Source organism: Bacillus sp. SRB_331 (assembly GCF_003264175.1).
GTDB lineage: Bacteria > Bacillota > Bacilli > Bacillales > Bacillaceae_G > Bacillus_A > Bacillus_A mycoides.
Genome location: NZ_NADV01000029.1, coordinates 113,148 through 170,818 on the forward strand (window position 1 = coordinate 113,148; position 57,671 = coordinate 170,818).

General features: G+C 32.0%; 51 protein-coding genes, 2 pseudogenes, 2 riboswitches and 1 other annotated feature (1 of these 56 only partly in view). Of the genes and pseudogenes, 44 read left to right on the top strand and 9 right to left on the bottom strand.

Annotated elements, in window-relative coordinates; all coding sequences use genetic code 11:
- The first annotated feature begins 134 nt into the window (after nt 1-134).
- Nucleotides 135-391: a binding site (T-box leader), on the top strand.
- Between the two features lie 83 nt (nt 392-474).
- A complete protein-coding gene (gene lysS, locus B5P42_RS18985) occupies nt 475-2,028 on the top strand; it encodes a lysine--tRNA ligase (RefSeq protein WP_113734930.1) in 1,554 nt (517 codons plus the stop codon).
- Between the two features lie 61 nt (nt 2,029-2,089).
- On the opposite strand, the gene B5P42_RS18990 is transcribed toward lysS, so the two are convergent.
- Nucleotides 2,090-2,518, bottom strand: coding sequence for a cell wall hydrolase (locus B5P42_RS18990; RefSeq protein ID WP_002013108.1), 429 nt, complete (start codon nt 2,516-2,518; stop codon nt 2,090-2,092).
- A gap of 160 nt (nt 2,519-2,678) precedes the next feature.
- Here B5P42_RS18990 and B5P42_RS18995 point away from each other — a divergent pair, with 160 nt between their 5' ends.
- From B5P42_RS18995 to B5P42_RS19010, 4 genes are all read left to right on the top strand, one after another.
- The gene (locus B5P42_RS18995; protein WP_113734931.1) at nt 2,679-3,593 is read left to right on the top strand and encodes an acetamidase/formamidase family protein; all 915 of its coding nucleotides are present in this window, start codon (nt 2,679-2,681) and stop codon (nt 3,591-3,593) included.
- A 119-nt stretch (nt 3,594-3,712) separates the two neighbouring features.
- Entirely contained in the window at nt 3,713-4,420 is a 708-nt protein-coding gene (locus B5P42_RS19000; protein ID WP_113734932.1) for a response regulator transcription factor, read from the top strand.
- Nucleotides 4,417-5,400, top strand: coding sequence for a sensor histidine kinase (locus tag B5P42_RS19005; protein WP_002142017.1), 984 nt, complete (start codon nt 4,417-4,419; stop codon nt 5,398-5,400). The genes B5P42_RS19000 and B5P42_RS19005 overlap by 4 nt, the downstream gene beginning before the upstream one ends.
- Before the next feature lie 198 nt (nt 5,401-5,598).
- On the top strand, nt 5,599-6,498 hold the full coding sequence (locus tag B5P42_RS19010; protein ID WP_113734933.1) for a LysR substrate-binding domain-containing protein: 900 nt from the start codon (nt 5,599-5,601) through the stop codon (nt 6,496-6,498).
- 77 nt (nt 6,499-6,575) lie between these two features.
- On the opposite strand, the gene B5P42_RS19015 is transcribed toward B5P42_RS19010, so the two are convergent.
- The gene (locus tag B5P42_RS19015) at nt 6,576-7,565 is read right to left on the bottom strand and encodes an aldo/keto reductase family protein (RefSeq protein ID WP_113734934.1); all 990 of its coding nucleotides are present in this window, start codon (nt 7,563-7,565) and stop codon (nt 6,576-6,578) included.
- Between the two features lie 510 nt (nt 7,566-8,075).
- Between B5P42_RS19015 and abc-f the strand changes: the two genes are divergently transcribed.
- From abc-f to B5P42_RS19045, 6 genes are all read left to right on the top strand, one after another.
- Complete coding sequence (abc-f, locus tag B5P42_RS19020; RefSeq protein ID WP_113735053.1) at nt 8,076-9,704, top strand: ribosomal protection-like ABC-F family protein; 1,629 nt, start codon at nt 8,076-8,078, stop codon at nt 9,702-9,704.
- A 20-nt stretch (nt 9,705-9,724) separates the two neighbouring features.
- Nucleotides 9,725-10,318, top strand: a complete 594-nt coding sequence (locus tag B5P42_RS19025; protein ID WP_113734935.1) for a GNAT family N-acetyltransferase — start codon at nt 9,725-9,727, stop codon at nt 10,316-10,318.
- Between the two features lie 414 nt (nt 10,319-10,732).
- Nucleotides 10,733-11,227: a DUF3267 domain-containing protein gene (locus B5P42_RS19030; protein WP_002032490.1), complete on the top strand. Its 495-nt coding sequence runs from the start codon at nt 10,733-10,735 to the stop codon at nt 11,225-11,227.
- A gap of 320 nt (nt 11,228-11,547) precedes the next feature.
- On the top strand, nt 11,548-12,318 hold the full coding sequence (locus tag B5P42_RS19035; protein ID WP_002136646.1) for an ABC transporter ATP-binding protein: 771 nt from the start codon (nt 11,548-11,550) through the stop codon (nt 12,316-12,318).
- Nucleotides 12,293-14,224, top strand: coding sequence for an ABC transporter permease (locus tag B5P42_RS19040; RefSeq protein WP_113734936.1), 1,932 nt, complete (start codon nt 12,293-12,295; stop codon nt 14,222-14,224). The genes B5P42_RS19035 and B5P42_RS19040 overlap by 26 nt, the downstream gene beginning before the upstream one ends.
- A gap of 69 nt (nt 14,225-14,293) precedes the next feature.
- The gene (locus B5P42_RS19045) at nt 14,294-14,965 is read left to right on the top strand and encodes a lipoprotein BA_5634 family protein (protein WP_088033834.1); all 672 of its coding nucleotides are present in this window, start codon (nt 14,294-14,296) and stop codon (nt 14,963-14,965) included.
- 75 nt (nt 14,966-15,040) lie between these two features.
- Here the strand turns inward: B5P42_RS19045 and B5P42_RS19050 are convergent, their stop codons facing one another.
- Nucleotides 15,041-15,382, bottom strand: a complete 342-nt coding sequence (locus tag B5P42_RS19050; protein WP_002127670.1) for a DUF3914 domain-containing protein — start codon at nt 15,380-15,382, stop codon at nt 15,041-15,043.
- A 279-nt stretch (nt 15,383-15,661) separates the two neighbouring features.
- Here B5P42_RS19050 and B5P42_RS19055 point away from each other — a divergent pair, with 279 nt between their 5' ends.
- The 10 genes and pseudogenes from B5P42_RS19055 (at nt 15,662) to B5P42_RS19100 (ending at nt 27,786) form a co-directional block, all read left to right on the top strand.
- On the top strand, nt 15,662-16,903 hold the full coding sequence (locus tag B5P42_RS19055; RefSeq protein WP_113734937.1) for an esterase/lipase family protein: 1,242 nt from the start codon (nt 15,662-15,664) through the stop codon (nt 16,901-16,903).
- An 88-nt stretch (nt 16,904-16,991) separates the two neighbouring features.
- Nucleotides 16,992-18,017 carry a homoserine dehydrogenase gene (locus B5P42_RS19060; protein WP_113735054.1) on the top strand — a complete coding sequence of 342 codons (1,026 nt, stop codon included), beginning with the start codon at nt 16,992-16,994 and terminating at the stop codon, nt 18,015-18,017.
- A 96-nt stretch (nt 18,018-18,113) separates the two neighbouring features.
- Nucleotides 18,114-19,562, top strand: coding sequence for a MocR-like pyridoxine biosynthesis transcription factor PdxR (pdxR, locus tag B5P42_RS19065; RefSeq protein ID WP_002185703.1), 1,449 nt, complete (start codon nt 18,114-18,116; stop codon nt 19,560-19,562).
- A gap of 4 nt (nt 19,563-19,566) precedes the next feature.
- Nucleotides 19,567-20,481, top strand: a complete 915-nt coding sequence (gene ddlB / locus B5P42_RS19070) for a D-alanine--D-alanine ligase (protein ID WP_002013134.1) — start codon at nt 19,567-19,569, stop codon at nt 20,479-20,481.
- Nucleotides 20,482-20,554: 73 nt separating this feature from the next.
- Nucleotides 20,555-20,660: riboswitch (TPP riboswitch) on the top strand.
- A gap of 124 nt (nt 20,661-20,784) precedes the next feature.
- On the top strand, nt 20,785-21,471 hold the full coding sequence (tenA, locus tag B5P42_RS19075) for a thiaminase II (protein ID WP_002032475.1): 687 nt from the start codon (nt 20,785-20,787) through the stop codon (nt 21,469-21,471).
- 331 nt (nt 21,472-21,802) lie between these two features.
- Nucleotides 21,803-24,184 carry a pPIWI_RE module domain-containing protein gene (locus tag B5P42_RS19080; RefSeq protein ID WP_113734938.1) on the top strand — a complete coding sequence of 794 codons (2,382 nt, stop codon included), beginning with the start codon at nt 21,803-21,805 and terminating at the stop codon, nt 24,182-24,184.
- 210 nt (nt 24,185-24,394) lie between these two features.
- Nucleotides 24,395-25,162, top strand: coding sequence for a DUF3959 family protein (locus tag B5P42_RS19085; protein WP_113734939.1), 768 nt, complete (start codon nt 24,395-24,397; stop codon nt 25,160-25,162).
- A gap of 143 nt (nt 25,163-25,305) precedes the next feature.
- Nucleotides 25,306-25,640, top strand: a pseudogene (locus tag B5P42_RS19090) (DUF3995 domain-containing protein); the annotation flags it as partial.
- A 337-nt stretch (nt 25,641-25,977) separates the two neighbouring features.
- Nucleotides 25,978-27,063, top strand: a complete 1,086-nt coding sequence (locus B5P42_RS19095; RefSeq protein ID WP_370445719.1) for a glycosyltransferase — start codon at nt 25,978-25,980, stop codon at nt 27,061-27,063.
- Between the two features lie 244 nt (nt 27,064-27,307).
- Nucleotides 27,308-27,786 (top strand): annotated as a pseudogene (locus B5P42_RS19100) (homoserine dehydrogenase).
- A gap of 601 nt (nt 27,787-28,387) precedes the next feature.
- Here the strand turns inward: B5P42_RS19100 and B5P42_RS32795 are convergent.
- Nucleotides 28,388-28,579: a hypothetical protein gene (locus B5P42_RS32795; protein ID WP_113734941.1), complete on the bottom strand. Its 192-nt coding sequence runs from the start codon at nt 28,577-28,579 to the stop codon at nt 28,388-28,390.
- A gap of 624 nt (nt 28,580-29,203) precedes the next feature.
- Between B5P42_RS32795 and B5P42_RS19110 the strand changes: the two genes are divergently transcribed.
- The gene (locus B5P42_RS19110) at nt 29,204-29,407 is read left to right on the top strand and encodes a hypothetical protein (protein WP_113734942.1); all 204 of its coding nucleotides are present in this window, start codon (nt 29,204-29,206) and stop codon (nt 29,405-29,407) included.
- A gap of 365 nt (nt 29,408-29,772) precedes the next feature.
- Here the strand turns inward: B5P42_RS19110 and B5P42_RS19115 are convergent, their stop codons facing one another.
- The gene (locus B5P42_RS19115) at nt 29,773-29,985 is read right to left on the bottom strand and encodes a hypothetical protein (RefSeq protein WP_113734943.1); all 213 of its coding nucleotides are present in this window, start codon (nt 29,983-29,985) and stop codon (nt 29,773-29,775) included.
- A gap of 297 nt (nt 29,986-30,282) precedes the next feature.
- On the opposite strand from B5P42_RS19115, the gene B5P42_RS19120 reads away from it, so the two are divergent.
- The 6 genes from B5P42_RS19120 to B5P42_RS19150 all read left to right on the top strand — a co-directional run bounded on the left by B5P42_RS19120 (nt 30,283) and on the right by B5P42_RS19150 (nt 35,633).
- Nucleotides 30,283-31,287, top strand: a complete 1,005-nt coding sequence (locus B5P42_RS19120; protein ID WP_113734944.1) for a DUF1835 domain-containing protein — start codon at nt 30,283-30,285, stop codon at nt 31,285-31,287.
- Nucleotides 31,288-31,433: 146 nt separating this feature from the next.
- Nucleotides 31,434-31,838: a hypothetical protein gene (locus B5P42_RS19125; protein ID WP_044443784.1), complete on the top strand. Its 405-nt coding sequence runs from the start codon at nt 31,434-31,436 to the stop codon at nt 31,836-31,838.
- A gap of 160 nt (nt 31,839-31,998) precedes the next feature.
- On the top strand, nt 31,999-33,234 hold the full coding sequence (locus B5P42_RS19130; RefSeq protein ID WP_113734945.1) for a cytochrome P450 family protein: 1,236 nt from the start codon (nt 31,999-32,001) through the stop codon (nt 33,232-33,234).
- Nucleotides 33,235-33,501: 267 nt separating this feature from the next.
- Nucleotides 33,502-34,785 (top strand): MFS transporter, encoded by a 1,284-nt coding sequence (locus B5P42_RS19140; RefSeq protein ID WP_088033677.1) that lies wholly within the window; start codon nt 33,502-33,504, stop codon nt 34,783-34,785.
- Nucleotides 34,775-35,407, top strand: a complete 633-nt coding sequence (locus B5P42_RS19145; RefSeq protein WP_088033679.1) for a Vat family streptogramin A O-acetyltransferase — start codon at nt 34,775-34,777, stop codon at nt 35,405-35,407. Before B5P42_RS19140 ends, B5P42_RS19145 begins: the two co-directional genes overlap by 11 nt.
- 70 nt (nt 35,408-35,477) lie before the next feature.
- On the top strand, nt 35,478-35,633 hold the full coding sequence (locus B5P42_RS19150) for a DUF1540 domain-containing protein (RefSeq protein WP_000046089.1): 156 nt from the start codon (nt 35,478-35,480) through the stop codon (nt 35,631-35,633).
- 102 nt (nt 35,634-35,735) lie between these two features.
- Here B5P42_RS19150 and B5P42_RS19155 read toward each other — a convergent pair whose 3' ends face one another.
- Nucleotides 35,736-36,233 carry a PadR family transcriptional regulator gene (locus tag B5P42_RS19155; protein WP_088033681.1) on the bottom strand — a complete coding sequence of 166 codons (498 nt, stop codon included), beginning with the start codon at nt 36,231-36,233 and terminating at the stop codon, nt 35,736-35,738.
- 140 nt (nt 36,234-36,373) lie between these two features.
- Between B5P42_RS19155 and B5P42_RS19160 the strand changes: the two genes are divergently transcribed.
- From B5P42_RS19160 to B5P42_RS19190, 7 genes are all read left to right on the top strand, one after another.
- The gene (locus B5P42_RS19160; RefSeq protein ID WP_113734946.1) at nt 36,374-37,588 is read left to right on the top strand and encodes a cytochrome P450; all 1,215 of its coding nucleotides are present in this window, start codon (nt 36,374-36,376) and stop codon (nt 37,586-37,588) included.
- 114 nt (nt 37,589-37,702) lie between these two features.
- Complete coding sequence (locus B5P42_RS19165) at nt 37,703-38,281, top strand: cysteine dioxygenase family protein (RefSeq protein ID WP_113734947.1); 579 nt, start codon at nt 37,703-37,705, stop codon at nt 38,279-38,281.
- Nucleotides 38,282-38,458: 177 nt separating this feature from the next.
- Nucleotides 38,459-39,310 carry a Cof-type HAD-IIB family hydrolase gene (locus B5P42_RS19170; protein ID WP_113734948.1) on the top strand — a complete coding sequence of 284 codons (852 nt, stop codon included), beginning with the start codon at nt 38,459-38,461 and terminating at the stop codon, nt 39,308-39,310.
- A 351-nt stretch (nt 39,311-39,661) separates the two neighbouring features.
- Nucleotides 39,662-41,449: an ATP-binding protein gene (locus B5P42_RS19175; RefSeq protein ID WP_044439574.1), complete on the top strand. Its 1,788-nt coding sequence runs from the start codon at nt 39,662-39,664 to the stop codon at nt 41,447-41,449.
- Between the two features lie 219 nt (nt 41,450-41,668).
- Nucleotides 41,669-43,795 (top strand): peptidoglycan D,D-transpeptidase FtsI family protein, encoded by a 2,127-nt coding sequence (locus B5P42_RS19180; protein ID WP_113734949.1) that lies wholly within the window; start codon nt 41,669-41,671, stop codon nt 43,793-43,795.
- 77 nt (nt 43,796-43,872) lie between these two features.
- Nucleotides 43,873-44,403 carry a signal peptidase I gene (lepB, locus tag B5P42_RS19185; protein WP_107886837.1) on the top strand — a complete coding sequence of 177 codons (531 nt, stop codon included), beginning with the start codon at nt 43,873-43,875 and terminating at the stop codon, nt 44,401-44,403.
- Nucleotides 44,404-44,659: 256 nt separating this feature from the next.
- Complete coding sequence (locus B5P42_RS19190) at nt 44,660-45,838, top strand: macrolide family glycosyltransferase (RefSeq protein WP_044439567.1); 1,179 nt, start codon at nt 44,660-44,662, stop codon at nt 45,836-45,838.
- A 49-nt stretch (nt 45,839-45,887) separates the two neighbouring features.
- On the opposite strand, the gene B5P42_RS19195 is transcribed toward B5P42_RS19190, so the two are convergent.
- Entirely contained in the window at nt 45,888-46,571 is a 684-nt protein-coding gene (locus B5P42_RS19195) for an aspartate/glutamate racemase family protein (RefSeq protein ID WP_002085241.1), read from the bottom strand.
- 150 nt (nt 46,572-46,721) lie between these two features.
- Nucleotides 46,722-46,837, top strand: a riboswitch (SAM riboswitch).
- 139 nt (nt 46,838-46,976) lie between these two features.
- On the opposite strand from B5P42_RS19195, the gene B5P42_RS19200 reads away from it, so the two are divergent.
- From B5P42_RS19200 to B5P42_RS19210, 3 genes are all read left to right on the top strand, one after another.
- Nucleotides 46,977-47,525, top strand: coding sequence for an ECF-type riboflavin transporter substrate-binding protein (locus B5P42_RS19200; RefSeq protein ID WP_002168272.1), 549 nt, complete (start codon nt 46,977-46,979; stop codon nt 47,523-47,525).
- Nucleotides 47,526-47,535: 10 nt separating this feature from the next.
- Nucleotides 47,536-49,941 (top strand): energy-coupling factor transporter ATPase, encoded by a 2,406-nt coding sequence (locus B5P42_RS19205; protein ID WP_113734950.1) that lies wholly within the window; start codon nt 47,536-47,538, stop codon nt 49,939-49,941.
- A gap of 135 nt (nt 49,942-50,076) precedes the next feature.
- Nucleotides 50,077-50,175 (top strand): YjcZ family sporulation protein, encoded by a 99-nt coding sequence (locus B5P42_RS19210; protein ID WP_000007808.1) that lies wholly within the window; start codon nt 50,077-50,079, stop codon nt 50,173-50,175.
- A 99-nt stretch (nt 50,176-50,274) separates the two neighbouring features.
- Here the strand turns inward: B5P42_RS19210 and B5P42_RS19215 are convergent, their stop codons facing one another.
- Entirely contained in the window at nt 50,275-51,594 is a 1,320-nt protein-coding gene (locus B5P42_RS19215) for a sensor histidine kinase (protein WP_113734951.1), read from the bottom strand.
- Nucleotides 51,595-51,640: 46 nt separating this feature from the next.
- The gene (locus tag B5P42_RS19220) at nt 51,641-52,522 is read right to left on the bottom strand and encodes a protein kinase family protein (RefSeq protein ID WP_113734952.1); all 882 of its coding nucleotides are present in this window, start codon (nt 52,520-52,522) and stop codon (nt 51,641-51,643) included.
- Nucleotides 52,523-52,648: 126 nt separating this feature from the next.
- Here B5P42_RS19220 and B5P42_RS19225 point away from each other — a divergent pair, with 126 nt between their 5' ends.
- From B5P42_RS19225 to B5P42_RS19250, 6 genes are all read left to right on the top strand, one after another.
- Nucleotides 52,649-53,167, top strand: coding sequence for a GrpB family protein (locus tag B5P42_RS19225; protein WP_012261022.1), 519 nt, complete (start codon nt 52,649-52,651; stop codon nt 53,165-53,167).
- A 109-nt stretch (nt 53,168-53,276) separates the two neighbouring features.
- On the top strand, nt 53,277-53,807 hold the full coding sequence (locus B5P42_RS19230) for a hypothetical protein (RefSeq protein ID WP_061690135.1): 531 nt from the start codon (nt 53,277-53,279) through the stop codon (nt 53,805-53,807).
- Nucleotides 53,808-53,819: 12 nt separating this feature from the next.
- Complete coding sequence (locus B5P42_RS19235; protein WP_002032425.1) at nt 53,820-54,494, top strand: response regulator transcription factor; 675 nt, start codon at nt 53,820-53,822, stop codon at nt 54,492-54,494.
- On the top strand, nt 54,491-55,906 hold the full coding sequence (locus B5P42_RS19240; RefSeq protein WP_113734953.1) for a HAMP domain-containing histidine kinase: 1,416 nt from the start codon (nt 54,491-54,493) through the stop codon (nt 55,904-55,906). Before B5P42_RS19235 ends, B5P42_RS19240 begins: the two co-directional genes overlap by 4 nt.
- A 147-nt stretch (nt 55,907-56,053) precedes the next feature.
- Nucleotides 56,054-57,043 carry a zinc-binding dehydrogenase gene (locus B5P42_RS19245; RefSeq protein ID WP_113734954.1) on the top strand — a complete coding sequence of 330 codons (990 nt, stop codon included), beginning with the start codon at nt 56,054-56,056 and terminating at the stop codon, nt 57,041-57,043.
- 273 nt (nt 57,044-57,316) lie between these two features.
- Nucleotides 57,317-57,671, top strand: the 5' portion of a protein-coding gene (locus B5P42_RS19250) for an undecaprenyl-diphosphatase (RefSeq protein WP_113734955.1). 245 nt of this gene lie beyond the right edge of the window; only the first 355 of its 600 coding nucleotides appear in the window; it begins with the start codon at nt 57,317-57,319; the stop codon falls past the right edge of the window.

Here is a 57,671-nt window from a genome sequence, read left to right on the forward strand (position 1 = left end):
ATGATGTAGTCACAACATTCAACTTGAAGGAATAATGCATTTTTTAGATAGAGAAAATATGTGTTATTAATTTTCATTCAGAAAAATTTGACAATATATACGTTATAAATTATCATATGTAAAAACTAATATTCAAAATGGCATTGAAGAGAAGAGTAGTTAAGAATGAATACGTACAGAGAGCTCCGGTAGCTGAGAAGGAGAGGTGAAAATCTTAATGAAAAAAGACTTGGAGCTGCGCAAGGAACTAATTCATTTAGGGATGGTGCGACGGGTTCTCCCGTTATAGAGATAGGGTATAAGCATATTTTGCCGTACCTGAAGAGGTTAATATGGTGACGTATTAACAAACTGAGGTGGTACCGCGAAGCTAATAACTCTCGTCCTCAAGATGAATAATCTTGGGGGTGGGAGTTTTTTTGTTGTATAAAACTGAAAATGTGAAAATAAAAATACAATTGAGGTGAGTGGCATATGCATTGGGCGTATGAAGTAGCACATGAATTAATTAGAAAACATCCAAACAAAGAAACTTTTGTTTGTGCAGCTGGAATTAGTCCATCTGGTTCTGTTCATATTGGGAACTTCCGTGAAATAGTAACGACTTATTTCGTTGTAAGGGCTCTGCAAGATTTAGGGAAAAAGACTCGTTTTATCTTTTCATGGGATGATTATGACAGGTTTAGAAAAGTTCCTAAAAATATTGATCCATCTTTTGCAAAATATATTGGTATGCCATACTGTGATATTCCTGATCCGTATGGGTGTCATAACTCGTACGCAGAGCATTTTGAAAAAGAGTTTGAGAAATCGCTCCAAGCATTTGGGATTGAAGTGGAATTCATATATCAACATACTGAATATAGAAGCGGAAGGTATAACGAAAACATATTAGAGTCTTTGTATAAAAGAAAAGAAATATATGATATTTTAATGGATTTTAAAACAGGAATACACCGAGAAGAAGATAAAGAAAACTTTTATCCCGTTACGTTATATTGTGAGAGGTGCGGGAAAGATGCAACAACTATTACACATTTTGATGAAGTATTAAAAACAGTTCGGTATGACTGTGAATGTGGAAATCAAAATAAATTATCCGTATTAAATACAAATCAAATGAAACTGAATTGGAAAATCGATTGGCCGATGAGATGGATAATAGAGGATGTTATTTTCGAACCGGGCGGAAGAGATCAATCGTCGGAAACAGGTAGTTATAATGTATCAAAAGAAATTGCAAGGAAAATATTCAATTGTGAAGCCCCTCAATACGTTGCTTATGATTTCATTGGAATTAAAGGGCATCATGAAAAAATGTCCAGTTCTTCAGGGAATAGTATTACACCTAGCGACTTATTAAAAGTGTATGTACCAGAAGTGATTCTTTTTATGTTTGCAAAATATAGGCCCGGCGCAGCTTTTCATATTGGACTTGATGAAGATGTGATTCGCAATTATACAGAGTATGAGAGATTGAAGGACAGTTATGAAAATAAAACACTCAAAAATGAGGATTTATTTGATGCAATTAAACTTTCTAGACTTGATAGCCGATTTAAAGAGTATCCAAAGTTTAATCAAGTAGCAGGAACTTTACCGTTATTAAATTTTGATTCATCTATTTTACAAGATATATTAGAGAAAATAGATAGGAGCTATACATTACCTGAAATGATAGCGATAAGTAATCGTGCTGAGTATTGGATAAGAAACTTTCAATCTAAAAAATTAATTGCGGTAAATAAAGAGAAAAATACGGAGTTTTATAACACATTAGATGAACGGCAGAAAAAATGGCTAGTAGAAGTTTGTAAAATAATTCGTTCTAATAACGATCATTCTAAACTAATGGAGCAATTGTATACGATTTGTCATCATGAAAATAAAAAAATAATGAAAGAAAATCAAAAACAATTATTTACCATTTTATATAGGCTCATTATGAATCAATCAAGTGGTCCACGTATACCGTTATTAATACATGTGGTAGGCGCCAGAAAATTCGTCACATTATTAGATTTCTAAAATATAGTTAAAAGCAACGGAAGTACTCAATAGAATAAGTACTTCCGTTGTTTAATTTTTACTATCTTGAATACATTTTTGGACATTCATCGCCACTTGGTTCGTAAAAGCAATGGCTTTTAAATTGCCCTGCAAACGGCTGATTATACCATTCGGGTGGACAAGCTCCAACTGGACGGAAATACCAAAGAGCCCATCGTGCTGGCCAGCGCCATTCACCTTGTAAAACTTTTCTTGCGATTTCTTTTTCTGATTCACGGGCACGTTGATAAAAGTAACCGTATTGAACTGCTTCGAATCCGCCAGGGCTTTGATATACTGCATCACGTACAGATCGAAGTTGTTTGAAATCTAAGCAATCACAAAATACACGGTTTACGACAACACATCCAACAAGTTGTTCACCTTGTCGTCCTTCACCTTCAGCTTCAGCTCGAATTAAACGAGCTAGTAAATCAACGTCACTTTCGTTGTATGGAATAAGGGGCATTGTAATACCACCTTTCTTTACCTGTTATAGTAAAGAGTGTATGTTTCAAAATGAGCTAAGTGCATTTTTCTTGAAAATAACTACTAATTTTAAAAAGGGGCTTATACGGAAAAAAGCTAATTATTATATGGAAGATAAAAAACGAAAAAGGAGAGGTACTATGCATCGTATACATAAAGAACATATCATTTACGCAATGTCACCAGAAAATAATCCATGTATTGAAGTAGAAATTGGGAGCCGTCTTGTATTTGAAACATATGATTGCTTTGAAAATCAAATTGATTCTGAAGATGTTGTGTTTCAAGAATTAGATTGGAATCGAATAAATCCAGCGACCGGACCTGTACATATTAAAGGTGCAGAACCTGGTGATATATTAGTCGTAACGATTGAAAAGATTAAAATTGCAGAGCTGGGTGTTTTAACTACAGGTGCGAACCTAGGTGTAATGGGTGATGAGCTAAATGAAAATACAGTAAAAATTGTCCCAATACATAATGGACATGTTTCATTTTCAAATGAACTGCAAATTCTAATTAATCCAATGATTGGTGTGATTGGTACTGCACCGAAAGAAGAGAGTATTTCATGTGGTACACCGCATGATCACGGCGGGAATATGGATTGTAAAGAAATCAAAGAAGGTACAACGTTATTATTACCTGTAAATGTTCCTGGTGCTCTTTTAGCATTAGGCGATTTACATGCTGCGATGGGTGATGGTGAAATTGGTGTTAGTGGAGTAGAGGTTGCTGGTGAAGTAACTGTAACTGTTCAAATTATAAAAGAAAAGACATTGCCAATACCAATGGCTATCCAAAAAGAAAAAATAATGACAATCGCTTCTGAGAAATTGTTAGATGATGCAGCTAGTCGTGCTGTACGTAATATGGTGACATTTTTACATGAAGAATTAGAAATGTCTAAAGCTGATGCAACTCTTTTATTATCAGCAGCAGGTAATTTGAAAATTTGCCAAGTTGTGGATCCACTAAAAACGGCGCGGATGGAACTAGGAAGGGAATATGTGGAGAAGTTAGGATTTTCTCTAAATGAATTTCATATTAAATAAGAAAAATAGAAAAGGATACTTTTGTATAAAAGTATCCTTTTCTATTTTACGGATTTTGTGAAAAGAGGTAGTATTTATATAAGTATATTTGAGATTGTGGATCAAAAAGGAGTTCAGAGATGGTTAAAATTATGATTGTTGAAGATGATATGAAAATTGCGGAGCTATTATCAACATATGTTGCGAAATACGGTTACCAAGGAATTATTGTAACGGATTTTCAAAATGTGTTAGACATATTTTTAGAAGAACAACCGGAGTTAGTGTTATTAGATATTAATTTACCAAGTTTTGATGGTTACTATTGGTGTCGTCAAATTCGCGGGGTTTCTACATGTCCAATTTTATTTATTTCGGCTCGTGAAGGTACGATGGATCAAGTTATGGCGTTAGAAAATGGTGGCGATGATTTTATTCCGAAGCCGTTTCATTATGAAGTTGTAATGGCAAAAATTCGTAGTCATTTAAGACGTGCTTATGGAGACTATGCACCGAAACTAGAAGAACGAATGGTTGAGCAACAAGGTCTTAGTTTATATCCCGAAAGACTTGTATTAAAACTTAGGAACCAAGAGATTGATATAACGAGAAACGAAGCCATTTTATTAGAGATGTTAATGAAAAACTATCCGCGTGTTGTGAGTAGGGAAGTATTATTAAATAAATTATGGGATAGTGAATCCTATGTTGATGATAATACATTAAGTGTAAATACAACACGTGTGCGTAAAAAGTTAAAAACGTTACATATTGAAGGAGCAATTGAAACAATTCGTAGTGTTGGATATAGATTACATATTACTTGGGATAATGGTATGGAAAAATGATAAGGTTATTTATACGTGATCATATACCACTTATTTGTTTTACTGCGATCCAACTACTAGCCATATTCTTAGTTTATTGGTTTGATGGGCATAATCATATTTCAACGGCATTATATGCAATGTTTTTAGGTGCTTTTTTTATGGTAAGTTATTTAGTATTTCGTTATTTTACACATCGTTCTTTTTATGAACGTTTAGCAAATCCGTTGCAATCTTTGGATGAATCTGTTCAAAAATCTGATTTTGCAGTTTTATCTACTGCTCTCCAAGATTTGCTCGAAGTACAATATCGACATTATCAAAATCAGCTCCAGTTACAAGAGAGGAAAAATAATGATCATTTAACCTTTATGAATCAGTGGATTCATCAAATGAAAACACCTTTATCTGTAATAGAATTAATTACACAAGATGAAGTGGATTCACGTTTTGAAAGTATTAATGAGGAAACAGATAGGTTGAAAAAGGGGTTAGAGATGGCACTGTATGTCGCACGTTTAGAAGCATTTACACAAGATTTTTATGTAGAAAGAGTACAACTACATAAAATAGTGAATGATTCCGTGCATGAACATAAACGCTTTTTTATTCGGAATTTTGTATATCCAGAGCTTGAAATTGATAAGAGTATTACTGTAGAAAGTGATGCGAAGTGGTTACAGTTTTTAATTGGACAAATAATATCGAATGCGATTAAATATTCATCAGGTAGTAGAGAAAAGATTAAAGTGAAAGCACGTAAGGAAGGTAATACAGTTGTACTTGAAATTACCGATAGTGGCGTAGGGATACCGAAGCAAGATTTACCAAGAGTATTCAAACCTTTCTTTACAGGAGAAAACGGTAGAGATTTTAAAGAATCAACTGGAATGGGGCTCTATCTTGTATATGAAATTACGAAACAATTAGGACATAGTGTAGGAATCCATTCAGAGGTTGGTAAAGGTACCGTTGTACGAATAATATTTTTTAATGTGTAAAAAGTGATTCAGGCTAAAGAACTTTTAAGATAAGTTTTTTAGCCTTGTTTTGTAATACTGATACAATTTGAGAATGTAAAATTATTTACATAAGAGAAGATAAACTCAACTGAAAAGGAAAAAGAACAACTAGTCATACACATGCTTTTTAGTAATAAAAGTGCTTTTTGGGTAATTGATAATGACTGGGGGATTGAAATGGATATTCGTAAAATGAGATATTTCATAACAGTGGCAGAAGAATTAAACTTTAGTCGTGCAGCAGAACGGCTTAGGATGGCACAACCTCCTTTAAGTCAAGAAATTCGTAAATTAGAAGAAGAATTAGGAGTTCAACTTTTTCATCGAACAAAAAGAATGGTTGAACTAACCAGTGCAGGGAAAATATTTTTAGAAGGTGCGCGACAAACGTTGCTTCAAGTAGATAGAACTATTAAAGAAACACAGCTTGCGGATGAAGGGAAGATAGGACATTTAATAATCGGTTTTGTCGATTCTACAGAAACCGTAATAGACATATTAAAAAAATTTCGAGAACGTTTTCCTAGAATACAGCTTATATTACGCGAGATGACAACAGACCAGCAAATAAAAGCGCTATATGAAAAACAAATTCATATTGGATTTATTCGTTCCAAGCAGAATAATGAAATATTAGTTTCCGAAGTTTGTTCTGAAGAATGTTTAAAATTAGTTTTGCATGAAGAGCATCCTTTAGTTTCGTTACGTAACATTTCAATCAAATCATTAGTTGATGAACCATTTATTTTATTTCCTCGTCATTTCGGTACTAACTTTTATGATTTAATTATTAGTTACTTTTGGGAACATGGAGTAAGTTTAAATATTGTTCAAGAGGCGATCCAAATGCAAACGATTGTGAATTTAGTTGCAGCAGGAATGGGGATTTCTGTCGTTCCATCATCGGTGGAAAGCTATAAAAAATCGGGTGTCATGTATAAAGACATTCAAGAAAATACACCGAAAATAAATTTATATGTTGGATGGAGACAAGATGAAAAGTCTGTCGTATTAGAGAACTTCTTAACAGTTGTTAGAGTGGTTTATACGACTTCACAATTTGAATTTGAAAAGTAAAGGCCCATCTTGATGGGATGGGCAGTGGGAAAGTTGGATAGGAAAACTTCCATTTTTATTTTAAAGTCACTGAAGATTCAACCTGTTTTACTCGGATCGTACTCAGCGAAACCTTTTAGTATATTATCAATCTGATCCATAATTTCAGGTTGCAATTTAACACTAGAAGCAATTACGTTTTCTCTTATTTGCTCCGGATTTGAAGTGCCAATAATTGCAGAGGAAACAGCTGGATTTTGTAGTACCCAAGCAACTGCGAGTTGAGATAGGGTAAGATTAGTTTCTTGTGCGATGGGATTGAGTTTCTGAATTGCAGTGAGTACATCATCACTCATCCAACGTTGCACGAGTTTGTGGAAAAATGGTTTGCCAGCATCTGAATTAGCACGTGATTGAGTCGGTATTGGTTTACCTGGTTGATATTTTCCAGTGAGAATGCCTTGTGCGAGGGGAGACCATACAACTTGACCAAGTCCCTCACGTTGACATGTTGGTATTACATCAGTTTCAATAACTCGCCACAACATCGAATATTGAGGTTGGCTAGCGATAAGTGGAATGTTCAATTCTCGTGCAAGTGCTGCACCGCGGGTAATTTGTTCTGATGTCCATTCACTTACGCCTAAGTAAAGGACTTTACCTTGTCTTACAAGATCAGCAAAAGCTAACATCGTTTCCTCAAGGGGAGTTGTTTTATCAAATCTATGTGCATAATAGACATCAATGTAGTCTGTCTGCAACCGCTGTAACGATGCATTACAATTTTCTATAATATGTTTTCTCGATAATCCACGATCATTTTTTCCAGGTCCGGTCGGATGGCATACTTTTGTACATAGTTCTATGCTTTCTCGGCGTATACCTTTCAAAGACCGGCCAAGTACTTTTTCGGCTATAGTGTCCGAATAAACATCAGCAGTATCGAACGTAGTAATTCCGACATCTAGTGCGGCTTTCACACAATCATTTGCAATATCTTCATTTACTTTCCCGCCATGGTTTATCCAGTTCCCGTATGCAATCTTACTTACTGTTAATCCACTGTTTCCTAGTTTGCTAAATTCCATTGTAGTATCCTCCTTTTAAAATGATATCTTTATTATAAGAACTGAAATGTAGTATGTATAATATATAATTACTCTTAAATTTATATAAAAATTATATAAGAGGGAGTGCTTAGAAGGTTATTATTAGGGAAATCTAAAGGAAGTAGTACAACTAAAGTATGCTTGTTCAATTTGAAGTTAAGAAATGATAAATAGACCTAGAAGAAAGCAATCTTTATAACAGCACGTATAATTGCATTTACACATACTGTATTATCATGGTACAATATGGTTATTAACGACGGAAAGGAATGATGGGTGGACGATGATTAACTAATCTTATTTTTAAATGTTGAAATTAAATAAATTTCAATTTGTAAAAAATAGGATTAGTCTACCCAATTCCATTCAACGGTATTGCTATTTATTATGCGTAATAGCTTATTTGGGTATAAATATGTTAACGACTAATCCTGCCAAAATAATTTGGGAGGATTTTTTTGTTCTCCCTTAATGAAAGGGATCGGTAATATGAAAGAAATTTTAAAATTAAATGATGTTTATGTTGAAATAAAGGAAAATACTTTATTAGAGAAAATGAATGTTACAGTAAAACAAGGGGATGTTATCGGATTAATTGGTAAAAACGGTGCCGGTAAATCAACGTTACTTCAATTAATAAATGGGAAGATTGAGCCATCAAAAGGGATTGTTGAATGGCAGCAAATGAATATGACAACGGCATATGTTGAACAAGAAATAGAATCTTTTATTAGTAATGATATGATTGCAAAAGAAGCAGAACTTCTTGCGAAATGGGGCGTGCCAACGAACGATTTTCTTACTTTAAGTGGTGGTGAAAAGCTGAAAGTTCGACTAGCAAAAGGATTTGCCGAAAATCCTAATTTATTAATATTAGACGAACCGACAAATCATTTAGATGAGATGAGTACGGAATTTCTCATTAAGCAAATAAAAAATATGAAGGGTACAGTTATCGTTGTATCGCATGATCGATACTTTTTAGATGTTGTCGCAACGAAAATATGGTCAATTGAGGAAAAGAAACTAATTGAGCATAGCGGTAATTATACGAGTTATATGAAAGCACGTGAGCATACAAGAATGACGCAGCAACGTGAATATGAAAAACAACAAAAAAAGATAGAACAAGTAGAAACACATATAAAAGAATTAAGTTCATGGTCACAAAAGGCACACGCACAGTCTACAAAACAAGAAGGAGTTAAAGAGTTTTATCGTGTAAAAGCGAAGCGAATGGATGCGCAAGTGAAGTCAAAACGAAAACGTCTCGAAAAAGAGCTGGAGAAAACGAAAGTAGAACGTGTGAAAGAAGAGTATTCAGTGGAGTTCTCTATTCAAGCGAATAAAAAAGTAGGAAAACGCTTTTTAGAAGTAAAGAAATTAAAAAAAGACTTTCATGGAAAGACATTATTTGAAAACGTTAATTTTACAATCCAGCACGGTGAGAAGATTGCGATTGTTGGACCAAACGGTAGCGGGAAAACAACATTACTGAAGATGATTATGGGAACGGAAACTGTACAAGGAGAAGTATGGATTTCACCATCTGCAAACATCGGTTATTTAACACAAGAAGTATTTGATTTACCACTGGATAAAACACCAGAAGATTTATTTTTTAAAGAGACATTTGAAGAAAGAGGAAAAGTCCAAAATTTAATGAAACATTTAGGATTCCAAGCTTCTCAATGGAAAGAGCCGATTGAGCATATGAGTATGGGGGAACGAGTAAAATGCAAGTTAATGGCTTATATTTTAGATGAAAAAGATGTACTTATTTTAGATGAACCGACGAATCACCTTGACCTTCCTTCACGTGAACAGCTTGAAAATACATTAGCTGAGTATAATGGAACACTCGTTATAGTTTCTCACGATCGATATTTTCTGGAGAAAACAACTAACACGAAACTCGTGTTTTTAAATAATACGATACAAAAGCAGCTAGAGGAACTTATTAAAACAAGAGATGATATTGAAGAGCTACGTTTAACATTAGAAACAGAGAGACAAGAAGTATTAGGTAAATTAAGCTTTTTAACTTCTAACGATAAAGAATATAAAGAACTTGATGAACGATTTATAGAACTTACGAAGCAGATTAAGGCGCTTTAATGTAATTAAGGGGGATTAACATGGGAGAAGAGAGTTCGACTAATTTATTTAGAATAGACTGTGGAGATATATACTTGCAAGAATTTACTATCAAAGATGCGGAGAGTATTTATAAAATATCGAATCAACCGGAAATAGAACAGTTTTTACCAGACTGGAAATCAACGAAAGAACAAAGGGTTGACTGGGTTATTAATGATGAAATACCAGCAAATAAAGAATTTCTTAATGCAGTGAAAAATACATGTAACATAGATGATCATATATTAAAGCTAGGAATATTTAATAAAGATACAAATGAATTTATTGGATGGTGCTGCACAAGTATTAAAGAAGAACTCCCTTCACCAAATAGAGAAATAATGTATGCTATTTCAAGCGAGTATCAAAGCAATGGTTACGCTACGAAAGCGACTAAAGGGTTAATTGATTATATGTTTAAAAATACAAATGTAGATGTCCTCAACGCAATTGCTTTAATTAACAACGTACCATCAAATAAAGTTATTGAAAAATGTGGATTTACTTATTTGAGCCAACAGACGATAGAAAACCAACTATATAATCATTATTTATTAAGCAAATCAGAGTGGATAAAAAATATTGCTCTTTAAAAGAATCTATAATGGAATGTAAAAAAGCTTTTTTACATTCCATTCTACCTGTTACCATATCAAAGAGACAATTTGGATGGCTTCTTGCCGGATTTTCTCATCAAAAAAACAAGGGGATTAAGCTGTACATGCGATAATCATTTTATAAAAAATCATATATGAAAAGGGGTTTGGATAATTTTGTCGAATGCATTTATCTATGAAAACACCACTTTCTTACTCAAATTATCCTAAAAATGAATCATTTTGAGCTCAAATAGAAGAACGCACGGCAAAAGTGAAGGTGAGCGAAGTTTTGCATATAAAACTTACGGTTGAGTGTTAGTGGATTAAAAGTTTTAAGTTATGAAATAGATTAAATGAGGGAGGGGAACGCATATCATAATTTGGTTTCGTCAATTGCCACAGATAAGTATGGATTTTTCAGAATGGACTCCTTTTATTAAGAATAATTGGTATCAAAAGCATTATATGAAGTTTGTATATCTACTTCAAATAATCATTTTTCTGATACCAAATTACTTTGGAGTAGGTTTCACTCATATTAATATATTGTATCTAATCATAATAGGTATCTTTGTCTTCATCATTCACGAATGTCTACACATTTTGGTCATAAGTAACAAAGGTGATATTAGCTTAACATGTAGTGGAATATTTTTTTGGCTAAATACAAATGCAACCCTATCCAAAGCGAGATTTTGGGTCTTTATGAGCTTACCCATAATTGTATTATCGGTAGCCCCTGCATTTATGTCGTTCTATGTATCAGGAAATATTAAATCAATCATATTATTTGTATGTTGGATAAACGCAATAATTTCCGCCTCAGATATTTACAATTCATTTTTAATTGCAATGAAACCGAAGAACTCAGTATTTTGCAGAGGATATTATCAAGTGAAATAGTATTAAAAGTATTATTTAATTATATTTCAATTTAAGAAATTAGTTAAAAATATAATATTTGAAAGTAAAAAGACCGATAATACAATCGGTCTTTTTTCATTAATATAATAAAGATTAGAAATAAATAGCATTGTATTTCATACTACCCTGCGAATATTATAAGATAGATATAAATTGATTATAGTTTGAAAGTAGATTTGTTATCAGTTTTTTTAGAAATCTTACAAGCGTGTAAGATAAATGAAAGATGAATCAATATGTGCTATAAGACAATTCATTTACACTATATTGTGAGAAGTGCAAATGAAGGGAGAATATAAATGGAAATTCTACATGCAAAAAGTATTAGTAAAGTATATAAAGGGAAAGTACCTTTTAAAGCATTGGTAGATATTGATTTATCAATTCAAGAAGGTGAATTTATAGGGATTATGGGGCCATCAGGGAGCGGGAAAACAACGTTATTAAATATGGTATCTACTATCGACTCTCCAACATCGGGAGAAATATTAATAAATGGTACAAATCCTTTCCAGTTGACATCAGATAATTTGGCTTTATTCCGTAGGAAACAATTAGGATTTGTTTTTCAATCATTTAATTTACTTAGCACACTTACAGTAAAGGAAAATATCGTATTGCCGATGACATTAGATGGTGTTTCTGTACAAGAAATGAACAAACGAGTTGAAGAAATTGCAGAGAAATTAAATATTACAGATATATTGAGTAAAAGAACTTTTGAAATTTCAGGGGGGCAAGCTCAAAGAACAGCAATTGCTCGTGCAATTGTTCATAAGCCGCAATTATTACTTGCAGATGAACCAACAGGGAATTTAGACTCTAAATCTTCAAATGATGTAATGGAGATGCTAGATACTTTAAATAAAGAAGAAAAAGCTACGATGATGTTAGTTACACATGATCCGTATGCAGCGAGTTTTTGCAGCAGAGTCATATTTATTAAAGATGGTCAACTATATAACGAAATTTATTGTGGTGAAAGTAGGCAAGCATTTTATCAAAAGATTATGGATGTCCTTTCTTTGTTAGGAGGGAAAAGGCATGACTTTTCGTCAGTTCGCATTTAATAATATTTTTCGCAATAAGCGTACATATGCAGCTCATTTTTTAAGTAGTGCATTTTCTATTATGATTTTCTTTACGTATGCTCTTTTATTATTTCATCCTGATTTACAAGGTGAGTTGAAATCGACAAGTGCAACAATAAGTGCATTTGGTACATTGGGATTTTCAGTTTCGCAAGGCTTGATTTTTGTATTTTCATTTTTCTTCATTCTATATTCAGTTAGTTCATTTTTAAAAACGCGTAAGAAAGAATTTGGGATATTAATGATGCAAGGTATGTCAATGAGACAGCTTAAGAAATTATTATTAATTGAAAATATGTTGATTGGACTTGGCTCAATTTGTATAGGAATTCTTATTGGACTCGTATTTTCTAAACTAGTTTTATTGATAAGCGCAAGTGTATTAATGATTAGTAATGGTTTGCCTTTTTATATACCAGTGCAGGCTGTATTATTAACAGTCATCACATTTCTTTTATTATTTTTAATTGTTTCGCTCGTTACATTTAAAATGATAAAAGTAACAGAACTTGTGGAACTTATACAAGCAGAGGAAAAGCCAAAGCCAGAACCGAAAGCATCAATTTTATTATCGCTACTTTCTTTAATTAGTATAGGGTATGGATATTTTTCAGTATTTCGTTTTATCCCAAGTACTAATTTTATTACGCTTGGAATAGGGGTGCTCCTAGTAATTATAGGAACGTACTTTTTATATACACAGTGTAGCGTTTATATATTGCACCTTGCGAAAAGGAGAGAATCTTTCTTTTTAAAGAGAACAAATATATTAACATTTGCTGAATTAATTTACCGTATGAAAGATAATGCAACGATGTTTTTTATAGTATCTATTGTTTCAGCAGTTGCATTTACAGCGATTGGTACAACAGCTGCAATTGGAAATAGGGATTTGGTAAGGATGACAAATCCGTATACATTTTTGTATGGAAGTTTTGAAAACGACAAAGTATTAAATAAAAATCTTTCTATTATAAAAAAACACCTTTCTGATGCTAATATTCCGTATCGAATGGCTTCATCTTCATATATATACACGGAAAATGGTGTAGATGTAATGAAGTTAAGTGAATATAACGATCTTGCTAAAGCACTAGGCTATCAACAAGAAACAATCGAAAAAGAAGATGAAATTTTATTAATTCCTGGAGTCGTATCACAAAAACAAGAATTTAAAAATGGCGAGTATAAAAAGAATATAGAAGTCATTCAAGGAGATTGGACAAAGACATTTCATGTAAAAAAAGCCGTAGAAAATTTAGTTTTACCACATGATTCTAGAACTATTTATATCGCTGTTAAAGATCAGGTATATGATGGAATACCTCTTACTAGTGACCCAGTTAATAAAGACATTCAATATCGTACTTACGGATTTGTTGTAGACGATTGGATGAAAACGAAGGGAATTTCAAACGAATTAATTAGTAGATTTGAGAAAGATACTAGAGTAGGTAATTTTCAATTTCGGGCTTTAACTATAGATTTGTTAAGTGCAAAGCAAACGAATGGATTATTACTTATGGCAAGTGTTTTAGTCGGAATCGTCTTCTTCACATTCGCTGCTAGTTTTATTTATTTTCGATTATATACTGATTTGGATCGCGATCAACAGCAATATAAAATGATTTCGAAAATGGGATTAAGTAAACGAGAATTAAAAAAAATTGTAACGAGACAGTTATTATTAATGTTCTTCTTACCGATTGTTGTTGCAGTGATTCATACTGTAGTCGCTTATACGGCATTACAGCAATTAGTCGATTTTTCTATAATTAATAGCTCTATCGTTATTTTAATTTCATTTATATGTATACAAGTATTATATTTCTTTATAACCCGTTGGCGTTACCTGCAAAAGCTTTATAAGGTTATGGAGCAATAGAGTATATTAGCTTGTAAGACTACATTAAAGTATGTGGAAAAAATGAACTGTATGATGAAAGGAAACGCGATGAAAAGAACTTTAACTATTTTTATGTTAACGATACTATTATTAATAAGTTTTAGTGCATGTTCTAAAAAGGAGAATCCATTTCCTGCAAACGGTTTATTAATCATTGGAAATGAAAATAAAATTTCACCAATTATTAATCGTTATCAAGAAATTACGAAAGAAAATGAAGTGTTTTCTGTGAAAACAGGTACTTATGGAAACGGACAGGTATTAATTTTAAATGAGTCTACAGCACAAGCATTGATTAAAGCTAAAGTTTTCCGTAAACGAGATAATGGCTCCAATTTTATACCTGTAAATACGTTACCGAAATTCCCAAAAGAGGGTTCTCTACTGTTTGCACAAGAAGACGAAAAGACTTTGAAAAGTATTAAATTAGAAGGAAACGAGGTTCCTGTCATATACAATAGTGACGCTTGGATAGGTAACAAGCGTAATTATCCAACGCAATGGTATGTGATTGTATCCAAAAATAATATATATAAGGAAATAAAAGCAAATGAAACAAAAATGCATCTTCTTCAATTAAAAAAATCTTTAGGTGACGAAAAACCTAAAATGTCGACAGATAATACATTGGTTAATGAAAATGTAAAAGTAAGAAAGCTAATTAAAGATTTTGAGGGAGAAGTATCAGTTCAGTTTTTAACGATTGAAGAAAAATCTTAAAAAAGAGTTCAAGGTTGATAAAGTTTCTATCAACCTTGAACTCTTTTTAGTTATAGACCATTCAGATAACATAGTTTACATGACTTCATTTAATCGAGTCTCGCTCGTTTCTTCAATCGCATTTGAATGTTGAACCGAACCATTTTGAGATTCCTTTTCTTTACGAAATTTCTGTAACATTTCTAAAATCATCCATAAAGGTACACCTTTGTCTTTTAGCATTTTCCATAAGTCTAATTCGCTAAATTTATGATCCGCTTGTTTCATTTCTTGTTCAGATGTACGAATATCAAATTTGATTAGATCATTAGATTTCTTATCTTCATGCTTAGTAGAAGAGATAGTATTATGCTCAAGATTAGATGGGGTTATTTTAGAAGGTTGAGCTAATGTATGAATGTTTAATCCGACTTGCATGCTTTTTTCCTCCTTTTCAAGCAATGAAATTAGTTTTCTTATGATTTTTAAATCCATTTAACATGAGGAAACTATATTTAATTATAAATTCAAATATTCAGATTTACAAGTTGTGTTATGAAAAGTAAATGCTTACTAGAATTAATATTTATCAACATTTGTAAATGTTTTCTATATATACAACGTATATAAAATACTTTACATTATGTTTAAGTTGCAAACTAATTTTGTGTTTTTTTTCAAAGATAAATGTAAACGTTTTATTGAGGGGGAGAAAGTATGGGGAAATTATTTTTAAAAGTATGTTTTTTCGCATTAGTGACTGTTTGTTCATTCGCAGCGAAAACAACTTACGCTGAAGAGAGACAACAAAATAATTATCCTATCATTTTAGTGAATGGATTTGCTGGATGGGGTAGGGAAGAAATGTTAGGGGTAAAATATTGGGGTGGTGTTCATGATATACAGGAAGATTTAAAAAGAAATGGTTATACAGTACATACTGCTGCTGTTGGCCCTGTTTCTAGTAATTGGGACCGTGCATGTGAATTATACGCGCAAATTAACGGTGGAACAGTAGATTATGGCGCGGCACATGCTGAGAAACATGGACATAATCGTTTTGGTAGAACATATAGTGGTTTTGCACCGAATTGGAGTGAAACAAATAAAGTTCATTTAGTTGGGCATAGTATGGGAGGACAAACGACGAGAACATTAGTACAGCTATTAAAAGAAGGAAGTTATGAAGAAAAAAATCATGTGAAAAATCATCCGAACACAAAGATATCACCACTATTTGAAGGTGGTAAATCGTATGTTCATAGTGTTACAACATTAGCAACTCCTCACAATGGTACAACACTTGCGGACGGAAGTCTTCTGTTGCCGTTTGTTAAAGATTTACTCATTACAGCTGCAAGTTTAGGAGGAAACAATAATTTATCATTATATGATTTTAAATTGGAACAATGGGGTATAAAAAAGAATGCCGGAGAGTCCTTTTTCCAATATAGTGATCGTATTCTAAATAGTTCAATTTGGAAAAATACAAAAGATATAAGTCAATGGGATTTAAGTACTGATGGTGCAAAAGAGTTAAATAATTGGGTAAAGACGCAATCGGATGTATATTACTTATCTTATAGTGGACATGCATCGCAAGCAGCACCAATAACAGGTTTACAGTTACCTCATATAACGATGAATAAAGTGTTAATGGGTAATGCATTTTTCTTAGGTTCCTATGCAAGATATGAAGAGAATCGAACATTAATAGATACTTCTTGGTGGCAAAATGACGGTGTAGTAAATACAAATTCTATGATTGCGCCTTCGTCTAATATTACTGCAAATGATAATGAGTCTTTACAGGTTGGAAAATGGAATCATATCGAAACGAAAGCAAATTGGGACCATCTTGATATGGTAGGATTAAGCGTTTCAGACACTTTAGGTTTTTCTAATATTCAAGAGTTTTATAGAACAATTGCAGAAAAATTATCACGGTTACCGAAATAGATAATAATAAAGCGCTCTCGATGGAATTCGAGGGCGCTTTATATTATATTGAAAGAGGGATTTGGCAAAAAAAACATGGGGTGATCTTATGAAAATTCAAGTTGTATTATCAGGGTATGGGACAGTTGGTAAAGAATTTATTAAATTATTAAACGAAAAATATTTATATATAAATGAAACATATGGAATTGACTTAGTTGTTAGTGGAGTGATAGGAAGAAATATTGCAATACATAACGGAAAAGGTTTGCAGATTAATGATTTATTGACGTATGGCGATGGTTCTGCTGCAATTGAAAAATATATCGAACATTATCCAGAGGAACGCGGAACGATTAATATAAATGGTACTGTATTGGTTGAATCAACTGCTACAAATCTTAAAAATGGAAATCCAGGGAAACAGTATATGAAACAAGCTATTGAAAATCAAATGGATATAGTAGCTATTTCAAAAGGTGCACTTGTTACAGCTTGGAGTGAACTGAATACGGCAGCACGTATTTCAGGCTCACGCATTCGATATAGCGGTGCAACTGCCGCTGCGTTACCGACATTAGACATTGGACAACTAAGTTTAGCAGGTTGCCATATTGAAAAAATAGAAGGAATATTGAACGGGACAACAAATTATATTCTTACAAAGATGCATGAAGAATATAAGACGTTTGAAGAAGCATTGCAAGAAGCACAAAATAAAGGAATTGCGGAGACTAACCCGTTATTAGATATAAGCGGGATGGATAGCGCTTGTAAATTATTACTTTTGACGAATAGTTTAATGGGAAACGATTATTCACTCAAAGATATAAAAATAAACGGAATAGAGCACGTTACAACGCAACAAATTCAAAATGCAAAGGAACAAAATAAATCAATTAAATTAATTTCATCAGCATATAAAGATGATAATGGAAAAGTAAACCTTAGTGTACAGCCTTGTAATTTAGAGAAAGAACATCCGTTAGCAAATATAAATGGCACGGAAAAAGGAATTACGTTCTTTACAGATACAATGGGACAAGTCACTACAATTGGTGGAGCTTCTAATCCACGCGGAGCTGCAGCTGCTGCTTTAAAAGATGTAATCAATTTATATCGAAATGATTTATAGGCTTTATAACCGTACCGCTATTAATAAAAAATACATATGTAGTGGACCTTTTGAGAATGAAATAAATATGCAAAAATAATTGCAGGGGGTAAGAAATTGTTTAAAGATTTTAAAGTTGTAAAAGATCGTCCCGTTTATATTCAATTAAAGGATTATTTAAAAAAGATGATTATGAAAGGGCATTTGTTGGGGGACCAAAAAATCCCATCAACAAGGGAACTAAGTGAATTATTATCAGTGAGCAGAAATACAGTACTCTCTGCATATGCGGATTTAGAACAAGAAGGACTCATTTATGCAGTTAAAGGAAAAGGAAATTTCGTTGCGAAGGTGGATATAAGTAACACCTCGTCTGTTGAAATAGATTGGAAAAATAAACTTAATACAGTTACCACATTAGCGGATGAATTAGACTTAATGAAGCATGGAGTTCGCTGGGAAAAAGGAATGATTGTTTTTAATAGTATAGCCCCGGACGAAAAGCTATTTGATGTTGAAAATTTCAAAAGAGCTTTTCTTACACGTATGTCCATTGAAGGGGATATCGTATTGAACTACGGATATGCAAAAGGTTATAGACCGTTAATGAATTATTTACTTCATTACATGGAAATGAAAGGTGTAGATATTTCGAACAAAGATATTCTAATTACAAATGGATTTACAGAAGGATTAGATATTGTGTTATCTTCTTTATCGAAGAAATCAGGGCGTGTTATTTGTGAGAACCCAACTCACCATGCTGCATTGAAGCTTTTTCGTTTACATGGACTTGAAGTTCATGGAATTAATATGAATGATGATGGTATTGATACGAATGAAGTAGAAAAAAGTTTGCGTGAAAAGGATTTTGATTTCGCGTATTTAATCCCTTCTTATCATAATCCAACTGGTATTGTTACGAGTTCGGAGAAAAGAACGGAATTGATGAGGTTATTTTCAAAATACAAGATCCCTATTATAGAGGATGGGTTTAATGAAGAATTACGTTATTCGGGTTCACATTTATCGCCATTATTAACTTTTGCAGGGGCTGGTAATAATGTGATTTATATTAGTAGCTTTTCAAAAGTACTTTTCCCTGGTTTACGTGTAGGTTGGATCATTGCAGATAAAGAACTGATACATTATTTAGAAAGTGTTAAAAGAGCCAGAACCATTCACACATCTACGTTAGATCAAGCTGTTCTGTTTCAATATTTACATGAAGGATATTTTGAAAAATATTTAAAAAAAGCAAGATCTGTTTATAAGAAAAAATATGAGTTAGCTGTTGGGGCGTGTAATCAGTACATTCCGTTTAAAAGAATGACTGGAGACGGTGGACTTCATTTGTTTATAGAGTTGGAAGAAAAAATTCAAGCCCGCACACTTTTACAAAAGTGTTATGAGAAAGGAGTTACGTTTTCTCCTGGAGATGTTTTTTACTCTGATGGAGGAGGAGCGAACACATTCCGATTAGGATTTTCACGTTTGAAAGAACAGGAAATTGTTAGCGGGATTCAAATAATTGGTGAAACTTTAAAAAATGAAACTTGGAGTTGAGAAAATGAGAATTGGCGTTATTATGGGAGGAGTATCCTCTGAAAAACAAGTATCAATTATGACTGGGAATGAAATGATTGCACATTTAGATAAGAGTAAATATGAAATCGTTCCAATTACGTTAAATGAAAAAATGGATTTAATTGAAAAAGCGAAAGACATTGATTTTGCATTGCTAGCATTACACGGAAAGTACGGAGAAGATGGTACAGTTCAAGGGACGCTAGAGAGTTTAGGTATTCCTTATAGCGGTAGCAATATGTTATCTAGCGGTATATGTATGGACAAAAATATTTCGAAAAAGATTTTGCGTTATGAAGGAGTAGAGACACCAGATTGGATTGAACTTACAAAAATGGAGGATCTAAAGCTTGAGGAGTTAGATAAATTAGGATTTCCGTTAGTGGTAAAACCAAACTCTGGCGGCTCAAGTGTTGGAGTTAAGATTGTCTATGATAAAAATGAATTAATCTCTATGCTGGAAACTGTATTCGAATGGGATTCTGAAGTAGTAATTGAGAAGTATATAAAAGGTGACGAGATTACATGTTCAATTTTTGATGGGCAACAGTTACCTATCATTTCGATTCGACATGCTGCTGTGTTCTTTGACTACAATGCAAAATATGATGATACTAGTACAGTTGAAGAAGTTATCGAACTTCCAGCTGAAATAAAGGAACGTGTAAATAAAGCGTCACTGGCTTGTTATAAAGCATTAAAATGTAGTGTTTATGCAAGGGTTGATATGATGGTGAAGGAAGGAATTCCATATGTAATGGAAGTTAATACATTACCAGGGATGACACAATCAAGTTTACTGCCAAAAAGTGCGGAAGCAGCGGGAATTAATTATAGCAAACTATTAGATATGATAATTGAAACTTCATTAAAAGTAAGGAAAGAAGAAGGTTTTTAAGGTAGTTATATAATTAATTCTTTTGACAGTTCCACGAAGTATGCTATGATAATTACAATACGACAACTAAATATTTATCCACTAGGGGGGCCTTTTATAGGCTGAGATCAGATGAAATTTTGAGACTCTTAGTACCTGATCTGGTTAATGCCAGCGTAGGGAAGTGGGAAAGACGTTGCTATTTAACGAATAAATACTGTCAATTTCACTTTCTTTACGCCTGTAAAGAAAGTTTTTTTATTTTACAGCTTTAATAATTGTGGATAAATACGTATATTTTTTACATTATTTGGAGGGATTTAAATGACTTTTTCACAATCATTACGTAAAGAAGTAGATTCAATTTGGGAAGCAAGTTTTAACCATCCTTTTGTAAAAAAACTAGGCGAAGGAACATTAGATTTAGCTAGTTTTCGATATTATGTGCTTCAAGATTCTTATTATTTGAGTCATTTTGCTAGAGTACAAACGTTAGGTGCTGCAAAGGCTCTTGAATTAGAAACGACAGCTCGTATGGCACACCATGCACAAAATACGTATGAAGCTGAGTTATCATTACATGAGAATTTCGCAAAGAAATTAGGGATTACAAAAGAAGAAAAAGATAATTTTATTCCTGCGCCAACTGCATACGCTTATACATCTCATATGTATCGCGCAGCTTATGAAGGGCATTTAGGAGATATTATTGCGGCTATTTTACCTTGTTATTGGTTATATTATGAAATCGGTGAACGATTAAAAGAATGTCAACCAGAAGAGCCAATTTATCAAGAATGGATTTCTGCATATGGATCTGATTGGTTCCGTACTCTAGTAGAAGAGCAAATCACACGATTAGATACGATCGCTGAAAAAGTAACAGAGGCAGACCGTAATCGTATGAGACAACATTTTATTTTTAGTAGTCAATATGAATATTCATTTTGGGAAATGGCATATACATTAGAAAAATGGCCGGTGAATGAAGAAGTTAAAGGTGTTATTTAATTAAGAGTATATAAAAGGTATCGCTATATAAAGAGGCGATACCTTTTATTATATTTAGTTTCTGTAATTTTTTTGTAAATCATAGATAAAAAATATAATAATTAATTATAATGATTTTATAATATAAAGTCCCATAAGGAGGTAGTTATATGTTAATAGTTACTTTATATTAATTTGATTTTAATAATGTTTTATTTAAATAACCAAATGTATTTTAGTTATTTCCTTTAATGTGCTTGGTTAAAATTTGATTCGTTAATGCTTAAAAAATTGGTATCTTTTCTAGTATTATTCATGATCAATATAAATTAAGAGAGGAAGTATTAATAATATGGAAAAATTACAGTTATTAGCATTTAAAAATATAGTAGAACCCCTCTATAATGAGAAAGTATCGTATATTTATTTTCCTATTGAATGGCTTGAGATTGTAGAGATACATTATAGAACATTTTTATTAACGAGCAAATTAAAACTTGTAAATGAAAGATTGTATGAAATGTTTTCTGATATATTATTCATTCAGCATAATCCATATATATTAAAGGAAGATACGCCCTGGATTGTAGCAAAAGAACCAATGAAACAAGAACAGTTAGACTATATTTTCCAAAGCTGGTATGAGGTTATTCATGATTGGAAACCTAATAAATTAATAGATCCACCACATTTAGAATGGCAGTATGATTTAATTAGTAATTTACCAGCATTACATGATAAAAAAACCTTTTCTAAATGGGTACCAGCTCTAATTACTCATATTTTTTGCGAACAGCCTTTACGTATGGAAAATAAAAATGAGGAAGAAATATATTTTTCACCACTGCGATCACAACATGTTTCTGAAGCGATGTCTGAGCCAATTAAAGATGAAGAAACACATGATTATTTCTCTTATGTATATCGGTTTGAATACGTAACTCGTGGAGGTGAGAATATTCCGTTATTAAAAGTATCTGTAGGGATTAGGAGGTTTTATCAACAATATAATCATAAAGATATCCCTATACTTTTAGGGCGAAAGCGGAGCCAAATACTGATTTCAACTCCTGAATTTGAATCAAATAATAAAAAGCAAAGATTTGTAAAGTTAAAAGTACAACAAGCTGTAAAAGGAATAAAGTGGATTAAACGTTTTAGAAATTTAAAAGATGATTATAGGATAGGGGGAGAAGTTAAATTAGAGAACATTCTCCAATGTCCGAAAGAGTATATTAGAGGAACAAAGGTAAGAGTGCTTCTTCCATATAACGAAAATATATATAAAGTTCAAGGAACAAAAATAAAATTTGGTATAAAAGTAAGAGAAAAAGAGGAACTTTTTAATGAATTCCAACGAATATGCCCATATTTCACATTACTTCCAGAATGTGAAAATGTATTAACTAATAATGAGAATGAGTTATTACCTTTATTTGCCCCAAAGGGATTAGACTCAATTACGTTAGAAGTATGGTCAGATGATATAGTAATAGAGATAGAACAAGCGTTATTAGATAGCAAAATAGTTTTAGCTCAAAACGGAGATTCCTCATATGTATTAAATGCAGACAATCCGGTGTTGTTAAAAATAGTAAGATATAACATTAGGAAATTGTTACAAAATCCATATAGAATGCAATATAGTCATAAAAACAAAAAGAAACTAGTAGACGATGTCGTAAAAGCTGTACATGCTACGGCAGGTGAGCAAAATGAAATGAAATTAGCATTAATTGCAATAAAAAATTGTGATGGTCGCGAAAAAATTAATCCAAAGCAAATTATTCGGGAAGGATTCGCTCAAACGGAACGTATTTCAGCATTTATTAATTTATTTATCGGACAAAGTGTATCTAAAAAAGAAATTATTAATGCCATTCTTAGTTTGTTAGAACAAAAGGGGTTCTTAAAGTGTAGTTGGAATAAGATAGAATTACCGGGGATAATTGTAAATTTATCAATTGAGAAAATGTCTAAATATGATTTCTTACCTATTTTTTCAAAAATAAATGGGAGAGAAATATTATATAAATTATATGGTCAAGAAGAATGGGGCACAATTGATCATACTTTATTAAATATAGGTAATAATAAAGTGTTTTTACCACAACCATCAAAAAGGAATGATATAGGAGTCAGTTTTAAACAATTTATGTCAGAAACATTAGTTGAAATTTCACAAGATGCACATAAACAAAATAAAGAAGTTTATTTTATTGTAGATGCCAATATGAGGAAATATTGGATAGAGGAATTGCAAAATAAAAGCGTTAATATTGGGGTTTCACCTGAAATAATCTCAAATTTTAAAGAGGATATAAACATAATTAGAATTAATACTAACTCAGATGTACCGAACTATATTGTTAGAGACCAAGAACATGTTATGAATGAAACGAGATTATTTGTAGATCAAATGGGAATTTACTATAGCACGGCTGCATACGAATTAGATTGTAATGAGATAGTACAGCAGTACATACTCGAGGTTATCCCGCTTGGTGTAAAATCTGAAGAGAGAGAAGAAATCGCCAAAATGATACATTACATGTGCTGTAAATCAACCTTGCTCTCAGAACAAAATATTCATAATACGTATGTAATGCATATGGCTAAATTAATTAAAAATTATACTACCGATATTGATTCAAGGGAGTTTAAAGAATTCAATGACGAATTAGATGAAGATGTAATAATTTTAGAAAAAGAAGATTCATTGATATTAATATAAATAATAGTGTACAAATCCTGCTAGTAATAATGAGCGGGATTTGTCATTTTTTCATGTAAATAAGGCTATCCTTTGTCATGTATCTTTTCTTTTACGTATTTACTTTATTTACATACAGGATTAAGATGTTTTTTAGAAATACAAAAACTACATCATATGGAAAAGCGATTTTTATTAATTGAAAAGAAAATTTGAAAGGAATGGGGAATTGTGAAGAAATTAGATGTATTATTAATGCTACTGAGCGGCCTCTTTCCAATTGCAGGAATGTTAAAGCAAATCCCTCTTGAACAATCTTTATATATTGGAGGACTTTTATTTTTTACTAGTTTCGGTAGTTACTTTGCGAAAAAGATATATTCACGTATATGTAGCTGGATAGCGTATGCACCATTTATAACATTACTGTTAGTCATTTGGAATCAGGATATTTCAATAAGTTCAATAATAGCGAACGCGAAAATCGCCGCTTGCATTGCGTTAATTCCATGTTTATTCCGGTTTCGTACATACGGGCTTACTTTTGGCTTATTCTCATTATGGGCCGCGTTACTATGGGATATAAAAGAAGTGCAGTCGTTAGTCATACTTGAGCGTATGATGAATTTAATGACAAGCCATTACTTATATATTCTCCTTTTAGTTGGAGGACTTATATTAGGTGGATTACTTGCGATGTTATTACACAGTAAAGAGAAAGACACTAATAAAGAAAATACAAATCTATTTAAACAAAAAAAGAAACGTAAAAGGCTATCATTTAAGATCCGCTTTCCAAGATTACCGAAATTTAAGATGAAATTATTTAAGTTTGGTGGAAAAGGTTCTAAACGTAAAACGCCAGAAAGAATGCATGAGCGTAATAACGAAGAACCAGTTGTAACATATGAAATGGCAGAGCAAATAGATCAATATAAAGAAAGTACTGTTCAAGGACAAACTAGGATGGAACGTCGAAAAAATAGGTATAATGCATAATAAATTCCACTAACCCCTTAATGATTTATCGTAAAATTGATAAATTACTAAGGGGTTTTTATGTAATTAAATATAGGTTGCGTATGAAGTATTCATAGCATATTTTAATGGTAAGGATTTAAATAAAATAATGGGAGGACAAAATGCTTATTATTACATATATTTCTGTTTGCATATTATTCTTAGTTAGTTTTTTACATGTTTATTGGGCTTTCGGAGGTAAGTGGGCGACAAATAGTGTCATTCCAACTAAAGCTGGAGAAAAGGCGTTTACACCAGGTGCAGGAATGACATTGTTCATTGCATTATTATTAAGTATGGCAGCAATGATTTTATTACAACAAGAAAATATTGTTCATTTCGCAGTTCCCAATGTTTTTGTTCAAATAGGATCCTGGGTTTGTATGGTTGTTATTTCATAAGAGTAATTGGTGAGTTTCATTATTTTGGTATATTTAAACGAAAAAAAGATACGCAGTTTGCTAGAATGGATACTGTTTTATATGTACCACTTTGTGCATTTTTATCTTTATCCTTCTTATTAGCAATAATAACGTGAACATATAAAAGGTAATTGTATAGTGAATTTAAAAAATATAAATATACGGATGTCGGATAAGCGGTTTCTGTGTAATCAGAAACCGCTTATTTTGTATGATTGCATTTTATTGCAAAAGAGTGTGACACATTATAGCGTATGCACAGTTTTAGAAGTATTAGTCAATTAAATAATAACTTCATGTATATCTTGAGGTATGTATTTGTGAAGATAATTTCTTTTTCAATCATATAATACATTAGGAGGAGGGATTATCTTGACCGAAATAACAATTAGTTTATGCGTGATTGTAAAAGATGAAGAGCAAGTTATCGCAAGGTGTCTAGATTCAGTAAAACACATAGTTGATGAAATAGTTATTGTAGATACTGGATCTACAGATAGAACTAAAGATATTTTTCGAAAGTATACAACTAACATTTATGATTATAAGTGGAATGATAATTTTGCGGCGGCCAGAAATTTTTCATTTTCTAAAGCGAAAAAAGATTATATTTTATGGTTGGATGCTGATGATGTTTTATTTGAAAAGGATCAGCAGAAATTTTTAAATTTAAAACAAGAAATGAATAATGATATTGACGCGGTATTAATGTTTTATCATTTGAATACTGGATTAAGTATGGAGCCAATGTATATTACAACACGTTATAGGCTTGTTAATCGCTCAAGAAATTTTCAATGGATTAACAAAGTGCACGAATTTATACAAGTTGAAGGAAATGTGTTGCACACGGATATAACTATTACTCATTGTAAAGAAAAGCCAAGAATTGATCAGAATTTTAAAATTCTCCAATCCATAATTGAGACAGAAGAAGTTACGCTTACAGATTGGTTCAATTATGCGAATGAATGTATGTTTCAGCAAAAGTATGATCAGGCAATTCAATTTTATAAAAAAGTATTAGATAGTAAAGAAAAATGGGAAGAAGGAAATGTTTATGTGTGCGGAAACTTAGCGTATTGTTATATGCAACTTCAAAAGTGGGATAAAGCATTAGAAACTTTTACAAGGGCTTTTCAATACGGGAATCCAAGAGGGGAAATTTGTGTTGGGATAGGGCATGTCATGATGGAACAAAAAAAATATAAAGAAGCAATTCGTTGGTATTTAGCAGCCACGAAAATTACATATCCTAACGAGGCGATACTTTATAACCCCGCAAGTTACAATTGGGTTCCATATTTCCATATAAGCTTGTGCTACAGCCATTTAGGAAACTATGAAAAGGCGTTACATTATAATGAATTAGCAGCAAATTATATACCTAATCATCCAGCGGTAATATATAACCAGCAATATTTTAATACTTTATTACAAAGTAAAGAGAAGGGTTAATTAAGCAAATAAAGTCAAGTTATTTTTATTAATGATTTCATTTTCTATAGTGATATACACAATATTAATTATGAGGATGGACTGCTTCTGGTTGGTAAGTAACTAAAGAAATTATTACAACTATGTAAGGTTAATGTAATGATAATTGATAGTAAATTAAGATGTTTGAGTGTATTGTTAATAGGATTTAAAAGTATTTTTTATCTATAAGGGGAAATAATATTTAATTAGGAAGTGTAATTAAATGATTGAAATTAAATCTATTATCCATTCGTACAAACTAAAGAGAAGAATAGCTAGGGATTTATACGGCAACAGAGATGAATTGACGCTGTTATTAAATGAATTTAATAATATAAAATGTACAGCTGCATCTGAAAAAAGAAAAATAGTATGCTATCTCGTTTACAATTAATTTATCAAAATATGAAATTAGATAAGCAGTACCCTCTTCCATTTGCTTTGAATAACAAGTTATTGGTGCGGTTAGAAAATGAATCTCTTCAAACTATTGATGGTTGTGTATCATGTCTACATTTTATGTTAGATATAAATTATGAGAAAATAAAACATTATGGATCGAGCACAAGTAGGTCATTTGTTCCATTATCGCAATCTTCAATTTGTCTTGCCGATTGTGTTTGTTTAATAGGAGTTGTATTAGGGTTACTAGGAACAGTGACATTTGGAGAATTAATGTTATCTGTATGTTCTCTTACATAAAGAAAAAAGGACACCCACATAAGGTGTTCTTTTTTTAGTTACTTAGGAGAGCTTTTGAGATAGGAGGGACATGGATTCAAATCTATAGTTACACATTTTTATTGTGTTGTGTGCCTCAAAAAGGAAAATATCAGAAACTGCTTATTTTGTATGAATATAAACATCGGCTATTTGGCAGCTGTAATAGAATATGTAGAATTGGCCAAAAAATGGCGTGTGAAATATTAATAAAAAAGGACAAGTAGTCGTACCTACTGTCCTTTAAAGGAGAAAAGTCTTTTGGTTTTGAACTACGAATAAACAGAAAATCTGCTTGTAATTAATTTTACCCCAAATATTCATGCCTATACAAAAAAGGGATAAGTAAAAAAATACTTATCCCAAGAAGGGAAATCCAAAACACTAAAATGGCTTGCATTGGTATACAGGTTCAAAAGTAGTATATGTAAAACGAAAAATCTCATACAAAAAGCAGACAATCAAAAGTATTGTCTGCCAGAAAGTCAGATGAATTAGCCAACTGTGAAAAATTACTTTCCCATTTCAAGAAGAGTACAGGTAACAAATTTGAAAGAAATGAATTGGGATTTAGTTATTGCTTCTATGAATGATGTATTTTCTTCATTTTTTTTGTCCCCAAAATACAACTAATAATTGCGAGTAATGCATTTGAAGAAATGAAATTTACGGTCCAATAAATTCCTGTTCCAGCAATTATATCGATAATTATAAATCTTTTAATGACCGAGCTTTTTACTACATGAAAAACAAATTGATTGTTATTGTTACCCAATGTTATCACATCCCTTATCTAATATATGACAAGGCATGCTTGTTCTAGTCTTCATGATAATATACGAAAAAGAGTAATTAGCAGAAGCTTATAAAGTAGTTATAAATAAAAGATAACTATTGGAAGTTAAATTATTAACTTCAGTGAAAAAAATAAAAATCATAATTTATCCTGCGTTATTGATGGAATATTATGTTTTACTTAAGGGCTTATGCGGAAAGTTTGATGAAAAATTCTTTAATTAAAAGTACGATTCCTAGCAGAAACAAGACTTCAATTGAGAACCAAAACATACTTTTGTGAGGTTTTTTAAACTCCATAATAATTGATGAAAATAAAAAAATTGCGATAAGTATGATGATTAAGAGTCGGATTATATCAACCATTAATAACACTCCTAATATTTAATCAGTACTATTATATAATCTTTTCCAAAGATATATAATTCTAGAAACATTCTATTGAAATTTTAATAAAAAGAACAGGTGGTGTTTAGTAGCTTTTTTCTCAAAATCATTTCAAACGTGTAGTGGGAAGTGATAAAAGTGATAAATCCACGTTTTAATAAAAGGAAGTAAGCGTATTTTTAACGAATTATAGATAATTAAGAGAGGCGGTGACACTATGAAGTATGTAAAAGTCAGTATGAATGGTGGAAGTGAGCACAGATTCTCAATGACTTTAGAACGATTTGAAGAGTTTATTACTACAGAGAATGGATTATTAGAAAATAAATTAGTTTGTATTGAAAATGTAATGATTAACCCTACTAATATATCTTCTGTAGTTGAAAAAATTGGTGTACCTGCTAAATTTATGGAAGTTTAAAGGTAATTAGATAAAAAACATCCATGGGGATGTTTTTTGTTTATAAATAAAGCAATTGTACAATGAAAGTATGAGAAAATTTTATTAGTAATAATGTAGGCTATTAAGAATGAATGGATATAGAAAGGTCTTTTCTAGCGTGTTAGTTACTCCAATGTGTATGTATCTATTTGGCATCTAGACATTGTGCTTTCTAATGCACAATGTAATAAGTATAAGCATATAGTATGTAGTAGGACAAGATCTTCGTGTCCTACTACATACTCAGAAAAAACCTTTAATCACATTAGGGCATCCAATAGCGGGGGCTCTTATTTTTTTATGAAAATGTAGCTTCCAACGGCTTCGTTTCAATTATAGTTTTTTTAACCCTTGATTTTAAACTTATCTTTAACGTTAATAAATATTAAGATTAATATAATAGCAATAATTAAATTAGATAAATAGAAATTTTGGTGAGACAGTAGTTCAAAGATGACATCGAATGTATACAATAAAGCGACAGCAGGTAATATACAAATAAATATAAATCTCCAATTTTTAAAATAATGTTTATAATTAGTAAGTACTTTCTCCATTAATATTGCTCCTGTATTTTTTATTTTCTATATAATTATACATTTAAATAAAAGGATTTACAAAATATTTAAAAATTATTTAGCAACTAATGTGATTTTGGGAGATAGATAAGGAGGAAGCAAAAAACATTATAGAGCTATAGATTGAGAGAAATATAGAGAAAGCTGTTGTTAAAAACTTAGACGGCTGAGCAATCTGTGTAATAAAAGATTTGATTATAAAAAGACTTTTAAACATCTATACTAAAATGATACACTATAATCTACGTTATTTTAGAAATGAATAGAGGGATTTATATGATAGATAAAATTAAAAATGTTGTTGAGGATATGTATGAAGATGAAGCAAAACATTTACTTCAAAGTATTCTTATACAGCTGAATTTATTAAAAGAGAACTATAGTGAAGATACAGTTAAACATTTGATGGATATTCCTAAGCAACTAACGAGTAATACATCTTTTAAAAAGAATGTAAAAGAAAGTACACGCATTCATATCGCTTTTGATGATTCAACAGCAGGTTGTTTAAAGTATATGTTAAGTCAAGAAGAGCTGTTAGAGGAAAGTGTTGTTGCATTCTCTGAATTCTTTTCAATAGGACCAATACAACAATTACATACAGAAAAAGGGCAACATGCAAGAAAGCAATGGCTATTAAATAACTTAACTTCTTATGATTGTTATTTTGAAGAAGAGTATTTACCAAGATTTAAGGAGACTTTAGAAGATCTACATTCAATTCCGAATGAAACACCGATTACCATTTGGAAGGCGGATAATGCCCATGAGCATGTAGGGCTTTGTTTTGCAATTGCGCAATTAAAAGATAAGAAAAATATTCGTGTTATGAATACTTCTGAAGCGAGTAGAGAAATATTAAAACAAGATTATGATATTCGTGGAACTGGGGAATTATCTCCTGAAAGTTTAGCACTATTCCAAAAAAGTTTTGTGGAATTTCCGTATTTACCTGAAGAGAAGCGAATGAAGTTTGCACATGAGTGGGATAGGTTATCGCAAAGCACGGAGTTTTTAAGAGTTTGGAAAGACGATGAAGTGCATTCTGTACAAGAAGATTATTTTGATCAATTCATTATTGAGTGTGCGAAAAATGTAGGAGCAGATAAAGAATTTCATAAAGCTCCGAGAGTAATAGGTGAAGCACTGGGACTTGCGGATCAATTGGTTGGGGATACGTTTTTGGAATATCGCTTGAAAGAATTAATTAAGCAAGAAGTATTTGAATATGAAGGTTCGTTAGATCAAATGCGTTTTTATAGTGTGAAGTTAATAAAATAAAAAATATATTTTGTTTATAAAAAAGCTCGTATTTTTAAAATACGAGCTTTTTTTAGATGAATTTAGGCTATACATAAGCTTCCTATGAATGGCGTATCACATATGAATGTTAAAAGAAACAAATGAAAAGAAGGTGATGGGTTATTATGTATAACCAACAAAACTATCCATATGATCAAGAGATGTATTATAATCCACAAAACTACGGTTATGAATCTACAAATGAAGTGAGAGATATTGAACAAGAAGACTATAGACCAGATGATGCGGAAGATGCTCCAACGTCACCACCACCGTCACAAGCTCCGTCTTTACCATCCACATTTGCTTCTCCAGCACAAGCAGGGAATATGAAATCATGGATGTGTAACTGTCTAGGAAGATGGGGCTATTTACGTTTGCATCGTCCTGGACCTTTCGGAAGAGACTTATGGTTTTTTCCGACAGAAGTAAGAAGAAGTGGGGTATCCGGCTACACTTGGCAAGCTGGTCGCCGCCGTAAAGTAAGTTATCGATATCAACAAATTAGTAATTTTATGTGCTTTGCATAATGGGAAGTGAGAGGGTAGAATGATTTTACTCTCTCACTTTTTTATTTTTCAATATTAGAAGTAAGATTTTAATTGAAAATTTACAATTTTTCAGTTCTTATTGAAGTATAATTCAAATATTGGGTTGATTTTTAAAAATAATTGAGAGTGAGGGAATGTAATGTCAATTAAAAATAAGGTTGGCCGAAAAATAGAAGATGGCATTAATTTAGCTTCTGCTCAGTTTAAAGAAGATGCATATGAAATTTATAAAGAGTCACGAAAAATGCAACCTATATTATTTGTAAATGAAGTTGAAATCGGTAAAGAATGGCTCATTACAAGATATGAAGATGCTCTGCCACTTTTAAAAGATAATCGTTTAAAAAAAGATATGGCAAATGTGTTTTCTCAAGATACAAAGAACATGTATCTTTCTGTTGACAATAGTGATCATTTAACAACGCACATGTTAAATTCAGATCCACCTAATCACAGTCGTTTACGATCTTTAGTTCAAAAAGCTTTTACAACGAAGATGATTACACAATTAGACGGAAGAATTCAGAGAATAGCGGATGATTTAATAAGTGAGATAGAGCGAAAAGGTACATTAAATCTTGTGGATGATTATTCATTCCCATTACCAATCATTGTAATAAGTGATATGCTTGGCATTCCAAAAGAGGATCAAGCAAAATTTAGAATTTGGTCTCATGCTGTCATTGCATCGCCAGAAACACATGAAGAAATAAAAGAAACCGAAAAACAACTATCTGAGTTTATTACATATCTTCAATATATAGTTGATGTAAAACGAAAAGATCCAAAAGAAGATTTGGTTAGTGCGCTAATCCTTGCGGAAAATGAAGGGCATAAACTTAGTGCTCCAGAGCTATATTCAATGATAATGTTACTAATCGTAGCAGGACATGAGACAACAGTGAATTTAATTACGAATACGGTATTAGCACTTCTTGAAAATCCAAATCAATTACAGTTATTAAAAGATAATCCAAAATTAATTGATTCTGCAATTGAAGAAGGATTGCGTTATTATTCTCCAGTTGAGGTTACAACTGCAAGATGGGCAGCTGAGCCTTTTCAGATTCACGAACAAACAATCCAAAAAGGGGATATGATTGTCATTGCATTAGCTTCGGCAAACCGCGATGAAACAGTATTTGAAAACCCAGAAGTATTTGATATTACTCGGGAGAATAATCGTCATATTGCCTTTGGGCATGGTAGCCATTTCTGCTTAGGCGCTCCACTTGCTAGGTTAGAAGCAAAGATAGCTATTACTACGCTGTTAAAACGCATGCCTGAACTACAAATAAAAGGCAATCGTCAAGACATTAAATGGCAAGGTAATTATTTAATGCGTTCTTTAGAGGAATTACCATTAACATTCTAGAATATTTATTTTTAGACATGCATACATAGAAAATGATTTACATAGAGTATGTATGTGTTATTTAAATTCGAAACGGAAGGGTGAAAACATCCCAATGATCAACTAATTCTATTTGTAAGAGATCTTCGTTAAAAAACGAAATATTCTTCTGAATAGGATTAGTATGTGCATGTATAGAAAAGGGATGTGTTTCGCACTGCGAATATATAGTCTTTTCATATGATTTGTGCTGCCTCCTGTTCAGAACACGAAATAGGAGGCTTTTTTATGTCGACGACTGCAGAAACGAAACAAAATCATGGGGTATCACAAGTATTAAAAAATCGATTTGTGCAAGGGATTCTAGCATCAGCATTATTTTTACAAGTTGGAATTTGGGTTCGTAACTTTGCGATATTACTGTATGTAATGGAAATGACGAAAGGTGATGCTTTTGCTATTTCAATGATTTCGGTTGCTGAATTTGCTCCCATTTTTATTTTCTCATTCATTGGTGGAACTTTTGCTGATAGGTGGAAGCCAAAGAAGACAATGATATGGTGTGAGACGTTAAGTTCTATTTCCGTATTCGCTGTATTAATTACTCTTATGTTTGGAACGTGGAAAATCGTGTTTTTTGTGACGCTTATTTCTGCAATCCTTTCGCAGTTTTCTCAACCATCTGGTATGAAGTTGTTTAAACAGCATTTATCAACGGAACAAATTCAATTAGCGATGTCTATATATCAAACAATATTTGCGATTTTTATGGTGTTAGGACCGATTCTTGGAACATTTATTTTTCATAGTTTTGGAATTTATATTTCAATCATCATAACAGGTATCGCTTTTTTACTTGCAGCAGCTGTGTTGTTATTTCTTCCGAAAGATCTTGAGAATGATAATGAGAAGAAAGAAATTACGCTGTTACAGGAAATGCTGGATGGTATTAAATATGTAAAAAAGAAAAAAGCATTAACTTTGCTAGGGTTTTGTTTTATGGCAGCAGGACTAGGTATAGGTTTAATTCAGCCACTAGGCATATTTATTGTGACTGAGCAGCTAGGGTTATCAAAAGAGAGTTTACAATGGTTACTAACAGTAAATGGTGCGGGGATGATTGTTGGCGGAGCTCTAGCGATGGTATTTGCGAAAAACGTTGCTCCACAAAAAATGTTAATTGTAGGTATGCTCGGTCAGGCAATTGGAATTGGTATTATAGGCTACTCTACAAATTTATGGGTGACACTTACAGCACAACTTTTTAGTGGTTTAGCCCTACCGTGTATTCAAATAGGGATAAATACACTTATTATACAAAATAGTGATACGGATTTTATTGGTCGAGTAAATGGCATTTTAAGTCCACTATTCACCGGTTCAATGGTAGTAACGATGAGTATAGCTGGTTCATTAAAGGAGATGTTCTCATTAGGTACGATGTATGAGGGGACGGCTCTACTATTTGTTATTGGATTATTGTTTATTTTACCTATATACAATTTAAAGCCAGTAATAGCAGTAGAAAGTGAAATGAATGGTAAAGGAAGTGCTGTGCAACATGAATCCTAATCCAAATATTAAATACCCTATTGAAGGAAATCAAAACGTTCATTTTATAAAAAATACAATAACGAAATCTAATATACTTGTTGGTGACTATTCTTATTATGATGCGAAAGATGGAGAAACATTTGAAGATCGAGTATTATATCATTATGAATTTATTGGAGATAGGCTTACCATTGGAAAGTTTTGTTGTATTGCAAATGGAGTTACCTTTATTATGAACGGAGCGAATCACCGGATGGATGGATTTTCGGCATATCCATTTAATATATTTGGAAATGGGTGGGAGAAGTATACACCTAGTTTGTCTGATTTACCTTACAAAGGTGATACAGTTATAGGAAATGACGTTTGGATTGGTATGGATACAACTATTATGCCCGGAATAAAAATAGGGGATGGTGCAATCATTGCAGCTAAATCTGTTGTGACTAGAGACGTCGCACCATATACAATTGTTGGCGGAAACCCTGCAAATAAAATAAAGGAACGATTTACAAATACAATAATAGAAGAATTATTGCAAATTCAATGGTGGCAATTTGATATTGAAAAAATAACTGAAAATATAGATGCTATTGTACAAGGAGATATTGAACCATTAAGAAAGTTAAAAAGGCAATAAAAAATGCATGACAAAGAGTATCATACCTCCGAATTTTGTTAATGATAATAGAACAAGGAGGTGTGATACTATGGCACAAGACGTTTTATGTGAAGTAAACAACTGTAAATTTTGGGCTAACGGCAATAAATGTAGTGCAGATGCAATTTATGTAGTAAGTCATAAAGGTAAACATGCATCTACAACTGAAGAAACAGATTGTAAAACTTTTGATCCAGAAGTATAAATTTTTGAAGGGTAGCCAAATCGTGGTTGCCCTTTTATTAATTATAGTATTGATAATAAATCTCATTTTCATTCATTGTTTTTAACTTTTCTTTTTATTTTTTCATATTTTCTTCATAAGTGATGCAATCCAGAGCAATTCATGTTCAATACGTGATTTACTAAATTCAATGACTTCTGTAATAAAAGATGAGCTAACATGTAAAGATTGAATAGCAGTAAGTTGTTTATGTAGTACGTCTTGGCGTATTGTTAAAATTTCTTTTCTAGCTTCGTAATCAAGTTTTTCAAATAGCGCGATACGCACAAGAAACTCAGCGTTATTTGTCGCAATCTTTTCGGGAAACTCTCTTAACATTTCAGAAAAAATTTCTTCTCCTGTTTCAGTTATGTCGTACATATTTCGGTTTGGCTTTCCGACTTGTTTATGTATTTTTTTCGTTATAGCGCCCATATTTTCGAAGCGCCGAAGAGCGGGATACAGTGTATTATGATTTAATTCGAAATTCTCACCTAACCGATTTTGAACATTTTTCTTTATTTCATATCCATGTTTTGGTCCAGTCGTTAATTCTGCTAGTAATAAAATGTCAACGTACATAAAAATCCCCCTTATATATTTCTCAAGTTCTCCAATGAAAAATCTCCTTTAACATATGTTAAAATAACATATGTTAAATTATACAACTTTGAACTACCGACCTATCACTTTTATTGTAAAAGAAAAGGGAGGAAAGAACTATGGCTTCGCCTGAAAATGTGATTTTAGTTCATGAAATTTCAAAGCTGAAAACAAAAGAAGAATTGTGGAATCCGTATGAGTGGTATGAATTTATGAGGGATAACCATCCGGTTCATTATGATGAGGAGCAGGATGTATGGAATGTTTTTTTATACGATGATGTAAATCGAGTTTTATCGGATTATCGCTTATTTTCCAGTAGAAGGGAACGAAGACAATTCGCAATCCCACCTTTAGAAACTAGAATAAATATAAATTCTACTGATCCACCAGAACATCGCAATGTACGTTCTATTGTTTCTAAAGCATTTACTCCAAGAAGTTTAGAACAATGGAAACCTCGAATACAGGCTATCGCAAATGAACTTGTACAACATATCAGAAAATATAGTGAGGTTAATATCGTTGAAGAGTTTGCTGTAGCTTTACCTGTTACCGTCATATCCGATTTATTAGGAGTACCAACAACGGATCGTAAAAAAATTAAAGAATGGTCTGATATTTTATTTATGCCGTATAGTAAAGAAAGATTTAATGATTTGGATGTAGAAAAAGGAATTGCGTTGAATGAATTTAAAACATACCTTCTTCCAATTGTCCAAGAGAAAAGATATCATTTAACCGACGATATTATTTCAGATTTAATACGAGCTGAATATGAAGGCGAAAGATTAACCGATGAAGAAATAGTTACTTTTTCTTTAGGTTTATTAGCGGCAGGTAATGAAACAACTACAAATTTAATTATTAACAGCTTTTATTGCTTTTTAGTAGATTCACCTGGAATATATGAAGAGTTAAGAAAAGAACCTACGTTAATTTCAAAAGCGATTGAGGAAGTTTTACGCTATCGCTTTCCCATTACATTAGCTAGGAGGATTACAGCGGACACAAATATATTTGGACCTTTTATGAAAAAGGATCAAATGATTGTTGCGTGGGTTAGTGCAGCAAATTTAGATGAGAAAAAGTTCTTACAAGCTTCTAAATTTAATTTACACAGAATAGGAAATGAAAAGCATTTAACCTTTGGTAAAGGTCCTCATTTTTGCTTAGGGGCGCCACTTGCACGTTTAGAAGCTGAGATTGCATTAACTACCTTTATAAATGCCTTTGAAAAAATAGAGTTATCTCCATCGTTCAATTTAGAAAAATGTATATTAGAAAATGAACAAACATTAAAATACTTACCTATTCTTTTGAAAACTAGGTAAAACGTTCAGCAAGGTACAAAATTACTGTACCTTGTTTTTTTATTTCTCAATTGTAAATTTTTAGTGGTCTATTTAGTATGGAAGTGTGTGAAAGAAGAGTGGAGGAGGATGCTTATGTTAACGTGTAATGGAAGTAAAACGTTTCAAACATTTATTAAAGCTGTAACGGATTTAATTGATAGTAATTTATTAGAAGATCAAATTGTTTGTGCGATTGAAAAATTACTAGAAGAACTTTTAGAAAAAAAAACATGGCTTCCGCTAGAAAAACAGAAGGCGAATTCGGCTCAATATGCACGACACTTGTTATATGAAGATCCTTTAAAGCGATTTGAAGTATTAGCTCTTGTATGGAAAGATGGACAATCTACACCTTTACATGATCATGATGGTACATGGGGAGTAGAAGGCGTTTTTTCAGGAAGGATAGTGGTGCAGAACTTTATACAAACTAAGCAGCTTGAAAATTCACTTGTTTATTTAACCCATACAGGAAATCTTTATTTGGGAGAAGGAGAAACAGATAAAGTCATTCCACCAGCTGATTGTCATATTCTTAAAATAGCTGAATGCGAAAGCGTTGTCACGATTCATATTTACGGAAAACGTTTAGAAAAGTTTAAAGTATATGTCCCAACTGAAGAAAAGAATGTGTATATGTGTGAGACAAAATATATTAGTTATAGTTCATAGTTTAAAATCAAAAGCTTTTCTTTAAAGAGAAAAGCTTTTGATTTTATTTTTAATTATTTCTTGACCTGAAACGCTTTTCATAAATTATAAATAAGAAGTACTTAACGAGCTCAATATGAAAACGATACCTTTTTGTTAAATAGATCTCGTGTATTTATAGAAAGTGGTGAAGAAATAATGAAATTAATAGCAATTGACTTAGATGGAACCCTTCTTTCCGGTAATAAAATGATAAGTAAAGAAAATGCAGAAGCAATTCGAAAATGTCAGGAAGCAGGCCATGTTGTAGCTATTTGTACAGGACGTTCTATCGTTGATATTGAACGATTATTGTTAGAAGTTAATTTAGAGTGTCCAATTATTGCGGAAAATGGTGCCCTTATTTATAAAGATAAGAAAATGATGAAGAGATATCCAATTCAAAATATGCAGGCACTTGAGATTGTGAACTATCTTGAAGAGAATGGCTTATATTATCAGCTTTATACTAATAAAGGTGTGTACGTACCGGATTATGGAGTAGAGAGTGTACGTAATGAAATCGAGTACGTGAAGAATTCGAATGAAAACTTCGACTTGAAAGAGTTAGAAACGATTGCTGCATTATATCTTGAGTATACAGCATTTCATAGTGCAGAAAGTTGTAAACCAATTGTAGAAACTGATATACATGTGCATAAGCTTTTACCATTTTCTTATGACATAGAAAAATTAAAAAAGTTAAAAGAAACGTTTCTGCATAATACTGATTTAGCAATTACATCTTCATATTGGCATAATTTAGAGATTAATCATCGAGATGCTCAAAAAGGAAATGGATTATATACTTTAGCAGAACACCTGAATATCCCAGTTGAAAATACTGTAGCGATAGGTGATGGGCTAAACGATGTTTCCATGATGGAGAAAGCAAGTATATCAATTGCAATGGGGAACGCAGTTGAAGAAATAAAAGTGATGTGTCAATACGAAACGTTAACAAATGAAGAACATGGTGTCGCACATGCTTTATATAAATATGTAATGTAATAAAAAAAGAAAAAAGAATCCAAATAGATTCTTTTTTCTTTTTATTAGGGGTAAGGTATTCTATGTGATTCATAGAAGCCTTATTACACCTCATTATATAGAATATATTGGAATAAATGTTTATATTTTTCATGAAAGTTGTGAAAAATTTGTGAACTATATGTTTATTGTATTTTTATACTGCTGCTAGCAGCGCGTAACACTCCCATATTATTTTCTGTTTTTAATTGAAAAATAGAATTTGTTCGAATAATTATTCTATAGCTATATACCTAGGAGCACTTTCTTCGTATAATGAAGAAGTATGAATTTTGAATTTGTATAAATTTTACATATAGAGGTGGAAAAGGAATGAATGCGCGGCTAATGGAACTTATTGATGTGAGTACAATAGAAACCATGGCAGAACAATTTTATAAATTAACCAACATATCACATCAACTTCTTGATGCTGAAAACGAATGTATATTTTCATTTGGAATTAATGAAATGAAAGTATGTAAACTTCCCAAAATCGAAATCCCCCTTTTCTTATACCATCAATATTTAGGATCTTTTGTTGTATGGTCCAAACGAAGCGAAATTTTCAATTGCCAAAAATATTTTGAAATGCTTTCTAACCTCATTATAGCTGGGGTAAAAAAAGCAGTTCAAAGTAAAAATAGATCGTTACTTTCTCGAAAAGAGGAAGAACTACATACAATCTTACAAAACATGCCTGTTATGGTTGATGCGCTTGACTATAATGGAGATTTTGTTTTGTGGAATCGAGAATGCGAGATTGTAACAGGTTATACTGCAGAAGAAATAATTGGGAATCCAAACGCTCTTCAATTACTGTATCCTGACCATAATTATCGCCATCAAATACAAAATAAATTTTTGACTCGTGGAAAAAATTTTAGAGATTGGGAAATGAGTTTAACATGTAAAAATGGTGAAATTAAAACGATAATGTGGTCCAATATATCTGAGCAGTTTCCTGTAACAGGATTTAGTTACTGGGCTGTTGGGGTAGATATTACACATTTAAAAGCGATAGAAGGGCAATTAAAACAACAAACGTCTGAATTAGAATTAATTTTTAAAGCTTTACCAGATTTATGTTTTTTAACAGAAGACGATGGGACAATTATAGATTATAAAGCAGGATCTCCTACAAAATTTTACGTACCCGCAGAAGCTTTTATGGGAAAAAAGTTTTACGAAATATTACCGTCTCCAGTAGCACAGCAATTTCAAGAAGCAATTCGCCAATTGAAAGAAGAAGGAAAGAATGTAATTGTAGAATATCCTCTAACAATTAATGGAAGCATCGATTTCTTTGAAGCTAGATGTTTACCATTATTACAAGATAAAATTATGATCATTGTCCGCGATATTACAGAGCGGAAAAAGGCAGAAGAATTGCTAAATAAATCAGATACACTTGCAGCAATTGGACAATTAGCAGCTGGTGTGGCTCACGAAGTGAGGAACCCACTAACGGTAATAAAAGGGTTTATTCAATTATTCCAAATCAACAAAGAAGATCAAGAAAGATATTTTGACCTTATGCTTTCTGAAATCGAGAGAATTGAAGTGATCCTTCAAGAGTTTTTATCGATTGCTAAAACAGATGAAATCCCAACTGAAAAGAAAAATATTTATCAAGTATTTAAAAATGTTGTTTCTTTAATGAACACAAAAGCAATTATGACGAATATTCAAGTTGAGTTATTTGCAGATTCCGACGAACTAACTATTGAATGCTCAGAAAATCAATTGAAACAAGTATTTATTAATATTTTGCAAAATTCAATTGAAGCAATGCTAGATGGCGGGAAAATTTCAATCCATATAAAAAAAATACATAAAAAAGGTGTCATTATTAGTGTAATAGATGAAGGAATAGGAATACCTGAAGAAAGAATTAAAAGATTAGGTGAACCTTTCTATAGTACGAAAGAAAAAGGTACCGGTATTGGATTGATGTTAAGTTATAAAATAATTGAAGGTCATCAAGGAACAATAAGTATAATGAGTGAGGTTGGCGTCGGGACAACTGTAACTATTTACTTGCCGAAAATTCAGAGTAAACAATCTCTATCAAATTGTGATGATAGATGTATTTCAATACGTTCTAATATTAACTCCTAAAATACTTAATACCCAATAACAAAGCTAAGCTTTTGTTATTGGGTATTTTTATATTTAATTTAGTAAACTTTACCTTTTCTTTATGTTTGTTTTAATTTCTATTAAGTTTTAAACGTTATATTAATATGCGTACAAAGTAATGTATGGAAATTGTACATTATTTTTAATATAGAAAGCTTAAAATTATTGAAAATGTTGTAAGGAGGAGATTATGACAAGGTGAAAAAGAAAGAGAAAAAGAGTGTTAGAGCAATACCGATGAGGTTAAATATTTTATTCTTTTGTGTATTTTTATTATTTTCTGCCATGATTATACAGTTAGGTAAAGTTCAAATTTTCGATGGAGAAACATATAAGAATGAAGTAGAAAAAAGAGAGAATGCAACGGTTAATCTTACAGTACCACGCGGCAAAATTTATGACCGTGAAGGTAATCCAGTTGTTGACAATAAGTCTTTACGTACGATTACATATACAAAGGTGAAAGGTGTAAAAGCGGAAGAAATGTTAAAAACCGCAAGACAACTTGCAGCAATAATTGAAATGCCGCAAGAAGATATTGATAAGTTAACCGAGACTGATAAGAAAGATTTTTGGATGCAATTAAATCCAAAACTTACTCAAAATTTAGTATCTAAAAAAGAAATAGATAAGTTTAGAGAAAAGGATATTAATGGAAAAGATCTAGACAAAAAAATAGAAGAGTTAAAAAGAAAGCGCATCACAGATAAAAATCTTCAAGAATTAACAGCCACAGATATAGAAGTGTTAGCTATTAAAAGTAAAATGACTTCAGGTTATCAAATGGCACCTCAAATTATTAAAAAAGATGTTAGTGAAAAGGAATATACTGTGATTAGTGAAAATTTAGCAAATCTCCCAGGTGTAGACGCATCAGTTGATTGGGAAAGGCTCTATGTAAATGATGGCTTATTCCGTTCAGTTCTTGGAAATGTTTCGAATGCTGATGAAGGATTACCACGTGAACGATTAGATTATTATTTAGTGCGTGAGTATAGCCGGAATGATCGTGTTGGGAAAAGTTACATCGAACAGCAATACGAAGATGTGCTTCATGGTACGAAAAAAGAAGTAAGAAGTATTGCTGATAAACAAGGTAATACAATTAGAACGGAAACAGTTTCTGAAGGAAAAAGCGGCAAGAATTTAACTTTAACAATAGATATGGAATTACAGAAAAAAGTAGAAGAGAGCATAGAAAAAATATTAAAGGCCTATAAAGGTTCAGAATCGATGTTGGACCGTGCTTTCGTTGTAATGATAAATCCGAAAAATGGTCAAGTATTATCAATGGCAGGGAAAAAATTAGTAGAAAAAGATGGGAAAACAGAAGTTGAAGATTATGCTTTAGGTACGATGACAAGTTCATATGAGCTTGGATCAACTGTTAAAGGTGCGACAATATTGACTGGTTTCGAAACGAAAGCTATAACACCAGGTACTTACTTTTATGATGCGCCTATGAAGTTTAAAGGAACTAAGGAGAAAAAGTCTTGGAAAGATTTCGGGAATATTGATGATCTAAGAGCTTTACAAGTTTCTTCTAACGTTTATATGTTTAATACAGCATTAAAAATTGCAGGTGTGGATTATGTTAGAAATAGTTCACTAGATATTAAACAAGAATACTTTGATAAAATGAGATATTATTTCAGGCAATTTGGTTTAGGTGTTCCAACGGGTATTGATTTACCTAATGAAACAGCTGGACAAATTGGGAGAAAAGATAATCAACCGGGTTTCTTATTAGACTTTTCTATTGGCCAGTATGATACGTATACACCACTTCAGCTTGCACAGTACATTGCTACTATTGCAAATGGTGGTTATCGTATGAAGCCACAAATTGTTCAAGAGATTAGAGAACAAACTGCGCAAAAAGATGAAATCGGTAAAGTGGTTCATTCATTAGAACCAGTTGTTTTAAATAGAGTAGATATGAAAGAAGATTACATAAATCAAGTAAAAGAAGGATTTAGGAGAGTATTCCAGGAAGGAGATGGAACGGGAGTAAGGGCGTTCCAAAAAGCACCATATAAACCAGCCGGTAAAACAGGGACAGCACAGACAGTATATGGTGGAGAAAGTGACATAGGTAGAAATGATAAAGGTGAACGTATAAAATGTTATAATTTAACATTAGCAGGATATGCGCCATATGACGATCCAGAAGTAGCATTTTCTGTTGTTGTGCCATGGGTTATAAATGATAAATCAGGTATTAACTCTGATATTGGAAAAGATGTTTTAGATGCTTATTTTGATTTAAAAAATAAGCGATTAACTGGCGAAGCACCAAAAATAGATGACTCTAAAGAAAATTAAAATATACGAAACGTCTCTAGCAATTATATGAACTAGAGACGTTTTTTACATACGAATAGATTAGAAATGAGGTATCTATGAAGCAATTGATTCTAAAAGATTGGAGAAAAATATGTAGCTATATTTTAATTATAATAGGAATTATTTTTATTAATAAGTTATTTTTATTTTGTATGGTAGAAGGAATTTCGATGCAACCTACTTTGAATGAGAATAATCGCATACTAGTTAATAAGGCTAGCATCTATTTTTCTTCTTTTCATCATGGTGATGTTGTAATAATAAAAAAAGAAGACTCGCCTACATACTACGTGAAACGAATTATTGGATTACCAGGGAATAACATACAATTAAGAGACGATGAGGTATATATTAACGGTAAAAAGCGTGATGAGTCGTATATACAGTTAGATATGTCACAAGTATCAAATCGTTTTTCAAACTGTAGAGAAATGAAAGTTCCTACGCATAAATTATTTGTGTTAGGTGATAATCGAAATCATAGTAAAGATAGTAGGAATACGCTTGGACTAATTGATGAGTCAAATATAATAGGTAAAGTGAAAATGGTATATTATCCATTTGATCAAATAAAATGGTTAAAATAATTCTATTAGATATGCACGTTTTATAAAATAAATCATATATTGATAGCATAGGACAAGCAGAAAAGCTTATCCTAACCTCACAGAACACTCCTTATCACAGTTAGGCATCTACATTTTATGTAGATGCCTTTTTCAATGTCTGATAATTATTTATCAACCTAAAGTAGTAAGTATATTGGGACTATTAAGGGAAGATTGCTTGTAATAATAACAGTACGATTAATAAGAAGATTGAATTGTAAGGAGTGAGAAATAAGTGATGAATATTTTAATAGTTAATTTCCCTGCAGAGGGACATGTAAATCCTACATTAAGTTTAGTAAAGGCTTTTACTGAAAGAGGTGATAACGTACACTATATTACAACGGAAAGCTTTAAGGAAAGGCTTGAAGTTTTGGGAGCCATTGTACATACTCATCCGGATTTATTAAAGGAGATTTCTATTGATAATGAAACTTCATATGGATTAAAATCTTTCTTTCATGTACATGTTCAAACTTCTTTATACATATTAGAAATTACGAAACGATTATGTAAAAGCATTAATTTTGATTTCATAGTTTATGATATATTTGGTGCTGGAGAGTTAGTAAAGGAATATTTACAAGTTCCAGGCATAGTTTCCTCTCCTATATTTTTAATTCCACCAGTATTATTGGAAACCTTGCCTTTTCATCCAAATGCAGAAATACAATTCCAACCCGATGAACTCTCTGAAAAGTTACTGTATCAAATGGAACATGAATTTGGAGTAAAGCCCAAAAATAATCTTCAATTTATGCATAATAAGGGAGATATTAGTCTCGTGTATACAAGTCGTTATTTTCAACCTAATAGCGATTCGTTCGGAGAAAACAATGTTTTTATTGGGCCGAGTATTATAAAGCGCAAAACAAATGTAAAGTTTCCACTTGAATTGCTTTCAAAAAAGAAAGTTATTTATATTTCAATGGGAACACTTCTTGAAGGGCTCGAACCATTTTTTAATACTTGTATTGACGCTTTTTCAAATTTCGAAGGGATTGTAGTAATGGCGATTGGTGATAGAAATGATATTTCAAAAATTAAGCAAGCGCCAGACAACTTTATTATAACCCCTTACGTACCTCAATCAGAAATATTAAGTGAAGCAGATGTTTTTATTACACATGGTGGAATGAATAGTGTGCACGATGCAATCCATTATAATGTCCCATTTGTGATAATACCGCATGATAAAGATCAACCTATGATAGCGCAAAGATTAACTGAGCTGGAGGCAGCACATAGATTATTGAAAGAGCATGTTAATGTGCAAACTTTAAAAAAGGCGGTAACAGACGTTCTTTCAAATGAAAAGTATAAACATGGCATTCGAAAACTGAATGAAAGTTTTTTAGAGTGTGGTGGTTCCAAAAGAGCCATTGCAGTTATTGATGCTCTTTTAAATAAATAGTTCGGATAATATAAAAGCATAGAGGCTCTACCTGTATGCTTTTATATTATTATCCAGCAAATTGTACAGCAGTATTCGCATGTAAATAAGCAGTATCAAAAACAGGAACAGATAGATCATTTTGGGAAATGAGCAAAGGAATTTCCGTACAGCCAAGTAGAATTCCTTCAGCACCATTATTAATTAATGAATTGGTAATTTGTATTAGTTTTTCTTTTGATGTTTCTGAAATAATTCCTCTACTTAATTCATTTAATATGACGTGATGGATAAAAGTTCTTTCCTCGTCATTTGGGATGATTGTCTCAATGTTATATTTTGCTAGTCGTGATGTATAAAAATCTTGTTCCATCGTTTGTTTCGTTCCTAATAATCCGATCCGTTTTATATTCTGTTCTACCATTTCTTTAGCACTTACATCACCGATATGAAGAAGTGGGATTGATATTGCTTGCTCTACTTCCTCAGCAAATAGATGTACAGTATTAGAACACATTAGTAAACATTCAGCTCCAGAGTGTTCTACTTTTTTTGCTACTGCGACTAATTCATTTTTCACTTCTTCATATTGATGATTTTGTAATAATGTAGTTACTTCACCAAAGTCCATACTATATAAAACAAGCTTCGCATTTTGATCATATTTAGAGAGAGTCAGTGTATTAATGTGTTTATAGTACAACGATGTTGATTCCCAACTTAGTCCGCCAATTAACCCAATTACTTTCATCATGTATTCCTCCCGTAACAATTTTGAATTTATTATTTCATAATTCCGATAAGAATACAATGATTTAAGCGAACTATTTATCGAAAAATGAAAATAGTAAGAAAAGTATTGAAATTATTTATTGTTAGTGCCATAATACAGATTACAAATACATACTTATCCAGAGAGGTAGAGGGAACGGCCCTTTGAAGCCTCAGCAACCCCTATGTAATTACATAGGAAGGTGCTAATTCCGCAGAGGACACTATGTGTCTTTTGAAAGATAAGGGGATTCTTGTACGTGAAAGAAAATGACCTCTTATTAAAGAGGTCATTTTTTGTTGTATAGAAAGGAAGTGTCGATGCATAATTCATTTTCAAAATAAATATAGAGTATTAAAAGTTGAATAATACGAGAGGGGAATTGTAATGAACAAATTAACGACAAAGCTAGTAGTAGCTATTGGAATTGGAGCAGCGCTATACGGGGTATTAGGGCTTTGGGGATTTTCTATCGCACCGAATACATTTATTAAACCCGCATTGGCTATTTTAACAGTTTTTGGAGCGTTATTTGGCCCGGTAGCAGGGCTTTTAATAGGACTCATCGGTCATACCGTTACAGATACGATCGCTGGTTGGGGTATTTGGTGGGGATGGGTTATTAGTTCAGGTATTATTGGTTTTGCAATGGGACTCATACAAAAAAGATTTGGTTTTAGTGTAAAACATGGAACGTATAATAACCGTGATATTTCTTATTTTGCAATTGCAGGGTTAATTGGTATTGTCATAGCTATTATATTTGCTGGAGCATTCGATATTATTGTGATGGGAGAACCGTTTGACAAAATAGTTATACAAGTACTAGGCGCAACAATTGCAGACGTTATCGTATTTTTAGTTCTTGGCTTACCAATCACGATCGGCTTAGCGAAATCAAATAAGAAACATACACATTTAAAAATTGAAAAGTAGGGATGAATACATGCAACCAATTATTTCTTTTGAACAATTTACCTTTCAATATAGGCATGCTACGCAGCCTACTTTGAAAAATATTACATTTCAAATATATCCTGGGGAAAAGGTACTTATCGCTGGACGAAGTGGTTCAGGTAAGTCAACATTAGCTCATTGTATAAATGGGCTAATCCCATTTTCTTACGAAGGGATAAGTACCGGTAACATTTTAATAGCTGGAAAGGATCCGAGAAAAGATAGTGTTTTTGAACAGAGTAAACACGTAGGGACAATATTACAAGATCAAGATGCACAATTTATAGGCCTTACTGTCGAAGAGGATGTAGCATTTGCATTAGAAAACGATTGTGTAAATCAAATAGAAATGAGAAAGATTGTTACGGATTCTTTAAAAAAGGTAAGCATGCAGGACTTTCATACACAAAGTCCACATGAGTTATCAGGAGGTCAAAAACAGACAGTCTCTCTTGCAGGTCTGCTAACGACAAATGCAGATATATTATTATTTGATGAACCGTTAGCTAATTTGGATCCTGCATGTAGTTTGAATACAATAGAACTCATTAAAAATATACATGAGAAATATAATAAAACAATTGTAATTATTGAACATCGAATAGAAGAAATTTTAAACCTTGATTTAGATAAAATTATTTTAATAGATGAGGGAGAAGTTATTGCCGTTGGTTCACCGGATAGTATTTTAAATTCTGATATATTACCAAATATCGGACTAAGAGAACCTATTTATATAGAGGCGCTAAAGAAATTAAATTTTGATAGTAATAATGTTAAGGTATTTCCAATTGAAAATCTTCGTAATGCAGGCGTTCATAGCCTATTAAAGAACTGGATGCATAAGCAAGTTTCATCAAAAAACAAATATATTAAAAAAGTTTTATGCAAGATAGAAAATTTATCATTTACGTACAATAACAAACATACAGCCTTAGAAGATATCAACCTTTCAATAGGAGAGGGAGAAATAATAGCCTTATTGGGTCATAATGGAGCAGGGAAATCGACATTAGCTCATACTCTTATAGGAATAAATAAAACAAAGAATGGGAGAATAACATTCGATGGAGAAAATATAAATTGTTGGTCTATTCGTAAACGCGGGGAAGTTATTTCTTACGTTATGCAAAACCCAAATCAAATGATTACACAGCCTACTGTTTTAGAAGAGGTTTCATATTCATTACAATTAAAAAAGGTTTCTAAAGATGAGATTGAGACAAGAGTCGAAAAAGCTTTAAGAATTTGTGGATTATATCCATTTCGTAACTGGCCAATTCAGGCATTAAGCTATGGACAAAAAAAGAGGCTTACTATTGCATCTGTACTTATAACAAACCCAAAACTTATTGTATTAGATGAGCCGACAGCTGGACAAGATTATTACCATTACAAACAGTTTATGTCGTTTATTAGAAAACTGGCTGAAAGGGGCATATCCTTTATTATTATCACACACGATATGAATCTTGCTTTAGAATATGCAGATCGAGCGGTAGTTCTGCATGAAGGGAAAATTATTGCGGACAATACTGTATCTGCTGTTTTAGGGGATCAAGGAACGTTACAAAGAGCTAATCTACGGGAGATTTCATTAATAAAACTAGCTAAATTAAGCGGGATTCCAACTCCAGAAACATTTGTGAAATTTTGTATGACACTTACTTTTTTATTTTTTGATTTTCGTATATTGCTAATTTTATTTATTGTTGGATGTATCGGCCTCTTAATTGCAAAAATTCAATTGCGTAAAATTATAGTTATTTTCAGCGTTATATTTACATTTAGTTTATTAAATTCCGTTATGATTCTTTTCATTACGCCCACCCATGGATCGGAATTAACGGGATCGTATACCTCTTTTTTTTATATAGGTTATGCAACAATTACATATGAAACTTTATTTTATGCAGCTACACTTTCATTGAAATATTTTACGTTATTACCATTTACACTTCTTTTTATTTGTACAACCCATCCAAGTGAATTTGTAAGTAGCTTAAATAAATTTGCTATTCCTTATAAAATTACATATGCAATAAATATTGCACTGCGTTATATACCAAGTATTCAATCTGAATATATAATCATTAGACACGCGCAGGAAGCAAGAGGTGTACCTTTTGAAAAAGGAGAAGCGAGCTTGTGGATTCGTATGAAAAACCGTGTTTTAATTTTTTTGCCGCTTATTATTCATTCATTAGAAAGGATTGATACTGTTTCAAATGCAATGGATTTAAGAGGTTTTGGAAAAAAGGATAAACGAACGTGGTACTATGCAAAAGACGCACAAAAGGAGGATTACATCACACTTTTTGTTGGTATTATCATTTTGATTATTGCAGTTTACTTAAAGCTGAATGTATTCCAAAGCTTCTGGTACCCATTTTAAAGCACTCTCAATAGAGTGCTTTTACTAATTTTTATGAAGACATGCTCAAAAAAGGGAGATATACATACTGTATAATACGAACCAGTTAAAATGATCAACTACCTATTAGTTTTCAAACCAAAAGGAGGAAAAAATATGAGTTTCGGCGGTTCTTGTGGTTTTGGTGGAGGTTTCGCTTTATTAGTTGTGTTATTTATTTTATTAATTATTGTTGGATGTAGCTGTTGGAGCTAAGGGTACTAATTTCTAATTAGTCTCTTCTAAATGTAAATTTAAAAAACATAGCAGATACTTTTTGTATCGAAATAAAAAAGGAGCCATTATGCTCCTTTTTTATTTATTATGCAACGTGCTCTCATTATTATATTTTGGGAATGTAATAGTTAAAGTAGTTCCTTTATTAACGATACTTCGGATTTTTAAACTGCCTCGCATCGTTTCAATAATTTTAACAGCAACCATCGTTCCTAAACCCGTACCTTTCGTTTTTGTACTAAAATATGGTTCGCCAAATCGATTAATTTGCTCTTGCGACATTCCAACTCCACTATCTTGAATCCTTATTATGACCTTATTATTGCTAACAGTTGCAGAAATAATTAGATTACCGCCACATGGCATTGCTTCTATACTGTTTTTTATTAAATTTAAAAAACATTGATGGAAGTGCTGTGTATTACCAATAATTGTTCCCTCTGAGAACTCTTTTGTAATATTAATAGTATTCATGTTACAAAAAGGCAACATCATATTAATAACTCGATTTAACTCGTGTTCCACTGAAATATGATCTAGTTTTTCGGAAGCCGGTTTGGCAAAAGTTAAGTAATCATCAATAATTGCTTGTGCACGATTTAACTCTTCAAGAATATGTTCAATATACTCATCTTTGGATTGTTGAGTTATATTGGGTGTTTTTAAAAGTTGTGTAAATCCTTTTACAACAGTCAATGGATTCCTTACTTCATGTGAAATACTTGCAGCGAGTTGGCTGACAATCTCCATTTTTTCAACTTTTATTAATTTTGATCGCATAAATATTGCATCTTTTAAAACCTCATTAAAATAGACCATAAATAATATTAAAATAGTTGGTAATAGAATGAAATAAATAATGTACAAATTATTCACTTCAAAATCTGATAGAGTTAAAACAATTACTGTTGTAAATATTGCAAGGAAAAAAGTTAAAAACATAGATGAAGTTACTTTTATTTTCCTATTGTATGTATTAAATTTTGAGGATGCGAATGCTGTAATTATTAACATCGTTCCATAAACAATGATTGTTAACAGGCTAAAACCATAAAACATAAAACGTATTATTAATAAAATCATGAGTAATGCAATACCGACTGGAAATCCACCATAAAGTGTACCAATTAAAAAGGGGATTTGTCTTAAATCGTGAATATAATTTTCATCCATATAGATGGGATACCGCATACATAAAATTAGTGGGATACTCGTACAAAGAATGATAAGTAGTTTCTTATATTTCTTCCCTAAGTACCCACTATCATAAATAAAATAAAAAACAAATATACTGCTTAAAATATAAAGAAGATTATTTAAAACATTTTGATTAATGTAAACAAAGTTCATAATACATGCCCCGTTATCCTGAATTTCAATCCCATATGTATTATACATTATAAAAGTACAAGTTTTACATGTACTTTTACAATGTATTTAGTTTTTATAGATTTTCAGTGTTATAGGCTTTTAACCATGCATTATTAAACTCTTCCATTGACGCATAGCGCTCACTACGATTTTCATTTACAGCACGGTATGCTACTTCATATAAGCCTTCACTAGCTTCCCATTTCATAAAGGAACGATCTTGCCCGCCACCTAGTAGTGCAAAAGCTATAGCCCCCATATTAAATACGTTTGTTTGTCCGTCTATTATAGAGTTAAGTTGAAACTCTTCAGGTGACATAAAACGAGATGACCCCCACATTCGTCCCATCTTATTTACATACGGTTTGTTACTGTATAAATCAATATCACAAATTTTTGTTTCATTAGTTTTAAAGTTGTACAAAATACTACCGTCATAAAAATCAATAGCTACATAGTTTTTGTGTTCAACGTAAGTATGGAAATTAAAAATAGAATTTAATGAAACTAGCCTGTTTTTAACGGATAATTTTTTATATTTATAAAATGGTGAGTTAGGATCATTATATTTTGCTGGGGGTGGGAAACTCCAGTGCGGGTGGAGACATTCACCGTCAAACCAATCAAAAATTAAAACATATCCATGTTGTACAGGGTAGTGATCAATTAAACTTATAAGAGAAACGTGTTTTAATTCATTGTATATAGTAACTGAGCTTTTTAATCTTTGTATAGCTTCATTTGTAGAAGCATTATATGCGAGTGTTTGTGCCCCTGCATATTTTATAAAGTTCTTTTTCCCATTCTTTTCAACACCAAAACTTATATTACCGGAATCTTGTTGGTCAAAAACCGCAAATACTGTACCTAGTTTTGTAAGCCAATCAAAATTATGATGTTTTTTTAGTTGGAATGTTATAGTATCTAACTGAATTTCAACTGGAATATCTTTCATAATTCACCTCAAATTTAATATAATTAAGTTGTCCATTACAGTATTCGACATATTTTGTAAAATCCCTATATTTATAAACTTAAATTTTATAAATATAATAATATATAGTTGTAAGGAGGAAAGCAAATGGATGGAAAAATCATAATTAAACCGTACCAACAATATTGGCATACAGAGTTTTTAAATGAAAAAAATAAACTTGTGCCGTTACTCCATGAAGAAATTATTGCTATTGAACATATAGGAAGCACAGCCGTAGAAGGGTTAGGGGCTAAACCTCTTATTGATATGATGATCGGCGTAACAAATTTACAAATTACCGAAAATTGGAGGGAAGCCCTAGAAGAAATTGGCTATGAATATGTTCCTAAAAAAACACCTAATTGGCGTTTTTTTAGAAAAGGTAAATGGAGAGCTGGTACCCACCATTTACATGTTTATATTTATAATAACGAGGAATGGAGGAACAACCTTTTATTTCGAGACTTTCTAATAAATCATGAGTGGGCACGTGAAGAATATAGAGTATTAAAAGAGATGCTTGCTGCTGCATATCCTTTTGATCGTGTTTCATATACAAATGCAAAAGCACCGTTTATTTGCAACATATTAGAATTGGCCAAAAAGGAGATAAATAAAATATAAGTAGTTTGCAGATTCTCATTTTATTTTAATCTTTCTCTCATGTTATTCTCTCTTTTACTTGATACACTGCTGATTATAGAGCTTTTGAGTCAAAAGGAGATTATATAAAATGGAGAAAATACTTAGAAATAAATATTTCCATATATATGTTAAAATAATCGGTATTACTATTATTGTTTGTAGTGTAGAATTGCTATTTATTAATGTTTTGTACGGGAATGTATTAAATGTACAATGGCTAAATAAGAAATTAGGTTCTTTAGGTGAATACGGGGTAATTATAGCTGCATCATTATGGTTCTTACGTCATATATGGTTATTTTTAAAGAAGAAACATATTCACAGATTTAAAATAATTAAAGAGCTATATCTTTTTATAAAACATTTTCACGTATTAATTGGATACGCTGTAATAGCTGTTGCGACTACTCACGGTGTTTACTTTTTAATAAAAGGAAGTCGGCATATTATGCTAGTATACAGTGGTATATTTTCTCTTTTAACCTTAATAGCATTAGGGATTGCGGGATTTGTTTTACAACAAACTAATAAGAAAACGAAATTGATAATGTATCGAAAAACACATCAAATCGTTGCAATTATATTCGGAATAGAATTACTTATTCATTTAATCGTATAGGAGGAAGTATCGTTGCAACATATACTAATTATTGAGGATGAGGAAAGCTTAGCAGATTTTTTAGAATTAGAATTAAAGTATGAAGGATATATAGTAGATATACAACTTGATGGAAGAAAGGGATTAGAAGCAGCACTTGAAAAGAATTACGATCTCATATTACTTGATTTAATGTTACCAGGATTAAACGGACTGGAAGTATGTCGTCGACTAAGAGCAACTAAAAGTACACCTATTATTATGTTGACTGCTCGTGATAGTATTATGGACCGTGTGACAGGGTTAGATAGTGGAGCTGATGATTATCTTCCAAAACCGTTTGCAATTGAAGAACTTTTAGCACGTATGAGAGTGATTTTTAGGAGAGAAGAAAATACAGAGCAAAAGCACGCATCATTTCTTTCGTTTAAAGATCTACAGCTTCAGATTGAATCTCGAACTATAACTAAAGGAAATGAAGAAATTGAACTTACAAATAAAGAATTCGAGCTACTGCTTATGTTTATGAAAAATATTAATCGAGTTCTTACCCGTGATATTTTACTGGACCAAGTATGGGGTTATGATGCAATGGTTGAGACGAATATAGTCGATGTATATGTTCGTTATTTACGTAATAAGTTACATAGTGTGGATAAGGAGGAGTATATCCAAACAGTCCGCGGTGCTGGATATATAATGAAATGATAAAAAACATTGTGTACCGAATTCGAAATTTACCTATAAAGTGGAAATTAACACTTTGGTCCACTACACTAGTATTCATTTTGTTTATTTTGTATAGCACGTTACAATTCATTGTAATTAATAAGTGGACTATAGATTATGAACAGAAACAAATAAACAGACAATTGACAGAAATAGCGGCATATTTTCAAGATAAAAACGAAACGCTCTCGAGCAAAACATTTGAAAATAGTAAAGAATTTCTAAATAATATGATTGATAAACATCAAATGATTCGTATTATCGGAAATGATGGAAAGCCCATTGTTACTGTTTCTCGAGATTTTAATGAAGCTTGGATAAAACCAAAACAGGTTACTCAAGATGAATCCTTAATAAAAAGACATATAGAAGATCGAATATTAGTTGAGCGCATACCAATTCAAACAAAAAAATTCACGGGAACTATTGAACTTACGAAAAACTTAGAGACATTTGATCATTTATTAAAAATTATCTTAGTGGTAATGGTCTTTGCAGGGATATGTGGATTAGTGTTTAGTTTTTTAGGTGGAATACTTATAACGAAAAAGCTTTTATCAAGTGTTCAAAACATAACGGATACGATGAAGCGTATTAAGAAAAACGGACTAAATGAAAGAGTTCCAGTACGAGAAAATAATGATGAACTCGCAAAATTATCGATTCTTTTTAATGAAATGATGGATGAAGTGGAAACTTCTTTTACACAGCAAAAACAGTTTGTAGAAGACGCATCGCATGAATTAAGAACACCATTAACAATTATTCAAGGGCACTTATCAATGCTGAATCGATGGGGGAAAAATGATCCAGCTATATTGGATAAATCTCTTCAATCCAGTTTAAAAGAAGTAGATCGATTAAATAAATTAGTTTCAGAATTGCTAGAGCTATCAAGGGCTGAATCAGAACAGATACATCCAATAACAGCTGAACGAGTCCATGTTAATAGCGTATTAACACAAGTTACACAAAACTTTGCAGTACTGCAACCTGACTTTCAATTTGATATGAAATTAGATGCAGATGAAGCGTATGTTTCAATACCACCATCTTACTTAGAACAAATTAGTATTATTGTAATGGATAATGCAGTGAAATATACAAAAGAAGCTAATAAGTATATTTGTATTGAATCAAGTATACAGTCGGGGAAAATTAATATTCGCATAATAGATCATGGAGCGGGAATACCTGAATCGGATTTACCATTTGTTCTTAACCGTTTTTATAGAGTCGATAAAGCGAGAAGTCGAAAACAAGGTGGCAATGGGCTAGGTCTATCTATTGCAAAACGGCTTGTAGAAAAATATAACGGAACTATTCAATTAGAGAGTAAAGAAAATGAAGGAACAGTTGTTACGATTACATTTCCTTATGCTACCCATTGATAGTTGAAGGTGGAAAATTCTTTTTGTAAGAGTTATTTAAAAGGAGGAATACATGATGTATTTCCTCTTTTTTTAATGTTTAGTAATCAAAATATTTTATTTCTTTCGATATTTTCGATACATTAATAATATAAAGGGGGATTATTAATGAAAGCTATTATACATCAACATAAAAATGGAATAGAAGGTTTAAAATATAAATTATCACCTGAGATAACACCTAATGTTGGGGAAGTTAAAGTGAGATTAAAAGCAGCAGGTTTAAATCATCGTGATTTATTTATAATGAATAATAGAAAAGAAATGGAACTACCATTAGTTTTAGGGTCAGATGGTGCAGGTATTGTTATAGAACTAGGAGAAGGAGTTTCAAATATTTCACTACATACCGAGGTTATTATTAACCCTAGTATTGGATGGAATAATACTCATGAAATACCAGAGTTACCTGAAGTACTAGGCGGACCAGCAGATGGAACATTTGCTGAATATGTTATTGTACCAGCAGAAAATGTAGTGGAAAAGCCATCATATCTTACGTGGGAAGAAGCTGGCGTTTTATCTTTATCGGCATTAACTGCATATAGAGCGCTTTTTACAAAAGGTAGATTAAAACCTGAAGAACATGTCCTAATTCCGGGAATCGGCGGTGGTGTAGCTACTTATGCTATGTTATTTGCTAAAGCAATTGGAGCAAAGGTGAGTGTTACTTCAAGGATAGAGGACAAAAGAAAGGCTGCTGAAAAATATGGAGCAGACTTTTCTTTTAATAGTTCTGGTAACTGGGAAGAGTGCCTACATGGAGAAAAAGTGGATTTAATTATAGATAGTATAGGTCCGGCGACTTTCTTGAAATATTTTGATATATTAAAACCAAATGGAAGAATCGTTAACTTTGGTGCAAGTTCAGGAGATAAAATCGAATTACCGTTACGAGCATTATTTTATAATCAAATTGATATTATGGGAACATCAATGGGAAGCCGTGAAGAATTTAATGAGATGGTTCATTTTATAGAGAAACATAATATTAAACCAATTATTGATAAAGTATATCCATTAGAAGAAGCAATCCAAGCTTTAAATCGAATGCAGCAAGGAGAACAATTCGGTAATATTGCCCTTCGTATGGAATAAGAATATGATTTCGTAACTAATATATTTAAATGAATATGTTATGTATTATATCCATGCATAGAGTGTTCACCACACTATTTAAAATGGTTTACAACCTTTATACATATTTAGCTCGTGTAAATAGTTACGCCATTGTCAAATGAATAGTAGCAAAATGAGAATTTGATGAGAAAAGTTTAAACCCATTTTCATATTGATGTTGTATACTGTGTAAATCAAGAACGCTTGTATCTTTATTTAAAGTACAATGAGTAATAATAAGGAGAGAGTAATATGAATTACACAGTATTTCAATGGATTAATAACTTTGCTGGATCATCCAAGCTATTAGATACGCTAATGATCGCTATTACAAATAGTGTTCCATATGTAGCTATTCTATTTATGCTTATCCTATGGTTCAATAATGGAAAGAAAGAGAATGCAATTAGAAAACAATATACAGTGTTATATACGACACTTTCAGTTAGTATTGCATTATTAGTAAATGTTCTTATACATGCGGTATATTACCATCCGCGTCCTTTTATAACACATCATGTCAATCAATTAGTACCGCATGCAGCAGATTCATCATTTGTAAGTGATCATTCTGTACTCGTATTTTCGATTGCTTTCGTATTTATTC

Excerpts from the sequence above, each read along its gene's own strand:
- B5P42_RS19155 (WP_088033681.1), bottom strand. The coding sequence starts at position 36,233 with ATGTACGTTGACATTTTATTACTAGCAGAATTAACGACTGGACCAAAA.
- B5P42_RS19205 (WP_113734950.1), top strand. The coding sequence starts at position 47,536 with ATGCAACCAATTATTTCTTTTGAACAATTTACCTTTCAATATAGGCAT.
- B5P42_RS19060 (WP_113735054.1), top strand. The coding sequence starts at position 16,992 with ATGAAAATTCAAGTTGTATTATCAGGGTATGGGACAGTTGGTAAAGAA.
- abc-f (WP_113735053.1), top strand. The coding sequence starts at position 8,076 with ATGAAAGAAATTTTAAAATTAAATGATGTTTATGTTGAAATAAAGGAA.
- lysS (WP_113734930.1), top strand. The coding sequence starts at position 475 with ATGCATTGGGCGTATGAAGTAGCACATGAATTAATTAGAAAACATCCA.
- B5P42_RS19130 (WP_113734945.1), top strand. The coding sequence starts at position 31,999 with ATGTCAATTAAAAATAAGGTTGGCCGAAAAATAGAAGATGGCATTAAT.
- ddlB (WP_002013134.1), top strand. The coding sequence starts at position 19,567 with ATGAGAATTGGCGTTATTATGGGAGGAGTATCCTCTGAAAAACAAGTA.
- B5P42_RS19175 (WP_044439574.1), top strand. The coding sequence starts at position 39,662 with ATGAATGCGCGGCTAATGGAACTTATTGATGTGAGTACAATAGAAACC.
- B5P42_RS19010 (WP_113734933.1), top strand. The coding sequence starts at position 5,599 with ATGGATATTCGTAAAATGAGATATTTCATAACAGTGGCAGAAGAATTA.
- lepB (WP_107886837.1), top strand. The coding sequence starts at position 43,873 with ATGAAGCAATTGATTCTAAAAGATTGGAGAAAAATATGTAGCTATATT.
- B5P42_RS19000 (WP_113734932.1), top strand. The coding sequence starts at position 3,713 with ATGGTTAAAATTATGATTGTTGAAGATGATATGAAAATTGCGGAGCTA.
- B5P42_RS19045 (WP_088033834.1), top strand. The coding sequence starts at position 14,294 with ATGAAAAGAACTTTAACTATTTTTATGTTAACGATACTATTATTAATA.
- B5P42_RS19015 (WP_113734934.1), bottom strand. The coding sequence starts at position 7,565 with ATGGAATTTAGCAAACTAGGAAACAGTGGATTAACAGTAAGTAAGATT.
- B5P42_RS19110 (WP_113734942.1), top strand. The coding sequence starts at position 29,204 with ATGAAGTATGTAAAAGTCAGTATGAATGGTGGAAGTGAGCACAGATTC.
- B5P42_RS19170 (WP_113734948.1), top strand. The coding sequence starts at position 38,459 with ATGAAATTAATAGCAATTGACTTAGATGGAACCCTTCTTTCCGGTAAT.
- B5P42_RS19215 (WP_113734951.1), bottom strand. The coding sequence starts at position 51,594 with ATGTATAATACATATGGGATTGAAATTCAGGATAACGGGGCATGTATT.
- B5P42_RS19200 (WP_002168272.1), top strand. The coding sequence starts at position 46,977 with ATGAACAAATTAACGACAAAGCTAGTAGTAGCTATTGGAATTGGAGCA.
- B5P42_RS19080 (WP_113734938.1), top strand. The coding sequence starts at position 21,803 with ATGGAAAAATTACAGTTATTAGCATTTAAAAATATAGTAGAACCCCTC.
- B5P42_RS19160 (WP_113734946.1), top strand. The coding sequence starts at position 36,374 with ATGGCTTCGCCTGAAAATGTGATTTTAGTTCATGAAATTTCAAAGCTG.
- B5P42_RS19055 (WP_113734937.1), top strand. The coding sequence starts at position 15,662 with ATGGGGAAATTATTTTTAAAAGTATGTTTTTTCGCATTAGTGACTGTT.
- B5P42_RS19125 (WP_044443784.1), top strand. The coding sequence starts at position 31,434 with ATGTATAACCAACAAAACTATCCATATGATCAAGAGATGTATTATAAT.
- B5P42_RS19030 (WP_002032490.1), top strand. The coding sequence starts at position 10,733 with ATGGATTTTTCAGAATGGACTCCTTTTATTAAGAATAATTGGTATCAA.
- B5P42_RS19120 (WP_113734944.1), top strand. The coding sequence starts at position 30,283 with ATGATAGATAAAATTAAAAATGTTGTTGAGGATATGTATGAAGATGAA.
- B5P42_RS19220 (WP_113734952.1), bottom strand. The coding sequence starts at position 52,522 with ATGAAAGATATTCCAGTTGAAATTCAGTTAGATACTATAACATTCCAA.
- B5P42_RS19165 (WP_113734947.1), top strand. The coding sequence starts at position 37,703 with ATGTTAACGTGTAATGGAAGTAAAACGTTTCAAACATTTATTAAAGCT.
- B5P42_RS19240 (WP_113734953.1), top strand. The coding sequence starts at position 54,491 with ATGATAAAAAACATTGTGTACCGAATTCGAAATTTACCTATAAAGTGG.
- tenA (WP_002032475.1), top strand. The coding sequence starts at position 20,785 with ATGACTTTTTCACAATCATTACGTAAAGAAGTAGATTCAATTTGGGAA.
- B5P42_RS19140 (WP_088033677.1), top strand. The coding sequence starts at position 33,502 with ATGTCGACGACTGCAGAAACGAAACAAAATCATGGGGTATCACAAGTA.
- B5P42_RS19005 (WP_002142017.1), top strand. The coding sequence starts at position 4,417 with ATGATAAGGTTATTTATACGTGATCATATACCACTTATTTGTTTTACT.
- B5P42_RS19245 (WP_113734954.1), top strand. The coding sequence starts at position 56,054 with ATGAAAGCTATTATACATCAACATAAAAATGGAATAGAAGGTTTAAAA.
- B5P42_RS19035 (WP_002136646.1), top strand. The coding sequence starts at position 11,548 with ATGGAAATTCTACATGCAAAAAGTATTAGTAAAGTATATAAAGGGAAA.
- B5P42_RS19040 (WP_113734936.1), top strand. The coding sequence starts at position 12,293 with ATGACTTTTCGTCAGTTCGCATTTAATAATATTTTTCGCAATAAGCGT.
- B5P42_RS19230 (WP_061690135.1), top strand. The coding sequence starts at position 53,277 with ATGGAGAAAATACTTAGAAATAAATATTTCCATATATATGTTAAAATA.
- B5P42_RS19225 (WP_012261022.1), top strand. The coding sequence starts at position 52,649 with ATGGATGGAAAAATCATAATTAAACCGTACCAACAATATTGGCATACA.
- B5P42_RS19195 (WP_002085241.1), bottom strand. The coding sequence starts at position 46,571 with ATGATGAAAGTAATTGGGTTAATTGGCGGACTAAGTTGGGAATCAACA.
- B5P42_RS18990 (WP_002013108.1), bottom strand. The coding sequence starts at position 2,518 with ATGCCCCTTATTCCATACAACGAAAGTGACGTTGATTTACTAGCTCGT.
- B5P42_RS19025 (WP_113734935.1), top strand. The coding sequence starts at position 9,725 with ATGGGAGAAGAGAGTTCGACTAATTTATTTAGAATAGACTGTGGAGAT.
- B5P42_RS19210 (WP_000007808.1), top strand. The coding sequence starts at position 50,077 with ATGAGTTTCGGCGGTTCTTGTGGTTTTGGTGGAGGTTTCGCTTTATTA.
- B5P42_RS19150 (WP_000046089.1), top strand. The coding sequence starts at position 35,478 with ATGGCACAAGACGTTTTATGTGAAGTAAACAACTGTAAATTTTGGGCT.
- B5P42_RS19050 (WP_002127670.1), bottom strand. The coding sequence starts at position 15,382 with ATGCAAGTCGGATTAAACATTCATACATTAGCTCAACCTTCTAAAATA.
- B5P42_RS19115 (WP_113734943.1), bottom strand. The coding sequence starts at position 29,985 with ATGGAGAAAGTACTTACTAATTATAAACATTATTTTAAAAATTGGAGA.
- B5P42_RS18995 (WP_113734931.1), top strand. The coding sequence starts at position 2,679 with ATGCATCGTATACATAAAGAACATATCATTTACGCAATGTCACCAGAA.
- B5P42_RS19145 (WP_088033679.1), top strand. The coding sequence starts at position 34,775 with ATGAATCCTAATCCAAATATTAAATACCCTATTGAAGGAAATCAAAAC.